Source organism: Halanaerobiales bacterium (assembly GCA_035270125.1).
In the GTDB taxonomy this organism is placed as follows: Bacteria; Bacillota; Halanaerobiia; order Halanaerobiales; family DATFIM01; genus DATFIM01.
Map to the genome: position 1 here is coordinate 1 of DATFIM010000139.1, position 47,282 is coordinate 47,282.

At 29.8% G+C, this 47,282-nt stretch carries 46 protein-coding genes, 1 other RNA gene and 1 riboswitch; of the genes, 1 reads left to right on the plus strand and 46 read right to left on the minus strand.

Annotated features, from left to right (window positions below; translation table 11 throughout):
• The 32 genes from VJ881_07210 to VJ881_07365 all read right to left on the minus strand — a co-directional run.
• Nucleotides 1-149: S26 family signal peptidase (locus VJ881_07210; protein ID HKL75838.1), on the minus strand; the 149-nt coding region annotated here is incomplete at its 3' end.
• Between the two features lie 31 nt (nt 150-180).
• Complete coding sequence (yajC, locus tag VJ881_07215) at nt 181-510, minus strand: preprotein translocase subunit YajC (protein ID HKL75839.1); 330 nt, start codon at nt 508-510, stop codon at nt 181-183.
• 132 nt (nt 511-642) lie between these two features.
• Nucleotides 643-1,758 (minus strand): tRNA guanosine(34) transglycosylase Tgt, encoded by a 1,116-nt coding sequence (gene tgt / locus VJ881_07220; GenBank protein ID HKL75840.1) that lies wholly within the window; start codon nt 1,756-1,758, stop codon nt 643-645.
• Between the two features lie 31 nt (nt 1,759-1,789).
• A complete protein-coding gene (gene queA, locus VJ881_07225; GenBank protein HKL75841.1) occupies nt 1,790-2,818 on the minus strand; it encodes a tRNA preQ1(34) S-adenosylmethionine ribosyltransferase-isomerase QueA in 1,029 nt (342 codons plus the stop codon).
• An 18-nt stretch (nt 2,819-2,836) separates the two neighbouring features.
• Nucleotides 2,837-3,862, minus strand: a complete 1,026-nt coding sequence (gene ruvB / locus VJ881_07230; protein HKL75842.1) for a Holliday junction branch migration DNA helicase RuvB — start codon at nt 3,860-3,862, stop codon at nt 2,837-2,839.
• On the minus strand, nt 3,863-4,453 hold the full coding sequence (gene ruvA, locus VJ881_07235) for a Holliday junction branch migration protein RuvA (protein HKL75843.1): 591 nt from the start codon (nt 4,451-4,453) through the stop codon (nt 3,863-3,865).
• A complete protein-coding gene (ruvC, locus tag VJ881_07240; protein HKL75844.1) occupies nt 4,450-4,947 on the minus strand; it encodes a crossover junction endodeoxyribonuclease RuvC in 498 nt (165 codons plus the stop codon). Before ruvC ends, ruvA begins: the two co-directional genes overlap by 4 nt.
• A 90-nt stretch (nt 4,948-5,037) precedes the next feature.
• Entirely contained in the window at nt 5,038-5,802 is a 765-nt protein-coding gene (locus tag VJ881_07245) for a YebC/PmpR family DNA-binding transcriptional regulator (protein HKL75845.1), read from the minus strand.
• A gap of 149 nt (nt 5,803-5,951) precedes the next feature.
• Nucleotides 5,952-6,152 carry a hypothetical protein gene (locus tag VJ881_07250; GenBank protein ID HKL75846.1) on the minus strand — a complete coding sequence of 67 codons (201 nt, stop codon included), beginning with the start codon at nt 6,150-6,152 and terminating at the stop codon, nt 5,952-5,954.
• Nucleotides 6,145-6,369 (minus strand): hypothetical protein, encoded by a 225-nt coding sequence (locus tag VJ881_07255; GenBank protein HKL75847.1) that lies wholly within the window; start codon nt 6,367-6,369, stop codon nt 6,145-6,147. Before VJ881_07255 ends, VJ881_07250 begins: the two co-directional genes overlap by 8 nt.
• Nucleotides 6,370-6,466: 97 nt before the next feature.
• An RNA gene (gene rnpB, locus VJ881_07260) (RNase P RNA component class A) lies at nt 6,467-6,799 on the minus strand.
• Between the two features lie 52 nt (nt 6,800-6,851).
• The gene (locus VJ881_07265; GenBank protein HKL75848.1) at nt 6,852-7,973 is read right to left on the minus strand and encodes a Nif3-like dinuclear metal center hexameric protein; all 1,122 of its coding nucleotides are present in this window, start codon (nt 7,971-7,973) and stop codon (nt 6,852-6,854) included.
• Between the two features lie 67 nt (nt 7,974-8,040).
• Nucleotides 8,041-9,120 (minus strand): RNA polymerase sigma factor RpoD, encoded by a 1,080-nt coding sequence (gene rpoD / locus VJ881_07270; GenBank protein ID HKL75849.1) that lies wholly within the window; start codon nt 9,118-9,120, stop codon nt 8,041-8,043.
• Entirely contained in the window at nt 9,121-10,914 is a 1,794-nt protein-coding gene (gene dnaG / locus VJ881_07275; protein HKL75850.1) for a DNA primase, read from the minus strand.
• A 76-nt stretch (nt 10,915-10,990) separates the two neighbouring features.
• Nucleotides 10,991-11,980 carry a deoxyguanosinetriphosphate triphosphohydrolase gene (locus tag VJ881_07280; protein ID HKL75851.1) on the minus strand — a complete coding sequence of 330 codons (990 nt, stop codon included), beginning with the start codon at nt 11,978-11,980 and terminating at the stop codon, nt 10,991-10,993.
• A 19-nt stretch (nt 11,981-11,999) separates the two neighbouring features.
• Nucleotides 12,000-12,806 (minus strand): pyruvate, water dikinase regulatory protein, encoded by an 807-nt coding sequence (locus VJ881_07285; protein ID HKL75852.1) that lies wholly within the window; start codon nt 12,804-12,806, stop codon nt 12,000-12,002.
• A 24-nt stretch (nt 12,807-12,830) separates the two neighbouring features.
• On the minus strand, nt 12,831-14,891 hold the full coding sequence (gene glyS / locus VJ881_07290) for a glycine--tRNA ligase subunit beta (GenBank protein ID HKL75853.1): 2,061 nt from the start codon (nt 14,889-14,891) through the stop codon (nt 12,831-12,833).
• Between the two features lie 45 nt (nt 14,892-14,936).
• Nucleotides 14,937-15,773, minus strand: coding sequence for a glycine--tRNA ligase subunit alpha (locus VJ881_07295; GenBank protein HKL75854.1), 837 nt, complete (start codon nt 15,771-15,773; stop codon nt 14,937-14,939).
• A 100-nt stretch (nt 15,774-15,873) separates the two neighbouring features.
• The gene (locus tag VJ881_07300) at nt 15,874-16,299 is read right to left on the minus strand and encodes a DUF4342 domain-containing protein (GenBank protein ID HKL75855.1); all 426 of its coding nucleotides are present in this window, start codon (nt 16,297-16,299) and stop codon (nt 15,874-15,876) included.
• A 20-nt stretch (nt 16,300-16,319) separates the two neighbouring features.
• Entirely contained in the window at nt 16,320-17,093 is a 774-nt protein-coding gene (gene recO, locus VJ881_07305; GenBank protein ID HKL75856.1) for a DNA repair protein RecO, read from the minus strand.
• Between the two features lie 3 nt (nt 17,094-17,096).
• Nucleotides 17,097-17,789: a deoxyribose-phosphate aldolase gene (deoC, locus tag VJ881_07310; protein HKL75857.1), complete on the minus strand. Its 693-nt coding sequence runs from the start codon at nt 17,787-17,789 to the stop codon at nt 17,097-17,099.
• 111 nt (nt 17,790-17,900) lie between these two features.
• Nucleotides 17,901-18,785, minus strand: coding sequence for a GTPase Era (gene era / locus VJ881_07315; protein ID HKL75858.1), 885 nt, complete (start codon nt 18,783-18,785; stop codon nt 17,901-17,903).
• Complete coding sequence (locus tag VJ881_07320) at nt 18,775-19,185, minus strand: cytidine deaminase (protein HKL75859.1); 411 nt, start codon at nt 19,183-19,185, stop codon at nt 18,775-18,777. Before VJ881_07320 ends, era begins: the two co-directional genes overlap by 11 nt.
• On the minus strand, nt 19,169-20,170 hold the full coding sequence (locus tag VJ881_07325) for a DUF3048 domain-containing protein (GenBank protein HKL75860.1): 1,002 nt from the start codon (nt 20,168-20,170) through the stop codon (nt 19,169-19,171). The genes VJ881_07320 and VJ881_07325 overlap by 17 nt, the downstream gene beginning before the upstream one ends.
• 69 nt (nt 20,171-20,239) lie before the next feature.
• Nucleotides 20,240-21,493, minus strand: a complete 1,254-nt coding sequence (locus VJ881_07330) for a hemolysin family protein (GenBank protein ID HKL75861.1) — start codon at nt 21,491-21,493, stop codon at nt 20,240-20,242.
• Between the two features lie 27 nt (nt 21,494-21,520).
• Complete coding sequence (ybeY, locus tag VJ881_07335; GenBank protein ID HKL75862.1) at nt 21,521-21,952, minus strand: rRNA maturation RNase YbeY; 432 nt, start codon at nt 21,950-21,952, stop codon at nt 21,521-21,523.
• Nucleotides 21,945-24,158 (minus strand): HDIG domain-containing protein, encoded by a 2,214-nt coding sequence (locus tag VJ881_07340; GenBank protein ID HKL75863.1) that lies wholly within the window; start codon nt 24,156-24,158, stop codon nt 21,945-21,947. The genes ybeY and VJ881_07340 overlap by 8 nt, the downstream gene beginning before the upstream one ends.
• A 5-nt stretch (nt 24,159-24,163) precedes the next feature.
• The gene (locus tag VJ881_07345; protein ID HKL75864.1) at nt 24,164-25,126 is read right to left on the minus strand and encodes a PhoH family protein; all 963 of its coding nucleotides are present in this window, start codon (nt 25,124-25,126) and stop codon (nt 24,164-24,166) included.
• A gap of 225 nt (nt 25,127-25,351) precedes the next feature.
• Nucleotides 25,352-26,002 (minus strand): 3-oxoacid CoA-transferase subunit B, encoded by a 651-nt coding sequence (locus VJ881_07350; GenBank protein HKL75865.1) that lies wholly within the window; start codon nt 26,000-26,002, stop codon nt 25,352-25,354.
• 12 nt (nt 26,003-26,014) lie between these two features.
• The gene (locus VJ881_07355; protein HKL75866.1) at nt 26,015-27,196 is read right to left on the minus strand and encodes an acetyl-CoA C-acetyltransferase; all 1,182 of its coding nucleotides are present in this window, start codon (nt 27,194-27,196) and stop codon (nt 26,015-26,017) included.
• Between the two features lie 58 nt (nt 27,197-27,254).
• Entirely contained in the window at nt 27,255-27,905 is a 651-nt protein-coding gene (gene atoD / locus VJ881_07360; protein HKL75867.1) for an acetate CoA-transferase subunit alpha, read from the minus strand.
• A 22-nt stretch (nt 27,906-27,927) separates the two neighbouring features.
• On the minus strand, nt 27,928-29,262 hold the full coding sequence (locus VJ881_07365; protein HKL75868.1) for a short-chain fatty acid transporter: 1,335 nt from the start codon (nt 29,260-29,262) through the stop codon (nt 27,928-27,930).
• 443 nt (nt 29,263-29,705) lie between these two features.
• Here VJ881_07365 and VJ881_07370 point away from each other — a divergent pair, with 443 nt between their 5' ends.
• Nucleotides 29,706-31,808, plus strand: a complete 2,103-nt coding sequence (locus tag VJ881_07370) for a sigma 54-interacting transcriptional regulator (protein HKL75869.1) — start codon at nt 29,706-29,708, stop codon at nt 31,806-31,808.
• A gap of 33 nt (nt 31,809-31,841) precedes the next feature.
• Here VJ881_07370 and VJ881_07375 read toward each other — a convergent pair whose 3' ends face one another.
• From VJ881_07375 to VJ881_07440, 14 genes are all read right to left on the minus strand, one after another.
• The gene (locus VJ881_07375) at nt 31,842-32,648 is read right to left on the minus strand and encodes an alpha/beta hydrolase (protein ID HKL75870.1); all 807 of its coding nucleotides are present in this window, start codon (nt 32,646-32,648) and stop codon (nt 31,842-31,844) included.
• Nucleotides 32,649-32,715: 67 nt separating this feature from the next.
• Complete coding sequence (gene glpX, locus VJ881_07380; protein HKL75871.1) at nt 32,716-33,705, minus strand: class II fructose-bisphosphatase; 990 nt, start codon at nt 33,703-33,705, stop codon at nt 32,716-32,718.
• Between the two features lie 34 nt (nt 33,706-33,739).
• Nucleotides 33,740-34,351, minus strand: a complete 612-nt coding sequence (locus VJ881_07385; GenBank protein ID HKL75872.1) for a helix-turn-helix transcriptional regulator — start codon at nt 34,349-34,351, stop codon at nt 33,740-33,742.
• 26 nt (nt 34,352-34,377) lie between these two features.
• Nucleotides 34,378-36,729, minus strand: a complete 2,352-nt coding sequence (gene ppsA / locus VJ881_07390) for a phosphoenolpyruvate synthase (protein ID HKL75873.1) — start codon at nt 36,727-36,729, stop codon at nt 34,378-34,380.
• 173 nt (nt 36,730-36,902) lie between these two features.
• Nucleotides 36,903-37,409, minus strand: a complete 507-nt coding sequence (locus tag VJ881_07395) for a hypothetical protein (protein HKL75874.1) — start codon at nt 37,407-37,409, stop codon at nt 36,903-36,905.
• An 11-nt stretch (nt 37,410-37,420) separates the two neighbouring features.
• On the minus strand, nt 37,421-38,440 hold the full coding sequence (gene floA / locus VJ881_07400) for a flotillin-like protein FloA (GenBank protein HKL75875.1): 1,020 nt from the start codon (nt 38,438-38,440) through the stop codon (nt 37,421-37,423).
• A 3-nt stretch (nt 38,441-38,443) separates the two neighbouring features.
• Nucleotides 38,444-39,679: an NfeD family protein gene (locus VJ881_07405; protein ID HKL75876.1), complete on the minus strand. Its 1,236-nt coding sequence runs from the start codon at nt 39,677-39,679 to the stop codon at nt 38,444-38,446.
• Between the two features lie 294 nt (nt 39,680-39,973).
• Nucleotides 39,974-41,413, minus strand: coding sequence for an aminomethyl-transferring glycine dehydrogenase subunit GcvPB (gene gcvPB, locus VJ881_07410; protein HKL75877.1), 1,440 nt, complete (start codon nt 41,411-41,413; stop codon nt 39,974-39,976).
• Nucleotides 41,394-42,752 carry an aminomethyl-transferring glycine dehydrogenase subunit GcvPA gene (gene gcvPA / locus VJ881_07415; GenBank protein HKL75878.1) on the minus strand — a complete coding sequence of 453 codons (1,359 nt, stop codon included), beginning with the start codon at nt 42,750-42,752 and terminating at the stop codon, nt 41,394-41,396. Before gcvPA ends, gcvPB begins: the two co-directional genes overlap by 20 nt.
• A 29-nt stretch (nt 42,753-42,781) precedes the next feature.
• Entirely contained in the window at nt 42,782-43,165 is a 384-nt protein-coding gene (gene gcvH, locus VJ881_07420; protein ID HKL75879.1) for a glycine cleavage system protein GcvH, read from the minus strand.
• A gap of 107 nt (nt 43,166-43,272) precedes the next feature.
• The gene (gcvT, locus tag VJ881_07425; protein ID HKL75880.1) at nt 43,273-44,355 is read right to left on the minus strand and encodes a glycine cleavage system aminomethyltransferase GcvT; all 1,083 of its coding nucleotides are present in this window, start codon (nt 44,353-44,355) and stop codon (nt 43,273-43,275) included.
• Between the two features lie 111 nt (nt 44,356-44,466).
• Nucleotides 44,467-44,557: riboswitch (glycine riboswitch) on the minus strand.
• Between the two features lie 65 nt (nt 44,558-44,622).
• The gene (locus VJ881_07430) at nt 44,623-44,967 is read right to left on the minus strand and encodes a histidine triad nucleotide-binding protein (GenBank protein ID HKL75881.1); all 345 of its coding nucleotides are present in this window, start codon (nt 44,965-44,967) and stop codon (nt 44,623-44,625) included.
• Between the two features lie 17 nt (nt 44,968-44,984).
• Nucleotides 44,985-46,301, minus strand: a complete 1,317-nt coding sequence (mtaB, locus tag VJ881_07435) for a tRNA (N(6)-L-threonylcarbamoyladenosine(37)-C(2))-methylthiotransferase MtaB (GenBank protein ID HKL75882.1) — start codon at nt 46,299-46,301, stop codon at nt 44,985-44,987.
• A gap of 3 nt (nt 46,302-46,304) precedes the next feature.
• Nucleotides 46,305-47,057, minus strand: a complete 753-nt coding sequence (locus tag VJ881_07440) for an RsmE family RNA methyltransferase (GenBank protein ID HKL75883.1) — start codon at nt 47,055-47,057, stop codon at nt 46,305-46,307.
• Nucleotides 47,058-47,282 lie beyond the last annotated feature (225 nt).

Consider the following 47,282-nt stretch of genomic DNA (forward strand, 5'->3'; position numbering starts at 1 on the left):
ACAAAAAGTCTTTCTCCATCATGTAAAGTAGGTTCCATTGAGCGACCATCTACTACAAAAGATTGAGCTACAAATGTGATTATAAAAAATGCTAAAATCGCAGCAATAACAAGTGACTGTATAAGTTCTTTAATATCTGTGCTATCCAATGTAGTTTCCTCCTACTCTAACAAAGCAAATTTATTCATCATCTTTTTCTTTTTTTTCCTCTTCTTTTTCACCTTTTATCTTTTTTTCTTCAGGTTGATTTTCCTGATCAATTCTACCAATAGAATCTCTTATTAAATCGATATCAACATTAGATGAAATTCTTAGTCTAATATTATTTTCTTTTATATTAATAATTTTTCCTCTAATTCCACCAATAGTAACTACTCTGTCTCCCACTTCTAGATTTTCTATCATCTCATCATGTTCTTTTTGTTGTTTTCTTTGAGGTCTTATTAAAAAGAACCACAATACACCAAAAATAACTACCCACATTAAAATTGTCAAAAATCCCTGTTGCATTATCAAAAATCCCCCTTTTAATATTTAATTGATCTTTTTTAATATTTAATTAATCTTTCCTTCTTTCTATTTATTCAACAATCGAACTTAATATTCCTGCCTTAATTTAGGAGAAATATTATTAATTAACTATTATTTATAATTTGAGTAAAATTCTTTTTGAAATTCATTGAAATTATTTTCCTTTATAGCAGTCTTTAATTCCTGCATTAAATTCAAGAGAAAATACAAATTATGATAAGTAGTAAGTCTCATACCCAAAATTTCTTTTCTTTTCATCAAGTGGCGTATATAACCTCTACTATAACTTTGACACACTTCACAATCACATTGTGAATCAATTGGAGAAAAATCATCTTTAAATTGAGCATTTCTAATAGTTATTTTCCCATTATGGGTAAATACCTGTCCATGTCTGGCAATTCTGGTTGGCATAACACAATCAAACATATCAATACCATATTTAACACCTTCGATTAAATCTTCTGGTGTCCCAACTCCCATTAAATAGCGAGGTTTATTTTTGGGTAGAAATGGAGTAGTATAATCCAAAATTTCATACATTTCCTTATTAGGTTCTCCGACACTTAAACCACCTAAAGCATAACCTGGAAAATCTAATTCAGTAGTAGCCTGAGCACTATATTTACGAAGCTTTTTGTGAACTCCCCCCTGAACAATCCCAAAAAGGGCCTGATCTTGGTTATTAATTTTTTCTTTTTCATTTTTACATCTTTCTGCCCAGCGAATTGTTCTTTCAACTGATTTTGCCATATCATCATATTCACTGGGATATGGAGGACATTCATCAAAAGCCATAACTATATCTGCACCTAATTTATTTTGAATTTGAATTGCTTTCTCAGGTGAAATAAAATGTTTAGAACCATCTAAGTGAGATTGAAAGTGAACACCTTCTTCTTTTATCTCACGTAAATCAGAAAGACTAAAAACTTGAAAACCACCACTATCTGTTAAAATTGGTCTATCCCAATTCATAAAGTCATGTAAGCCACCTGCCTGTTTTATCAAATCAGCTCCAGGCCTTAAATACAAATGATAGGTATTGGCTAAAATTATTTCAGAACCAATTTTTTTAAGTTCATCAGGTGTCATTGCTTTAACAGTAGCCTGAGTTCCAACAGGCATAAAAATTGGAGTTTCTATATCTCCATGTAAAGTATTAATTATCCCATGTCTTGCCCTGGTGTTTTTATCTTCATCTAATAATTCAAAACTAAAACCCATTTTCTCATCCTTTCTCAAAACTATTAAAATTTTAATATATAAACATTGCATCTCCTAAACTGAAAAATCTATATTCTTTTTTAACTGCTTTTTGATAGGCTTTCATGATATTTTCTTTTCCAGCAAAAGCACTAACTAACATTAATAGTGTTGATTTCGGTAGGTGAAAATTTGTAATTAAAGCATCAATAGCTTTAAACTCATAACCGGGATAAATAAATATATCAGTCCAGCCTTTACTGGATTTTAACTTACCATTATTTTGAGTTGCAACTGATTCAAGAGTTCTAGTTACTGTAGTCCCCACCGCAATTATTCTTCCACCATTTTTTTTGGTTTTTTTAATTTTGTCAATAACATTCTGATCTAATTCATAATATTCAGAGTGCATATCATGTTCCTCTACTTTATCAGTCCTAACAGGTCTAAAAGTTCCCAAACCTACATGTAAAGTAAGGTAACCAATACCAACACCTTTATTTTTCAAATCATTTATGAGTTCATTAGTAAAATGCAGTCCTGCAGTTGGAGCTGCTGCTGAACCTCTTTTTTTGGCATAAACAGTTTGATAACGATCTGGATTATCAAGTTTTCTATTTATATAAGGCGGAAGAGGCATTTCACCTAACTTATCAATAATCTCAGAAAAGTCTCCCTCATAAGAAAATTCCATTATTCTTCCTCCAAAATCAGTATATTCCACCGCCTCTCCGATTAATAAATCATTGCCAAAAGATACTTTTACTCCTTTTTTTACTCTCTTTCCTGGTTTAACTAAAACTTCCCATTTGCCTTCTTCTATTTCATTTAAAAGTAAAATCTCTATTTCAGTACCGGTTGGTATTTTTTCACCATAAATTCTGGCTGGTATAACTTCACTATTATTGAAGATAATCATATCATTAGGGTTAACATAATCTATAATATTTTTAAAAATTTCTTCATTTATTTTTCCAGTATTTTTATCTAAGCACATTAATTGTGATTCATCTCTATTATCTTCTGGCTTTTGCGCTATTAATTTATCCGGTAAATCATAATCAAATTCTTTTACATCCATAAAATCCCTCCATCAAACTCAATCTTTAAATAATCTTTCCTGTTCATTAGAATTAAACTCTAAATCAAGATGGTCATAGGCAGCACTGGTTGCAACTCTACCTCTTGGAGTTCTATCAATAAATCCAATTTGTAACAAATAAGGTTCATAAACATCTTCAATGGTTTCTCTTTCTTCACTTAGTGAAGCTGACATAGTTTTTAAGCCTACAGGGCCACCATCAAATTTTTTAATAATAGTTTTTAAAAGTCTATGATCAAAATTATCCAATCCCATTTCATCGATTTCTAATAAATTTAATGCTTTATCTACAACTTCAGTAGTTATTACTCCATCTGCTTTGACCTGGGCAAAATCTCTTACTCTTTTTAAAAGGCGATTACTAATTCTAGGTGTTCCGCGAGAACGCCTAGCAATTTCAACAGCTCCTTCTTCTTCAATTTCTATATCAAGTATTCTTCCAGATCTCATAATTATATTTGTTAATTCTTTTTCATTATAAAATTCCAGACGATTAATAACTCCAAATCTATCTCTTAAAGGTGAACTTAAAAGACCAGCTCTTGTAGTTGCTCCTACCAAAGTAAATGAAGCTAAATCTAATCTTACTGATCTGGCACTTGGTCCTTTACCAATCATAATATCAAGTGAATAATCTTCCATAGCAGGATATAAAACTTCTTCTACCATTTTATTTAAACGATGTATTTCATCAATAAATAAAACATCATTTTTTTGCAAATTTGTTAAAATAGAAGCCAGATCACCTGGTCTTTCAATGGCAGGACCAGAAGTTGTATGAATACTTACATTTAATTCATTTGCAATTATATTAGCTAATGTTGTTTTCCCCAATCCAGGAGGGCCATAAAGTAATACATGATCTAAGGCCTCACCTCGATCTTTTGCTGCTTTTACAAAAATATTTAATTTTTTCTTAACTTTTTTTTGACCTACATAATATTTTAATTTTTCCGGGCGGAGAGTGCTATCAAGATCTTTTTCTTTTTTTTGAGGAGTAACCACTCTTTTTTCTTCTTCCATTTATAAACTCTCCTTCCCTAAAGTGCTTAATACTTTTTTAATCTTTATCTCAAGATTTTCATTATCTTTAAAATCTACATTGGCCATAGCTTTATCAATTTCTTTTCTGGAATATCCCAGACTTAAAATTGCATCATACAATTCTTCATCTTCCTGGCTATTTTCACTTTTTTCTATATTAATATTTTTAGCCAGTTCATCAACTTTATTTTTTAATTCTAATACTAGTCTTTGGGCTGTCTTAGGTCCTATCCCTTTAACCTCTTTTAAAACAGCAATATTTTCAGTAAGAATTGCATTGATAAATCTATCATAACTTAAGTGAGAAAGTATATTTATCGCTGCTTTTGGACCTATTCTAGAAACAGATAACAAAATTTCAAATAATTGTCTTTCTTCCATAGTTTGAAATCCATATAAAGCTAATTGATCTTCTCTAACATATGTATAAATATATAAATGGGTTTCTTTACCTTCAGCAGGCAGTCTGGTTATATCTGCTACTTCAACTAAATATCCAACTCCATTTACTTCAATAATTAATTGACTTTCAAATTTTGTCTTTATTTTTCCTCGAAGACTTCCAATCAAAGTTGGTCACCCCATCTCTTTTGAGCAATAACACTGTGACCATGACAAATAGAAACTGCAAGTGCATCAGCAGCATCATCAGGTTTAGGAATTTTTTCGAGACTTAATAAGGCTTTTACCATTTGTTGAACCTGCATTTTACTTGCTCTACCATAACCTACTACAGCCTGTTTTACCTGAAGTGGAGTGTATTCACCTACCTGTAATTCAGCCTGAGCTCCAGCAAGTAAAATAACACCTCTTGCCTGACCTACTTTAATCGCTGTTTTAACATTTTTATTAAAAAATAATTCTTCCACCGCCATATGCTCTGGTGAATATTTTTCTATTAATTCATTTAATTCTATAAAAATTTTATTTAATCTATTACTATTTTTCATATCAGCAGGAGTTCTGATAGTACCATAATCTATTTTTTTAAAATTATTACCATTTTTTTCAACACAGGCATAACCTAATGTAGCTAATCCCGGATCTATACCGAGAATTATCAAAAAAATCACCTCTTTAAATACATAATTTCTTAACATAAAAATATATTAAAATAGATAAAAGACACTGAAAAATCAGTGTCTTTTCAGTGTTTAATCCTCTTGCTCAGCGATTTCTTCCATGATTTCATCAGGAATATCAAAATTTGCATATATTTCCTGTACATCATCATGATCCTCAAGTTCATCCATTAATTTTAGCATTTTTTTAGCATCTTTTTTATCAAGCTTTACATTATTATTAGGAATCATAGCAAGATCAGAAGAATTAAGGTCAAAACCTTTTTTCTCTAAGTTTTCTTTTACCTGTTCAAATTCTGTTGGATCAGCATATATTGTTACTGTATTACCTTCTACTAAAACATCCTGAGCATCAGCTTCCAATGCTTCTAACATTAATTCATCTTCAGTCAGATCAGTTGAATCAAGATCTAAAATATACTGTCCTCTACGTTCAAACATCCAGGCTACACAACCTGACTGTCCTAGATTTCCTCCTCTTTCAGATAAGATATGGCGAAGTTCTGAAGCAGTTCTATTACGGTTATCACTCATTATTTCGAGATAGAGAGCGACCCCACCTGGTCCATAACCTTCATAAACAAATTCTTCATAATTAACTCCTTCTAAATTACCAGTACCTCTTTTAATAGCCCTTTCTATATTATCGTTAGGCATATTATTATCCTGTGCTTTTTCTATTGCTCTTCTTAAATCAGGATTTTTTTCTGGATCACCGCCACCTTCTCTAGCGGCTACTGCAATTTTTTTGCTTAATTTTGAAAACAATTTTGCACGCTTTTTATCTTCTTTTTTCTTTTTATGTTTTATATTAGCCCATTTAGAATGACCAGCCATTTAGATAACCTCCTTACAATCATAATCCAATTGTTATTTTATCACATAATACAACTGTTTTCAATAAATGAGTCCATCTCTTAATTTATCTTACAGGCATATACAGCAAAAAGAGTCATGGCCAAAATTAACCATGACTCTTTCATAATTTATGCTTTTCTAAGGTCTTTAATTAAATTTTCTAATTCAAGTTTTGCTCCATTTTCCCATTTATTTAAAAATGACTTGATTTTTTCTTTTTCACTATCAGAAAAATCATATTCATCCACTTCTTCTGGTTCAATATTTTTTAACACTTTAATAGATTTTTTTATAGGATATTGTACTTTATAATAAATCTTATCAGTCATTTTTTTCACCTTCTTTTCTATTTACTAATGTCTTAAGTCTTGGTATCCCTTCCTTATTAAGAAAACGTAAATAGCCTTCAAGAGTTATTATCCTATTATCTAAAACTCTATCACTAAACTCAATATTATTTTTTTCAAATTTTGTAACTTTTGTTAATGCCCTATCAAGGGTATTAACTGCACTTAATATTTCATTAGCATTTAAATTTTTGGCCATATTAACACCTCATTTTATGTAATATTTATTACTTCTCTTTAAGCTTTATAATATTGAGACATACTTTATGTAATATTAATTTTTAAAATTAAAAAAGATTATAAGTTGGCCTATAAGCCGAGTTCTGTAATTGGTGATCATCTATCTGCAGTATCAATTTCTTGATACCTCGAGCGTTCATACCCGAAGATAGGACGGGCAGCCCTAAATCTCCCTATTTGAACTTACTCCAGGTGGGGTTTACCTAGCTATTCAGTCACCTAAACACTGGTGAGCTCTTACCTCACCTTTTCACCCTTACCAATAATGGCGGTTTGTTTCTGTGGCACTTTCCTGGGAGTCGCCTCCACTGGGAGTTACCCAGCACCATGCCCTTTGGAGCTCGGACTTTCCTCAGCTGATAAACAGCTGCGATCACCTGGCCAACTTATAATCCGACATTTTTCACCATTAGCTAGTATATCATTGAATTACTATTTTTGTCAAATATATTTCCAGGGATTGGTATTTAATTCAGATTTTATAATATTAACTTTATAATTTTTTTGAGAAACTTTTTTAGATAAATAAGAAAAAAGTAAGTTCTTAACTACTTTTTCAGTTCCATAATGACCGGCATCAATTAAATTTAATCCTAATTGTTCAGCATGTTGAGCTTCATGATATTTTACATCACCAGTAATGTAGAGATCTGCCCCATTATATTTAGCTTTAGAAATAAAATCAGCTCCACTACCACTACATAACGCTACTTTTTTTATTTCAGAATCATCATTACCATAATATCTAAGATATGGTAAGTTTAATTTTTCTTTTACTTTTTTAATATAATCAATTAAATTATAATTCCTTTTAAGTTGACCAATTCTTCCTAATGAAATATTCATATCAGAAAAGTTATTTTCAAGAGGATAAATATCATAAGCAACTTCTTCATAAGGATGTACTTTTTTTACTAAATTAATTATATTATTTAAATTTTCTTCTTTTACGATAGTTTCAAATCTAAATTCATTGACCCGGGCCATCTTCCCCTCTTTACCTAAATAAGGGTTACTATTTTTTTCGGGTTGAAATGTCCCTTCACCTTTTGTTACAAAAGAAGTTTTACTATAATTACCAATTTGACCAGCATCATTAGCAAGTACCTTATCCCTTATCTTTTCTAAACTTTTTTCAGGACCAAAAATAACTAATTTATAATAATTTTTCCTCTCTTTTAAGGAAAGTCCCTCTAAATTATTAATATCCAATAAATCTGCTAAATAATCATTCAAACCACCCTGGGCAACATCTAAATTAGTATGAGCTGAATAGAGTGTAATATCATTTTTAATAGAATCAATTATTATCCTTCCAGTTGCTGTTTGATCATGTATAGATTTTAATTCATCAAAGATAACAGGGTGATGAGAGATGATTAGATTACAATTCTTATCCTTAGCTTCATTAAGAACTTCTTTATTAATATCAAGGCTTACTAAAACGTTTTCTGTTTTTTGATTTAAACTTCCTGCCTGAATTCCAACATTATCCCAATTATAGGCATAATTTTGGGGAGCTAAATCAGTTAATAGACTAATAATCATCTGGGCATTTACCATTTAAAATCCTCCTTAATGCAAATAATAAAAATTTCTCATTGAAAAAACCTTGCTCTCTAGAACAAGGTTAATCCAAAAAATCTCTTAATTTTTTACTTCTGGTTGGATGTCTTAATTTTCGTAAAGCCTTTGCCTCAATTTGTCTTATGCGCTCTCTTGTTACATCAAATTCCTTACCTACTTCTTCTAATGTTCGAGATCTCCCATCTTCTATACCAAATCTTAATTCCAAAATTCTTTTTTCTCTATCAGTAAGTGTATCAAGTACACTATCTAATTGTTCACGAAGCAAAATAAATGTTGCTGCTGATGCAGGAGCAGGAGCGTCTTCATCTTCAATAAAATCAACAAGATGGCTATCTTCTTCTTCACCAATAGGGGTTTCGAGAGAAACTGGTTCCTGTGATATTTTTTTGATTTCTCTGACCTTTTTTGCAGTTAAACCCATTTCTTCTGCAATTTCATCATCTGTAGGTTCTCGACCTTTATCCTGTAAAAGTTGTCTGGAAACTCTAATTAGTTTATTTATTGTTTCTACCATGTGAACCGGTATCCTTATAGTTCTGGATTGATCAGCAATAGAACGGGTTATAGCCTGTCTTATCCACCAGGTAGCATAAGTACTAAACTTATAGCCCTTAGTATAATCAAATTTTTCTACAGCTTTCATCAATCCCATATTACCTTCCTGAATTAAATCTAAAAATAACATACCCCGTCCAACATATTTTTTTGCAATACTTACTACAAGCCTTAAATTAGCTTCAACTAAATGTTGTTTGGCTCTTTCATCTCCATTTTCCATTCTTTTTGCAAGCTGAACCTCTTCTTCGGCTGTTAATAAATCTACTTTTCCGATTTCTTTTAAATACATACGAACAGGATCTTCAATCCCACTACTTTTTGAAACTGTTAAGTCTAAAGTTTTATCATCTTCTTCATCATCTAATTCAGAAATATCTTCAACTATATCGATATCTAAATCATTAAAAATATCATATATTTCATCAATTTGGTCAGAATTTAACTGGGTTTTTTCGAGTTTATCCATTATTTTTTCATAAGTTAAATAACCCTGTTTTTTACCACGAATAACTAAATCATTTACTTCCTCTATATTATGAGTATCAACCCTTTTTTCAGCCATCTAGATCCCTCCTTCCCCTTTGCTTTTAAATAAATTTTGATAAGAAATTAAAATTTCATTTAAATCCATTAAAGAAATATTTTCTTTTTGTAATTTTTTGTATAAATTAAATTTATATCTATATCGATAATTTTCTTCAAATTGGTGCAAATATGCTTTAAGAATTGATTTATTTATATCACTTTTTTCTTCTACTTTTAATTTCATATATAATTTTTTAACACTATTATTTTCTAACTGCAAAAATACTTCATCAGGCGTTTTTTCAAATTTTAATGATTTTAATTTTTCCCAGATTTCCTGAGTTATATTATCAAAAAAGTAATCTTTATTTACTTTTTCTTTTATAAAATCTCTATACTCTGGATAATCAATATAGGATTTTAAAATTTTCTTTTCAATATCATTTATTCTCTGAATATTATTTTCGTTTTTATTACTTTTTTGGTAGTTATTAAATTTTCTATTTTTATTATTTTTATTAGTTCTTTTTGTCTTTTCTCGTCTTTTTTCAACTTCCTGATATAATAAATCAGTATCTAAATCTATTTTTTTTGCGATTTCTTTAGTATATACTTCTCTTTCAATAGGATCTTTAATTTGTGCTAGAACTTCTACTATTTTATGAGTAGTATTAATTCTATCATCAGCATTTCTTAAATTTTTAGAAGATATTATATTATCAACTTTAAATTCAATTAGTGAAAGAGAATCATCCTTTAAGTTTAAGAATTTTTTTTCACCTCTTAATTTGATAAAATCATCTGGATCAGTATCTTCAGGTAATTTAATAACTTTTACATTTAATCCCTCTTCTTTTAAAATTTCAAGTCCTCTAAGTGTTGCTTTAGCTCCAGCTGTATCTGAATCATATGCTATATAGACTTTAGAAACATATCTTTTTAACATTTTTGCCTGCTTTTCAGTTAAAGAAGTTCCTAATGATGCCACAGCATTTTTGATACCATTCATATGAGCTGTTAACACATCAGTATAACCTTCCATTATTATTGCATTATTGCTCTTTCTCATATATTTTTTGGCCCAATTCAAACCATAAAGATTATCACTTTTATCATAGACCATTGTATCTGGAGAATTAAGATATTTGGGTTGGTTTATACTATCGTCTATTATTCTTCCTCCAAAAGCAAGAACTTCACTTCTGCTATTAAATATAGGAAAAATAATTCTATTTCTAAACCTGTCATAAAATTTTTGTTCATTTTTTTTAACTAGCAAACCTGCTTTTACCATTTCATCTTTAGTATAGCCTTTATTTTTGAGAAACTTATAAAGAGCAGTCCATTTATCTGGAGCAAATCCAAGACTATATTTTTTTATATCATCTTCACTATAATTTCTATTTTTCAAATATGCAAGAGCTTTTTCCCCAATATCATGTTTTAATAACAGATAATTATAGAATTTGGCACTAATCATATTTATTTCAAAAATTTTATCTCTAAAATTGGCAACCTTTTTTTGATGATTACTTTGATTAGGTAATTCCATTCCGACACGTTCAGCAGTCATTTTCAGACTCTCAAAAAAAGTAATATGTTCAATTTCCATTAAAAAACTAAAGACATCGCCACCAGCACCACACCCAAAACAATGATAAAACTGATTGGCTGGGTTTACAGTAAAGGAAGGTGTTTTTTCTTGATGAAAAGGGCAGAGTCCTTTGTAATTTTTACCTGATTTTTTTAATTTTACATAATCAGATATTACATCTACAATATCTACTCTGTCTTTAACTTCTTCTTTAAATTCATTAGAAAGAGTTCCCATAATTCACCTACCTTTTATATATCTATAATTCGTCAAATAAATTTATTTTCCTGCACTTTATAACATTAAAATATTATTAATCAAACCAGGGGCTGGGAATAAATAATTCTTCCCCTTTTTCAATAGCAAATCGATCTGACATGCCCGCGATATAATCAATAATAATTTGTTCAATACCAAATTTATCTATCATAGATTTAAATTTTGCAGGAATTTCACTCTTGTTATCTTTGTAGTACTTAAATAAGATTTTCAATAGTCTTTCAGCTTTAACTTCTTCTTTTTTTGCTCCACTACCAATGTAGACATTATCAAAAAGAAATTTTCGCAATTCAGATGTTGCTTTTTTAACTTTTTTACTTCGACATATTTCTGGATTATTATAACTATTTAAAACAATATCTCTAACCATTTTATCAATCCGATCAGAATGAGTCTCTCCTAAAATTTTGATAGACTTTTTAGGTAAATCAGATTTATTAATAATTCCTGCCCTTAAAGCATCATCAATATCGTGATTAATATATGCAATTCTATCTGCGATTCTTACTATTTTTCCTTCCAGAGTAGAAGGAGATTCGTTTCCTGTATGATGTAATATCCCATCTCTTACCTCCCAGGAAAGATTTAAATCTTCCAGATAATCAACTACCCGTAAACTCTGTTTATTATGTTCAAAACCCTTATTAGAAATCTGATCTAAAATTGCTTCTCCGGCATGACCAAATGGTGTATGGCCTAAATCATGGCCTAATGAAATTGCTTCTGTTAAATCTTCATTTAATTTTAAGGAACGCGCTATAGTTCTTGCAATCTGACTTACTTCCAGAGTATGTGTTAACCTGGTTCGATAGTGATCCCCAGCAGGAGAAATAAATACCTGGGTTTTATGTTTAAGCCTTCTAAAAGCCTTGCTATGAATAATTCTATCTCTATCCTGCTGAAAAATAGGTCTAATATCACATTTTGCTTCTTCTTTTAATCTTCCTTTGCTTTCACTACTAAAGCTGGCATATTTAGAAAATATTTCTTTTTCTCTTTCTTCCAGGTCAATTCTAGAAAACATAAAATAGCCTCCTTAAAATTTAAATATAAGACATAACTTCATTGGCCGACTCTTCAATTGATTTATTAGTAACATCAATAACAGGACACCCTATTTTTTGCATTATTTTTTCTGCATGCTCTAATTCATTATTTATTCTTTTTATAGAAGCATACTGAGAATCAGGACTTAATCCTAAAGCTTTTAGTCTTTCCTGCCTAATTTCATTTAATAATAAAGGATCAATAGTTAAACCAATAATTTTATTACCTGGATTTCTATAAAGCAAAGGAGACTCTTCAACTTCTGGAACTAATGGAACATTGGCTGCTTTATATCCTCTATAAGACAAATAAATACACATAGGTGTTTTAGAAGTCCGAGATACTCCAACTAATACCACATCGGCAAGTCTAATACCCTTATCATCATTTCTATCATCATATTTTACTGTAAATTCCATAGCTTCAACTCTTTTAAAATAATTTTGATCTAATCTATGAACCAAACCTGGTTTTAGTCTAGGTTCTATATCAAGCATATCTTGAAATTTTTTCATAACTGGACCCATAATATCAATTATTGGTACATCATTTTTTTCACCTAATTCAACAAATTCTTTTCTTAATTTAGGATTAATTAAAGTAAAAACAATTAAAGATTTATCTTTTTTTGCTCTTTCTATGATATTTTTTAATTCACGAGATGTTTTAATATATGAATATCTTTCTGTCTCAATATGACCTGAATTAAATTGACTTGCTGCAGCATCCACTACATTCTGAGCAGTATCCCCTATTGAATCAGATACAACATATACTTTAGGTTTTTCTTGCAATTTTATCACCTCTATTTTAGTCTTTGATAATTATTAATCATCAAGAGCAATTTCATCAATATCTATAAACATTTCTGAAATTTTTGCTACTTTTTGTAAAAGTGCAAGTCTATTTTTTCTCAATTTTTTATTATCTACCATAACTATCACATTATCTAAAAATAAATCTACAGGTTTCTTAAATTCAACTAATCTTTTTAAAGCAGACTTGTAATCCCCAGTTTTATATTTATTTTTAATTATCTCTTTCAAATTTATATATTTATTATATAGATTTTCTTCTTCTTCAGTTTCAAATAAATTTTTATCTATATCAGGTTTCCCCTCAGCTTTATTTCCAAGGTTTTTAGCTCTTACTAAACCCCTAAATAAATCAACAAATAATTCTGGATTATCCTGGCGAACTTCCATGACAGCTTCTGCTCTGTCTTTAAGATCTACAAAATCGTCATTTTTAATGCTAATCGCTGCATTTATAACATCATATCTCAAATTCATTTCTTCTAATTCATTACGTAATCTCTGTAATAATAATTCTTTTATTTCTTTTATTAAATCATCACTATCATTATTCAATGTATCAAGACTATAATTAATTAAATTACTAATTTTTATATTTTCTCCAAGATTAATTATAATTCTTACTATTGAAGAAGCCTGTCTTCTTAAGGCAAAAGGATCCTGGGAACCGCTTGGTTTAATTCCCAAACTATAATGAGCAGTAATATTATCTAATTTATCAGCTATACTAAGTATACTTCCTATAACAGTTTCAGGTAACTTATCCCCAGCAAAACGTGGTAAATAATGTTCTCGGATACCTTCAACAACATCTTTGTTTTCTCCAGCTATATCAGCATATTCGGCACCCATTATTCCCTGCAATTTAGCAAATTCATTGACCATTTCTGTAAGTAAATCATTTTTACTTAATTCAGCAGCTCTAATAAGATTATCTGTTTTATCCTTTGCTAAATTATATTCATTGGCAATTTTTTTAGATAATTTTTCAATTCTCAATACTTTATCATACATAGTACCTAAATCTTCTTTAAAGATAACATCTTTTAAATCATCTTTTAGATTTGCAAAATCATCTTTTTGATCTTCTTCAAAAAAGAATTGTGCATCAGCTAGCCTGGCCTTTAATACCATTTCATTACCATTTATAACAGTATCTAAATGCTCTTCATTACCGTCTCTTACACCAACAAAAAGATTATCTAGTTCTCCAGATTTTTTCCTTACTGGAAAATAGCGTTGATGTTCTACCATAGATGTTATCAAAACATCTTCTGGAATTTCCAAATATTCATTAGAAAAGCTTCCACAAAATGCTGTCGGATATTCTACTAAATCCACTACTTCAGATAATAGATCATCAGTAAAAACAACTTCTCCTGAAATTTTATCCAAATCTTTAATTTGTTCTATGATAATTTTTTTTCTTTTATCTTGATCAACAATTATATAATTATCATTTAATATATCAAAATAATTTTGAGCTTTATCAATTTTACATGCATTTTCAGTTAAAAAACGATGGCCATAACTTAATCTGCCAGAAGTTACACCTGCAATTTCAAAATTTATTTCCTGGTTACCAAATAAAGCAACCAGCCATTTAATTGGTCTTATAAATTTAAAATCAACATTCCCCCAGCGCATGGACTTAGGAAAATTAATATTTTTCATTAAGCTTAAAATAATATCATTTAATATTTTTTTTGTTTTTTCCCCTTCTTCAACTTTATCAGCATAAAGATAATCATCTCTTACTACCAGGTCTTCAACTTCAACTCCCTGTCCCCGGGCAAAACCTTCACCAGCTTTAGTAGGATTACCATCATCATCAAAAGCAATTTCATAGGCAGGCCCTCTTACACTTTCTTTTTTATCATTTTGATTTTCAGACAAATCTTCAATATATAAAGTTAATCTTCGTGGAGTTGAATACACATTTAAATCTTTATATTCCAAACGATTATCAGAAAAAATATTAGCTGCTTTTTGTGAAAAATTTTGACGAATTAAATCCATATCATTAGCAGGCATCTCTTCAGTTCCAATCTCTAATAAAAAATCTTCAGCCATTTTTTTCACTCCTTTGTTAAGTATAAACTTACAATATTGTAAATTTTATTTATTCAGATAAACTTTAGCACATTCATGAGCTAATTTTCTAACTCGTTTTATATAATTAGCCCTCTCACTTACACTAACTGCTCCTCTTCCATCCAAAAGATTAAATACATGTGAACACTTAAGAGTATAATCATAAGCAGGCAATGCCAGTTCTTTATCAATTATCTTTTTAGCTTCCTTTTCAAACATATCAAATTGCTTTTGTAAAAAATCTATACTTGCAATTTCAAAATTATATTCAGATTGCTCTACTTCATTATTATAATAAATATCACCATATTTTACTCCTTCTACCCATTCAATCTCATAAACCTCATCTACTTTTTGCAAATACATAGCAAGTCTTTCAAGTCCATAAGTAATTTCTACAGTAACTGGTTTAGCTTCAAAACCACCTACCTGTTGAAAATATGTAAATTGAGTTATTTCCATACCATCCAACCAGACTTCCCAACCAAGACCCCAGGCTCCTAATGTAGGAGCTTCCCAGTTGTCTTCAACAAAACGAATATCATGTTTTTTTGAATCAATTCCTAGTGCGGAAAGACTATCCAAAAACAGCTGTTGTATATTATCAGGTGAAGGTTTCATTATTACCTGATACTGAAAATATCTCTGCATTCTATAGGGATTATCTCCATATCTACCATCCTGTGGTCTTCTACAGGGTTGAACATAAGCAGTATTCCATTCTTCAGGGCCCAGAGAACGTAAAAATGTAGAAGGGCTCATTGTTCCAGCTCCAACCTCAATATCATAAGGTTGTTCGATTACACAATTTTGTTCACCCCAAAATTTGTTTAAACGCTGTATTATTTCTTGAAAGTTCATTATATCCATCCTTTCTTTGCTAGAATATTAAAATAAAAGGAAAAACCTCATTCCAATTTTAGGAACGAGGTAAATTTATATTAATCTTAAATTAATATTTTTAATTTAAATCTTCCTCTTCTTGTTTTTCTTTTTCTTTTGTTATTTCTAATTTATATTCTTTCAACATAGCAGCCATACCACCTAAAATTCCTATATAGGGAAATAAAACCAGACCAACCACTCCTGCAGTTACAGGTATTTCAAGAATCGATTCTCCCTTATCATTCTTAACTGTAATTTTTTTTACGTTACCTTCTTTAATTATTTCTCTTAACTTGTCCATTAATTCATTTCCCATTACATTCATTTTTTCTTTTTCATATTTTTTTTCAGTATCCTGTTTTTCACCAGTTTCCATATTTTCTTCTAAATGAATTAAAGCTGCAACGACATCTCCATCACAATCCTCTAAAGCCTGATTGGCTTCATTATAACTAACATCCAATCGTTTTTTTATAATATCAATCTTTTCTAATTTTTCCATTATATCACCTCTTTTTAAATTTAACCTAAGTTTTTGATCATATGTAAAAATTTTTCTGATTTAATGTTTATATCAAGGTGATAAATAATAAATTGGTCTATTAGTTTGTTAATTATCTGAAATGCATTTTCAGATATTCTTAAATTTTTAGGTAGTGTTTTATTTTCACCAAGGAGATATCTTAAGATAACTAAAGATTCTCCAGATATATAAAAGTTATACTCTTCTTCATTTTGTAAACAATTATCACAAACAAGTCCACCATGAGATATACTAAAAGTATTAGATTTAGAAGGATTAATTTTTTTATCACATTTAACACAACTCATAAATTCCGGTTTAAAACCCAAAATTTCAAGTAATTTCCCTTTAAAAGTAATATTAATTAAATCCAATTTTTCAGTATCATTTTTATCTGTATTTCTAATATTATAAAATGTTTTTAAAATAAGTGAAAAAAACAATTCATTCGGTTTATCTTCCTGTCCAGTTTTTGTAGATATTTCTGCGACATATGAAGCATATGCCATTTTTAAAAGGTTTTCACGCAATTCAGGAAAAGAGTATATGTTTTCAATATGATTAATTTTAGCTAAAGATTTGCCCTGATATATTTTTATTTCATTATAACTAAAAGGCAAAACTAATCCAGAAATTCTACTTTTTGCTTTACGAACTCCATTGGCTACAGCCCTTACTTTTCCTTTATCTCGGGTATAAAAGGTTATTATTTTATCTGACTCACCGAGATCAAAATGTTTTAATATTATACCTTCTGTTTCAAAAGTGGCCATTATCTAATCTGTATCCACTCCCTCTCCTGTAACTATTTCAACACCTGAACTTGCACCAATTCTATTTGCACCTGCATCTAACATATCAAGAGCCTGGTCAAAGTTTTTAATTCCTCCTGAAGCTTTAACACCAATATCTCTCCCAACAGTTTTTCTCATTAAACTTACACCCTCAATAGTGGCTCCATCAGTGCCAAAACCAGTGGAGGTTTTTACAAAATCTGCACCAGCATCTTTAGCAATTTCACAGGCTTTTACAATTTCTTCATCATCAAGATAACAGGTTTCAATAATTACTTTAACTATAATATCTGAAGTAACCCCTGTCGATTTTGTTGCATCTACTACTGATTTTATATCAGATTTTACTAAATCATAAGCTTTAGATTTAAAAGCTGAAATATTCATTACCATATCAATTTCCTGAGCACCATTTTTAATAGCATTTCTTGTTTCAAATGCTTTTGTTTCAGAAGTATTGGCTCCTAAAGGAAATCCAATAACAGTAGTCACTTTAACAGATGTATCTGCAAGCATTTTTGAAGCAAGAGGTACAAATACCGGGTGAATACAAACTGAAGCAAATTCATTTTCTGCAGCCTCATTACATAATTTCTTTATATCATCCACTGTACCAGTTGCTTTTAGGAAAGTATGATCAATCATTTTTGCCATGTCACGTGGTTTAATAGCCACAACTATCACTCCTTAATTTATTTTCAAACTTAATTTTACTATAAAACGTTCATATCGTTAATATTTATATTCTGTATAATTAACAATTATCCTGCTTTAAAAGAAATTTTTTTAGTCTTTATAACCCATTTGTCTTAAAAGATTTTTATCCTCACGCCAATCTTTTTTGACTTTAACCCAGAGATCCAGATATACTTTGCTGTTTAACAATTTTTCAATAGTTTTTCTTGATTCAGAGCCTATTTTCTTTAATCTTTTGCCATTTTTCCCAATTACTATTCCTTTATGAGATTTCTTTTCTACTATTACATTTGCTCTAACAAATATCATACCATTATCTCTTTCTTTCATTTCTTCAACTAAAACTGCAGCTCCATATGGTATTTCTTCACGGGTATATTTAAATATTTGCTCTCTGATTAATTCTGAAACAATAAATTTTTCTATTTGATCGGTAAACATTTCTTCAGGATAATATTTTGGTCCTTCAGGTAGTAAAGAGAATATCTTATTAAATAGATTATCAATATTTCTTCCTGATTTTGCAGAAATAGGTATAACTTCTAAATCTGTATTTTTTTCATAATTTTTCTGTCTTTTAATTAGTAATTTATTATTTATTTTGTCAATTTTATTCATAACAACTAATACAGGAATATCTATACCAGAAATCTGGTTTAATATAAATTTATCTCCTTTACCAAAAGGAGAATTGGCATCTACCATAAATAGCACTACATCTATTCCTTTTAAACTTTGAAATGCCTGATCTAACATATACTTATCTAATTCATTTTTAGCCTTATGAACACCTGGAGTATCCATAAATATAACCTGGCCCTGATCATCAGTGTAAATAGCTTTAAGTTGATTACGGGTAGTCTGTGGTTTTTTAGATACAATAACTGTTTTTTCTCCAATCAACTCATTAACTAAAGTTGATTTTCCTACATTGGGTCTTCCAATTACTGAAACAAATCCTGATTTAAAACTCATTATCCATATCCTCCTGCTTAAAAGCTCCAGGTAATAATTCACAACTCTTTTTAATAATTTCTTTACCATTTTTATTTATCATAATTACTTCAATATCTTCACCAAATTCATTTATCACCTGTCTACATGCCCCACAGGGGCTTATTATTTTTTCATAATTTCCATACAAAAGTAAAGCTTCAAAATCCCTGTATCCTTCTGAAACCGCTTTGAAAATCGCAGTTCTTTCAGCGCAATTAGTTACACTATAAGAAGCATTTTCAATATTAACACCAGTAAAAATCTTTCCCTCTTTTGTTAATAGAGCTGCAGAGAGAGGAAAATCAGAATAAGGAACATAGGCATATTTTATTGCATTTTTTGCTTTCTTTAACATTTTATCTTTAATTTCTTTTTCCATTATTATCACCTTTTTCATATTTTATTTCACTTGAAGTTGGAACAACCTGAATCCAGGTTTTACCAGGATTGAGTTTTACTTCTTTGTTTTCATTATTATAAAAAACAGTCCATTCTCCTTCTTCTTTTTTCCATTTTCCCTCTATAAATTCTCCATCTATAAAATAATAAGCTTTTCCTGTACCATTAATTTTCATTTCTAATCTGCCCTGATCATCTTTAGACTTTGTTTCTACAAATTTAACTAATATGTTTTTTACTGTGATTTGTTCATTATTTTGATTTAAATGTGGAGTTTCAAAATCATTTAAATATCTTTTATATACATTATTCTTAATATCATATTCATAATTAACTTCATAATTACCCCAATAATCAATTTTTATTTTTTTAGCTTCAATCTTCTCAATATTAATAAAACTTAAATCCTTAAATTCAAATCTGCTTTGGTATTCCTGACCAGTTCTATTATTTAAATAATCACTAATTTTAAAATAGCCAGTAAATAAGTTGTGAGGTATTTTTTTCTCACTACCTCTCCAAAAATAATTCCCATTATATATTTGATCTATGTGTTTTATATCATTATTTTGTAAAATATTAAATCCAGCAGGGCTTGCTCCTGCATGTAATAAAATTGACTTATAAGAATTAGAAGTTTTAATCAAATAAGGTCTGGCACTTCTGATAGGACCAATTTTATTAGGAATTTCATACCAATATAATGCTAAAAAACGAGTAATTCCACCTTCAACAAGATATTCATAAACAATTGGGGCAGAATTCAATCCAGATTGTGGTCTGGCCTGTTTAGAATTTTCAATAACAGCCATTACCGCATTCTGAAAAAACTTTTCCTGGATAACTCTGCCAGAAAAAGGAGAAAAATTATATTTCTGTGCTTTAATTTTAGTTGGTGTTATTACTTGCAAAATAATAATTATTAAAATAAATAATATAAAATATTTTTTTCGTTTATATTTCATCTTAAAAATTTAAAACCTCCCTTAAACCTCAAAAATATTTACTCAAATTTTTATTATGAAATTTTAAACCTAAAAGGTTAATGGCTTTTCACTTTTTATTCTAACTTTTTCAATACGATGTTCACTAACTTCTTCAACAGTTATTATTAAATTATTTATTTCTATTTTTTCACCTTTATTAGGTAAATATCCTAAATTATGAAGGATAAATCCACTTATAGTTTCAAAATTTTCTTCTTCGTGTAAAGAATTCTCTAATTTTTCATTTACTTTATCAATATCAATTCTGGCATCTACAAGCATTTCATTTTCATTAACTTTTTCAATCATTTTTGTTTCAAGATCAAACTCATCCTGTATATCTCCAACTATTTCTTCTAATAAATCTTCAATAGTTATTAAACCAGAAGTCCCTCCATATTCATCAAGAACAATTGCCATATGCTCTCTTCTTTTTTGCATTTCTGTTAATAAAGTATTTATAGGTTTTGACTCTGGAATAAAATAAATAGGTTTAATAAATTCTTCAAGATTAATATCTTTTTCATCTTCATCTGATAATATTAATTTTAATAAATCTTTTACATATATTAATCCTATAATATCATCCACTATATTTTCATAAACTGGTATTCTAGAATGGCCATATTCAACAGCCAATTCTACAACCTCTTTTACATCAGCCTCATTATCTATACAAACCATATCTATTCTAGGAACCATTATTTCTCTTACCTGAGTATCATCAAAATCAAATACACTTTGTATCATATCTTTTTCTATTTCCTTAATAACCCCTTCTTCTTCACTGACATTAACAAATCTTCTTATTTCCTCTTCAGTAATAAATGCAGAAGAAATCAAATTTTCTTTTCCAATAACTTTTTTTATTATCCAGGAAAAGAAAAGAACAAATGGATAAAATATTTTTTCTGTCCAGTAAAGAAATGGAGCAACAATTTTAGCATATTTCAAAGAATTACTATTCCCAAGTGACTTAGGGGTAATTTCACCAAATATTAATATAAATAGAGTTACTACTCCTGTAGCAATACCTACACCTTTACTTCCAAAAAGTTCAATAGCAATTGAAGTAGCAATTGAAGAAGTAGCGATATTTACGAGATTATTTCCTATTAAAATAGTAGTTAAAAGTCTGGTTTCATCTTCCAGTAATTGATCAACAAGATTGGCTTTTTCATCTCCTTTATTACTTTTGTCTCTAATTTGAACTCTATTAACTGCCATGAAAGCTGTTTCTGAACCTGAAAAAAATGCGGAAAGAAATAGCAAAACTACTAAAAATATAAAATTAATAATCATATTTATCTTCCTGTTGTATTACAGGAATTACCTCCTCTCAAGACCTACTTCTTCCAGTATTTTTTCTTCTTTTTCTCTCATTCGTTCTTTTTCTGAAGAAGTTTTGTGGTCATAACCAAGAAGATGCAAAATTCCATGAGTATATAGGTAAGCTAATTCCCTTTGTTTGGAATGACCATATTCTTTAGCCTGTTCTATAATTTTTTCTGTTGAAATTATTATATCTCCCCAAATTTTATCATCCATAGGAAAAGATAATACATCTGTTGCTTCATCCTTATTTCTAAATCTTTTATTTAATTCTTTAATTTTTTCATTATTAACAAGAGCAAGACTAATATTACCTTCATCTTTTTTTTCATATTTAGCTGCTTTTTGGGCTATTTTTTTTAATAGATTTTCTAATTCTTTATTGATTTTAATTTTTCCCTGTTGATTATTTATTTCTAAATTAATCACTTTTTTCCCCCTCTTTAATTTCTTCCATAAGATTATCGGGATATTCAATTCTTTGATGATATATTCCAGTTAAAACTTTTACAAAATTTTCTGCAATAATATCCAGATCTTTTAAACTAAGATCACATTCATCTAACTGATTTTCTGTTAACTTTTCTCGAATAATACTTCTAACAAAACTTTCTATTCTATTATGGTTATTTTTGTTGAATTGTTTAGAACGTACAGTAGCTTCCACAATATCAGCAAGCATAATTATTGCTGCCTCTTTGGATTGTGGTTTAGGGCCATCATAACGGAAATCACTTTCTTTTATTTCATCATGTTTACTATTTTTAACTGCTTCTTGATAAAAGAAAGAAATTAGATTTGTTCCATGATGTTCTTTGATTATATCAATTATTTCATCAGGTAATTTATATTCTTTGGCCAGTTCAACTCCATCTTTAACATGAGATTTAAGAATTAAAGCACTTAAGTTAGCAGAAATTTTATCATGTGGGTTTTCACCACCAAATTGATTATCTATAAAAAAGTAAGGTCTCCTTAATTTTCCAATATCATGATAGTAGGCCGCTACTCTAGCTAAAAGAGAATCAGCACCTTTTACTTTGTCAGCTGCTGCTTCGGCCAAGTTACCAACAATGACACTGTGATGATAAGTTCCAGGAGCTTCTACTAACATTCTTTTTAATAAAGGTTGACTTGGATTAGATAATTCCAGCAATTTTACCGCTGAAGTAAAACCAAATCCATTTTCTAAATATGGTAATAATCCATTAGCCAGTATAGCCACTAATATACCATTTAATATACCCATACCTATGGCCTGGGTCATCATAATCCAATCATTTGTTAATTGTATTGAATTCATAGCAAAAATTAGTATTATTAAAACTCCACTAACATAAAACCCTGCTCTTACTAGATCACTTCTTTGACTTACTTTTGATACACTAAATACACCTATCAACCCTCCAATAAATCCTACAATGAAAACATCGAATTCTCCTCCAAATACAAGTGCTACTAACATACTTATAAATAAAGTTATGACAATCGATGCTTTAGAATCAATTAAAACAGCAATTAATATAGATGCTGCAGCCACAGGAACTAAATACATCAAATAATTTATTTGAAAAATACTTATTATTTTTGCTAATAAAACTATAAAGATTGTCAATGCCTCAATTAAAACTAATTTTTTATTATCATTCCAAATTTTAGGATTATATTGCCAGAGATAATACGCAGCAGAGATAATTAATATCAAAATAACAAAAACAATACCTATAATATTTATATAATCAACCTGAGGTTTTTGTAATCCTAAAGCCTCTAAGACTTTTATGTCTTCTTCAGTAACTACATCACCTTTTCTTATAATTACTTCTCCCTGTCTAACTGTTCTAGTAACAGGTTCAACATTTTCTCTGGCTTCTTCTTTCCTTTGTTGAGTTCCTTCTTCATTAAAGTTCATATTGGGTTGAACTGTGGTATTTAAAATATTAAGAACCATATCTTGATAATCATTACTTAAATCTAATTCTTCAACTTCTTCTTCAAAACTATTTTTAACTGTTTCAATATCATCTGGTAAAATTCTATTATTTAGATGTTTGTTCATTATTTCTCTTGTGCTTTCGCGGACTTTATTTATAGATTCTTCATTACCAGTTATTAATAAATTATATGTTTTACCAGCATAATTTTCATCAATTTCTGTTATGAGTTTCTGGATCTTTTCTTCTACAGATAGTTTATCACCATTATTAAGATTTGTTTCTTTATTACCACCATTACTTTCACTGTTTCCTTCAGTTAATTCCTGATTATCTTCTTCTGAATATACTTGACTTCTTAACTTTGCAGCAGTTATAAATAAATTATCTATTTTTTGATTAACTATTTCATTAACCTTCTTATTTTCTTCATAAACTCTAGGAGCAGATTCTGCTGCCTCTTTTTTTAACTCTTCAGTTTTTTCTTTATCAGTAAAAGTAGTCGTTTTTTCAGCTACTATATTAGTATTACTAACTTCCCCGGCATTAAGATCTAATTGGTTAGGAAAAAAATCTATGGTCAGTATAACAACCAGGATAATAAAGAAAATAATACCCCATAAAATTTTTCTGACCAGGGGATCACTAAATTTACTTTCTTTAAATATAGATTTCCACCACTTTCTAATTTTTTTAAACATCATAATTAGCTCCCATTTCCATGCCTATCATAGGCATTTATTATCTTCTTAACAAGTTTATGTCTGACTACATCTCTATCAGACAAATAAACAAATTCTATTCCTTTAATACCTGCTAAAATCTTTCTAACCTGATTTAAACCAGAATTTCTACTATTAGGTAAGTCAATCTGAGTAATGTCACCTGTAACTACTGCCTGAGAATTAAATCCAATTCTCGTTAAAAACATTTTCATTTGTTCAGGAGTAGTGTTCTGAGCTTCATCAAGTATTACAAAAGAATCATCAAGAGTTCTTCCTCTCATATAAGCAAGTGGAGCTACTTCAATTATATCTTTTTCTAAATATTCATTTACCTTTTCCGGTCCTAAAATATCATATAAAGCATCATATAAAGGTCTAAGATAAGGATCAACTTTATCCTGCATATCTCCTGGTAAAAAACCTAATTTTTCACCAGCTTCTATTGCAGGTCTTGTAAGTATAATTCTATTTACATTTTTATTCATCAAATTCTTAACAGCCATAACCATTGCTAAATATGTTTTACCAGTACCTGCTGGTCCAATTGAAAAAACAATATCAGAACTTTTAATAGCTTCAACATATAATTTTTGTCCTAAAGTTTTAACTTTTATTTTTTTTCCTTTAAAATTCATTTGTAGTACTTCACTAAAAATATCTTCTAAATTAATAGAACTATCTTTCTGTAATAATTCTATAGCATAATTAACTTCTCTTTCAGTTAATTCTTTATCCTTATTAGTAATACTTAATAATTCTTCAATAATTTCACTACTATCCTCAACTGCCTTATTATCACCAGTTATTTTAATAGTATTACCTCTTGCAATCATATTTACATTAAGCTCTTTTTCAATTACTTTTAAATTTTTATCTTTTTTTCCAAATAAATTACGTGCTATTTGATATTCTTCTATTATTATTTCTTTTTCTTTTTCAGGCATAATTTCCTCCTCAAATAATATTTTCCTCTTTATATTAAATTCAATAGTAACTCTATTATTCCTCCATTATAAAACATATATATAATAAAAATATTTTCAACCAATCAATATTATTATATCATATTTAAAGCTTCTTACAAGTCATAAAAACAAATGTTTATATCATTAAAAAAAGGCCGACTAAAAAGCCGGCCTTAATAAAAAACATATTATGTTAGGTAAATACTAAAATTTCTTCAAATCATCACTAACTATAAGTTCTGCATCTGTTTTTTCTTTTACTTCGTCCAGAGTAGTATCTTTAGCTATTTCTGTTAAAAGAAGGCCATCTTCTGTAACCTCCATCACAGCCAATTCGGTTACAATCATATCAACTTCACCAGCTGCTGTTAACGGTAGAGTACATTCGTCTAAAATTTTAGCTCCACCTTTTTTAGTAGTATGAGTAGTTGCAATTATAACTTCTCTTGCTCCAACAGTTAAATCCATTGCGCCTCCCATACCAGGTACTAATTTACCAGGAATCATCCAGTTAGCTAGATTACCCTTTTCATCTACCTGTAATGCCCCAAGTACAGTAGCATCCAGATGACCACCTCGAATTATCGCAAATGAGGTTGCACTATCAAAAAATGCAGCATCTTTATTAAATGTAACAGGTTGTCCACCAGCATTAATTACATCTTTGTCTTCTTCACCTTCTTCTGGAGTTGGTCCAAGTCCAACAAAACCATTTTCAGACTGAAGAATCATTTTTATGTCATCAGAAATATAATTAGCAACCATTGTAGGCATTCCTATACCTAGATTAACTAAATCTCCATCTTGCATTTCCTGTGCTATACGTTTTGCAATTTTTTCTCTTTTATTTGCCATATTATCACCCCTTTAACTACGTTTTACTATAGTTGCTGCTCCCTGTCCTCCACCAATACACAGGGTAGCTAATCCATATTTAGAATCACGCTTTTTCATTTCATGTAATAAAGTAACTAAAATTCTATTACCACTGCAACCAATAGGATGACCAAGAGCAATTGCTCCTCCATTTACATTAGTAATATCAAGATCGAATCCTAGTTCTTTTTTTACAGCAAGTGACTGGGCTGCAAAAGCTTCGTTTGCTTCAATTAAATCCATATCTTCTACATTCATCCCTGCTTTTTCCATAGCTTTTTTGGTAGCAGGAATTGGTCCAGTACCCATAATTTTTGGATCTACACCACCTGAAGCATAAGAAACAATGGTAGCCAATGGTTCAACTCCCAATTCTTCAGCCTTTTCTTTACTCATTAAAACAATAGCTGAAGCACCATCATTAATACCAGAAGAATTAGCAGCAGTTACTGTTCCATCTTTTTTGAAAGCCGGACTTAAATTAGAAAGCTTATCAGCAGTAGTTCCAAAACGTGGATGTTCATCCTGATCAAATACTTTTGGATCTCCTTTTCTTTGAGGAATTTCTACAGGTACTATTTCATCATCAAAACGGCCTTCTTTAATTGCTTTTTCAGCTCTTTGTTGACTTTGGGCTGCAAATTCATCCTGCTCTTCTCTGGTTAAATCCCATTTTTGAGCAATATTTTCTGCTGTTATACCCATATGATAATCATTAAATGCATCCCATAGTCCATCTTTGATCATCATATCAACTAGTTTACCATCACCCATTTTATTTCCCCAACGAGATCCTTCAGCAACATAATTGCTTTGGCTCATACTTTCCATACCGCCAGCAATAATTACATCAGCATCTCCTAATAAAATTGCCTGAGTTGCAAGATTAACTGTTTTGAGTCCAGAACCACATACTTTATTAATAGTAGTAGCAGGAACATCATAAGGAACTCCTGCATTAACTGAAGCCTGGCGAGCAGTATTTTGGCCTAAACCACCCTGAAGTACATTACCCATTAGTACTTCATCAATATCTTCGCCTTCAACACCAGCTCTCTTGATAGCTTCTTTTATAACTACTTCTCCTAATTTGACTGCTTCAACATCTTTTAGGCTTCCACCAAAACTTCCAATAGCTGTTCTTGTTGCACTAGCTATTACAACTTCTTTCATAATTTAAAAACTCCTTTCGTTTTATAATACTAGTTTACTAAAATTTTTAAACTATTAATTAAGAAAAATCTACAACATGATCAACAAAAACTCCTGGAGTCATAACTTCATTAGGTTCAATTTCTCCAGCAGGAACAATTTCTTCTGCTTCTACTATTACAAGATCAGCAGCCATTGCAATTAATGGATTGAAATTGCGTGCTGAATATCGATAAACTAAATTGCCTGATTCATCTGCTTTCCAGGCTTTAACAAAAGCTACATCAGCACCTAATGGTTTTTCCAATAGATAATCTTTACCATCAACAGTTATTTTTTCCTTATCATCTTCAACAACTGTTCCAACACCAGTAGGTGTTAAAAACCCACCTAAGCCAGCACCTTTACTTCTAATTCTCTCGGCAAGTGTTCCCTGAGGAACTAAATCAACTTCTATTTCTTCATTATTCATTTGTTTTCCAGTTTGAGGATTAGTTCCTACATGAGATGCAATAACTTTTTTCACTCTTTTTTCAACTATTAAACTTCCTAATTTCTTTTCAGGAAATCCAGTGTCATTTGCAATAAGTGTTATATCTTTAATGTCAATATCATGTAAAATGTCAATTAAGTTATCAGGTGTTCCACATTCTAAAAATCCACCAAACATAATACTTAGTCCATCTTTTAGCTCATCTCTTATTTCATCAAATTTGACTACTTTAGACATATTTTGACCTCCTTTTTATGATTTAAAAAACTATAAACCCTACAGAAGCAAGGGCTCCAACCCAAAGTAAAATCACAATACAATATCCCATTATATCTCTAGCTCCAAGACCGGCAATTCCTAAAGCAGGTAATGCCCAGAACGGTTGAATCATATTAGTCCATGCATCTCCCCAGGCCACAGCCATAGCTGTTTTAGCAGCATCAACTCCTAATTCTGTACCAGCAGGAATCATAACAGGTGCCTGAACTGACCACTGTCCTCCTCCAGAAGGAACAAAGAAGTTTACTAAACCAGCACTTAAGAAAGAGAAAAACGGAAATGTATTTGCAGTAGAAATTGAAACAAACCATTCAGAAATGATCGTTGCCAGACCAGAACTGACCATCATTCCCATAATACCAGCATACAATGGGAATTGAAGAATAATTCCACCGGCACTCTTTACAGCTTCATTAAAAGCAGTAAGGTAACGTCTTGGAGTTTTGTGAAGTATAATACCCAAAACAAGGAAAATGAAAATAACAATATTTAAGTTTAATCCGCCACCTTGAGAAAAGTAATAACCAATATAAGACAAGCCTAATATACCCAATAAAACTGAAAGAAACGGAGAATTTTCAACTTTATCAGCAAAAAACATTTCTTTATTATCTACAACTTTTCCTGATTCCTCTTTTTCATTACCATCATCTAAAATTTCTTTATCGACAACAATTCTATCTTCTTTATCTGGAAGCATAAATTTGTTAATAAAAGGTATTGATAAAATAACAACTGCACTTAAAATCAAATTAAAAGGACTAAAAATAGTCTCAGAAATTGGAATTAATCCACCAATCATTTCTTGAGAAAAATTACCTTCAGTTGCTACGGTTAGAGGAATAGACCCTGCTAAACCTGCATGCCAGACAATAAATCCAGAATATGCACTGGCAATAAGTAAAGGATAATCAATTCCATCTACCTGACGAGCCATTTCTTTAGCAAGTAAGGCTCCTATAACCAAACCAAAACCCCAATTAATCCAACAGGCTATTGCAGCAATAAAAGTTGTCATAAGAATTGCCTGTCCAGGACTACTAGGTACCTGAGCAATACTTTTTAAGATTTTCTTAAAAAGATTACTATTAGCTAAAGCATGCCCGGTAACAAGAACAAGAGACATCTGCATAGCAAATGCAAGAAGATTCCAGAATCCCTCTCCCCAATGGGCAACCATTTCAACTGGTGAATTACCAGCTATAAAGATCCCCATTACATAAACAATAAAAGTCAAAATAACAGCAAAAATAAAAGGATCCGGTAAATATTTTTGAACTAGTGAAACGAAAAAATTAGATACTTTTTTAAACATCTCATCCACTCCTTAGATTTATTTTTTATCACTTCCACTTAATATAATTATGCATTTATTATGCCAAAAATTAAGGTAAAAAATCGAACTTTTATTTCTTTATTAGACTTATTTCGACTTATTTATTACTTTTTTGTCTTTTTTTGATTCAATAATGTATCAATGATATTAGCAGTAAATATCTATTCTAAAAAATAAATAGCGTATGTTAATAACTAATAGAATAATTCAATATATATCTTATATATATTTTTATACTTACATTTTATATCTTATCATTAATATTTGTCAACTAAAAATATTTTTATTTATTCAATTGATACATTTTTGTATCAATGATTTATTTTTGTATCAATTTCTGGTTTAAAACTTGATAAAGTTAAAAATTTAACATATAATATCTTTAATCTTTTACTCTTCATACCACCTTAGGAGGATTGATTATGAAATTTAAAGAATTTATGATTGAAAATTTTCCAATTTATGATTTAAATAAATCTATAGAAGAAAATTTAAATAATAGTTTGAATTATAATTACGAATATATTCCTGTAAAAGATAATTCAAATAAATTTTTAGGATTAATTACAAAAAATGACTTGTTGAAAATTCATTTTAACTCAAAAAAGAATACTATTACTGATATTTCAAAATACATAATTAATGAAAATGCAAAAGTTGAACAAAATCAAAAAATAAAATCTCTGGATAAAATTCCAAAATATCCTTTAGTCGTTATTAATAAAAATAAATCAATAAAAGGTATTGTTCCTCCAAATAAAATAGCGAGTGCTTTTCATAAGCTAAGTCAGGAATTGAAAAATGAACTCGATATTATTTTAAAATCCAGTAGAAATGGAATTATTGTTTTAAACAAAGAAGGTAAAATAAAAATCATTAATGAAGCTGCATCCAATATTTTACAGACAAAAATTAATGAGGCTATTGGTCAGGATGCTAGAAATATTTTAGTGGATGATGGATTATTAAAAGTTTTAGAAACTGGCGAAGCACAAATTGCTAAAAAATTCAAAATAAATGACACCGATGTTATAAGCAATAGAACTCCTATGATTAATAATGGAGAAATTATTGGGGCAATAGGTATTTTCCAGGATATATCAGACCTAGAATCTATTTCTGATGAACTTGCTTACACAAAAAATTTAAATAGAGAATTAGATACTATAATTGAAGGAATTTCTGATGGTTTATACATTACTGATGGTGATGGTTACACCACTCGCATTAATAGTACTTATGAAAAAATAACCGGTATTAAAGCTGAAGAAGTAATGGGTAAGCATATGAAAGAATTAGTTGAAGAAGGATATTATTCTGAATCCGTTACTCTGCATGTACTTGAAGAAAAAAAACCGGTAACAATTAGTCATGAAATAAAAACTGGAAAAGAAGTCATGGTTACAGGGACTCCGGTTTTTAATGACAATGATGAAATAATTCGGGTTGTCACTACTGTCAGAGATATGGAAGCTCTCAGTAAAATGAAAAAAGAACTACAAAAAAGTAAAAAACTAAATACAAAATACTATAATGAAATAGAACAATTAAGATCACAACAGTTAGAACTTGATGATTTTGTGATACACAGCAAGAAAATGCAAGAAATAATTGAATCAGCTATAAGATCAGGACAATTTAACTCTACTGTACTCATCAAAGGAGAATCTGGAGTTGGAAAAGAAATTATAGCAAAAACTATTCACAAATCCAGTCAGGCAGAAGAAAAAACTGGGTCTTTAATAAAAGTAAATTGTGGAGCTATACCTGAAAATCTACTTGAATCAGAGTTGTTTGGTTATGAAAAAGGAGCTTTTACCGGTGCAAAAAAGCAGGGTAAACCTGGTATGTTTGAACTTGCCGAAAATGGAACTCTTTTCTTAGATGAAATTGGTGAACTTCCTTTAAAATTACAGGTTAAATTATTAAGAGCTTTACAGGAAAGAGAAATTATCAGAGTTGGAGGAACTGAACATATAAAGATTAATACCAGAATAATAGCTGCTACAAACCAAAATTTAGAAAACCTAATCGAAGCAGATAAATTTAGAAAAGATCTTTATTATAGATTAAATGTTATTCCAATAAACATACCACCTTTAAGAAAAAGAAAATCAGATATTGGTCCGCTCTGCCGCTTCTTTTTAAATAAATTTAATAAAAGATTTAAGACTAACAAAAAATTATCTTTAGATTTAATTGATTTACTTGAAAATTATGACTGGCCAGGTAATGTTAGACAATTAAAAAATATAATAGAACGTTTGGTAGTCATGGTAGAAGAAGATATTATATCTATTAAACATTTACCTTCTGACCTTAAAAATGACCTTAATATTGATTGTGGTCCAAATTCAATAAAAATAAATAATACTTTTGATTTAAAAACAGCAGTAAATAATCTCGAAAAAGAAATTATAAAAAATGCAATGGAAATGGCAGAAACAACACGTGAAATTTCTTCTTTAATCGGGGTCAGTCAACCAACTGTAGTTAGGAAAATAAATAAATACAATCTCAAATAATTTTTAAGGATGGGTAGAACCCATCCTTATTTATTAACTATTTACAGCAACAAACCCTAATACTGCTGTATTAAACTCATCAGTTTTTTCATAACAAGAAGCATGCCCGGCATCATTTATTATTAGCATTTTTGCATTATCTATTTCTTTTTGCATTTTTTTCATTTTTTCAACTGGTGTTAAAATATCTCTACTTCCACCAATTAACAAAGTAGGAGATTTTATTTTTGATAGTTGATCCCAAACATCAAAGTCCTTAGAACTTTTTGAAAGCCTTATTAAAGCCTCAAACCATTCCTTAGATAAAGCTTCAGATAATTGATCCTCTCTTTCATCAAGCCATTCTTTCTGATGATTATAAAAATGATCTGAATAGATAAATGGCATACTGAATTTGAAAAATTTCCTGCCATCATTTAATTTGGATGCTTCCTCCCAAACTTCACTGGCTGCTTTTAAATATTCAGGTACTTTACCAACTGTATTACTTAATATTAAGGTTTTTACCATATCAGAATATTTTAATTCAAATAAAGTTGCAACCATTGCTCCATACGAAATACCTACAATATGAGCACTTTCTATCTCTAAATATTCTAAGAGTCCTTTTAAATCTTCCACATGAATACTTACATCATAATCTTCAGGATATTTACTGGATAAACCTTGATCCCTAAAATCCACTCGTAAAAATTTATAATTATTTTTAGTATATACGGGAACAAAATCAACCCAACTGGCAGTGCTCATCATTATACCATTCAAAATTACAATAGTTTCATCACCTTTACCATCAAGTTCATAATTGATTTCTATATTATTTATATTTGCTTTAGGCATTTATATCTACCCCTGATTCTAGTTTAATAAATTTTAGTTACATAATTGTAACATTATTATAATTTTATTATTTTTTCTCTCTAAAAATATCCTTTGGAAAATAATCAGGTTTTTGAACTATTTTATGTTCTGCCTGAATATAGCGTACAGTTCCAGTTTTACTTCTCATCACTATTGACTGAGTTGCAGCTTGAGTTCCAGAATACATAACTCCTTTTAATAATTCACCATCTGTAATTCCAGTTACTGCAAACATCGTATCATTTCCACTTGCTAAATCATCGGTGAAAAGCAATCTTTCTGGATTTTCAATTCCGTATTCTTTTGCTTCTTGATAGTCTTCTTCATTACGCAATTTTAATCTTGCCTGTATTTCTCCTCCAAGACATTTTAGGGCAGCAGCTGTTAAAACACCTTCAGTTGCTCCACCAATTCCCATTAAAATATCAACACCAGTGTTATCCATACCAGTTGCTATACCACCAGCTACATCACCATCACTAATAAGTTTTATTCTTGCACCAACTTCTCTAATATCGCTAATTAACTCATCATGTCGAGGACGATCAAGTACAATAACTGTCAAATCTCTAACATCTTTATTTAAAGCATCAGCAACATTATAAAGATTATCAGCTACACTTGCATCAAGATCAATTTTTCCTTCAGCTTTTGGTCCAACTGCAATTTTTTCCATATAAGTATCTGGAGCCTGAAATAAAGTTCCTTCTTCAGCTACAGCTAATAATGCTAATGCATTAGGTAATCCCTTGGCAACAAGAGAAGTACCTTCAACTGGATCTACCGCTATATCTAATTTAGGTCCTGTTTGATTACTACCAATCTCTTCTCCAATATATAATCTTGGGGCTTCATCTTTTTTTCCTTCCCCAATAACAACTTTCCCATTAATATTGACTGTTTCAAATGTTGCTCTCATTGCATCAACCGCTGCTTTATCAGCAGATTTTTTTCTACCTTTTCCCATCCAGGGCGCTGCTGAAAGTGCAGCTGCCTCAGTAACTCTTACTATTTCTATCGCTAATTCTCTTTGCATTTTAATCCTCCCTCATTTTATTTACTTCAAAAAATTAATCCCATTCAAATTCAACAATAGTTTTTGTAATATTTGTCTTACTAATTCTACCAATAGATTTAAATTCATCATCAACTACTGGTAAAGAGTCAATTTTATTATCATTTATTTTTCTGGCTGCTTCAAAAAATGTATTATCAGATTTAATAGTAATTAATTTAGGACGTCTGGTCATAGCTAAACTAACTGGAGTATTTTTAAGGTCAGTCTGACCAATACTCATTTTTAAAAGATCTTTTCGGGATATAACTCCACTTAATTTTTTTTCATCATCAATGACAAAGATTGTACCAACATCTTCTAAAAACATTTTTACAATCGCATCATAAACACTAACCTCTTCTCCTACATTAACAGGCATAGACATAATATTTTTTATAGATAAATTGAAAAGTTTTTCAATATCTCTAACTATATGGCTTTCATCATTATAATAATATCCAACTTTTGGCTTTGCATTCAAAATTTCAACCATAGTCAAAACTGCCAAATCAGTGCGGAGGGTGGCACGACTTAAATTTAATTTATCTGCAATATCTTTACTTGAGATAGGTTCATTTTCTTTAACAATATCTATTATTTTTAGTTGTCTCTCTGATAATTCCATAAAAAGTTTTCACCTTCTTAATATTTTTACTTACGAGCATTATTTAATAAAATCTTTTTTTCAACAGAAGCAACCATTTTTCTAGTATAACTGACAGTATCTGGATTAACACTTATACTATCAATTCCTTTTTTAACAAGAAATTCTGCAAATTCTGGATATATTGAAGGTCCCTGACCACAAATTGAAACAGTAGTATCATTTTCATGAGCAACTTCAATTAAATGTTCAATAGCCTTTTTAATTGCAGGGTTCCTTTCATCAAAATAACCCATCCTACTTAATATACCAGAATCACGATCTGCCCCCATAATCAATTGCGTCAAATCATTACTTCCGATACTAAAACCATCAACTAATTTACTGAATTCCTCGGCCATAAAAATATTTGAAGGTACTTCTGCCATAAGATAAATATCAAAATCTTTAGATCGTTTTAATCCTTCAGATTCCATAATCTCCAACACCTGTTCCACATCATTTACTGTTCTCACAAAGGGTAACATAGCAGTAACATTAGTTAAATTATATTCCTGCCTTACTTTACGCATCGCCTTACATTCTAACCTGAATCCTTCTTCATATTCAGGAGAAATATATCTAGCTGCTCCTCTCCAACCAATCATTGGATTATTTTCTACAGGTTCGACTTCATCGCCACCTTCTAAACCTCTGAATTCATTTGTTCTAAAATCACTCATTCTAACTACCAATCTTTTTGGATATATTTCTTGAGCCACTTTTGTTATACCTTCAGCAAGTTTTTTAATGAAAAGGTCACCTTCACCCTTTTCTAATAAATGCATAGGATGAGTACCTATCACATTATTAAAAATAAATTCTGTTCTCATTAAACCTATACCATCAAAAGGTAAATTTTTATATCTATTAATAAATTGTGGTTCACCTAAATTCATATATATTTTTGTACCAGTAGTTGGTGCTAAATAATTAATTACTTCCTGACTTATTGCTCCAGCAGATTCTTTACTCTCTTCTGTATCATCTTCTTCCATAACTTTTCCTTCATAAACTACGCCTCTTGTAGCATCAACAGTCACCAATTTACCATCTTCTAATAATTCTGTAGCATCACCAGCACCAACTATACACGGAATACCAAGTTCACGAGAAACTATAGCTGCATGACAGGTTCTCCCACCTTCATCAGTAACAACTGCTTTTGCTTTTCTCATTGCTGGAACCATGTCTGGATTGGTCATAGCAGTTACTAAAATATTTCCTTCTTTTACTTTTGCTAATTCATCCATATCTTCAATTAAAATAATATTTCCTCTAGCAATCCCTGGTGAAGCGCTGAGTCCTCGAGCTAAAGTCTTTAATTCTTCATTTTCTTCACTTTCAGATTCATCTTCTTCAGTTTCACTTTCTTCTTTGAGAGTAGTTATCGGACGAGATTGTAATATATACAATTCTTTAGTATCAATATCAAAACTCCATTCAATATCCTGAGGACTATTGTAAAGTTCTTCAATTTTAATTGCCATTCTTACTAACTCATATATTTCATCGTCACTTAAAGATGTAGTATCTATTTTATCTTTATCTAGATAATCAACTACATTAACCATTTCTGTTCCAATTTTTTCTCCAGATTTTTTTACAATCATTTTTAATTTTCTAGCAATATTACTTTCTTTTATATCTAAATTTCTCTTATCAACTACAAATTCATCAGGAGTCACAACTCCAGATACAACTGCTTCACCCAAACCCCAGCTGGAATTAACCATTACTTCATCTCTTCGATTATTTATAGGATTAGCTGTAAATACAACACCTGATTTTTCACTATTAACCATCTTTTGAACAACTGCACTTAAAGCAACCTTAAAATGGTCAAAATCTTTTTCTTCCCGATAATAAATAGCTCTAGCAGTCCAGAGAGAAGCCCAACATTCCTTTATATAGTTTATTAATTCTTCTTCTCCAAAAATATAAAGATATGTGTCCTGTTGGCCGGCAAAAGAAGCTTCAGGTAAATCTTCAGCAGTTGCTGAACTTCTAACTGCTACTTCAGTTTTTTCTCCCACCTTTTCATTTAATGTTTTATATGCTTTTCGAATTTCTTCTTTAATTTCTTCGGGCATCTCTGAATATTTAATTAAATCTCTTATTTCACTAGCAATATTACTTAAGCGATTTGAATCATGTCTATCAACTTTTGCAATTAGTTCTTTAATCTCATTGTCTAAATCCTTTTCTTCAATAAAATATTTATACGTGTCGGCTGTAACACAAAATCCTGGAGGCACTTTTATACCTTTTTGAGTTAATTCACCTAAATTAGCTCCTTTTCCACCAGCTAAATCTACATCATTACCATCAAGTTCTTCAAACCATTTAATGTACTCCATTTAACCAATCATCTCCTTTTAAAATTTTATATCATTATTATGTAATAAATAATGTACACTATACTATATAATTAATTCAATATGTTACACTATATTCCTTCTTTTTTAATAAAAAAAGTCAAAATAAATAAAACTGGTCAAAAATGACCAGTTTTATTATTAAAAACACTTATTTAATTTTCTCTATAAGGAGATTTATATGGTCTTTTAGCTCTAGGTTTATCTAAAATTTCTTTCATAACTATACCTTTTAAAATATCTCCTTTTAAATTTTCTTTATCAAATAAACTATTTTCTCCAATTTTAATTTCATCTGGGAAATCTTTAGTTGGTTTTTTTCTTCTCTTAACTTTAGTTTTATCTTCACTTTCATAAATTGACTTATCTTTATCATCCATATAATCTGCCATTCTACCTTTTTTATTATGAAAAAATTCTTTTTCAATATTATTATTTTCTTCTGAAGTTGTAATATTTTCAACTTCATTTTCTTTATTTTTTAGACTCCAATTAGAATTAAATATTTTTTTTCTTTTTTTCTTAGTTTCTTTTTTATCCTTATCTTTTATTTCATTTTTATCTTTATCTCGACCAATTAAATTTTTTATCAGTGATTCAATTAAATTTACACCTACAATAAAAATAATTATAATAGGTATTAATGGAGAAATATTATTCATTTTATCCCCCTTTAATCTTCCTGATTATCTTTATTTTTTTTCTTTTTCTTATTGTCATCCTGAGTAGTATCTTCTTTATTTATCTTTGAAATCATATCTCTCATATCTGTATCAGCTTCTATATTTTTTAAATTCATGTAATCCATTACTCCCATATTTCCTGAACGAAGAGCTTCTGCCATAGCTTTAGGCACTTCAGATTCAGCTTCAACAACTTTAGCCTGCATTTCCTGTACTCTTGCTTTCATTTCCTGTTCTTCTGCAACAGCCATAGCTCTTCTTTCTTCAGCTTTAGCCTGAGCTATTTCTTTATCTGCTTCTGCCTGATCAGTTTGTAATTGGGCACCAATATTTTTACCAACATCAACATCTGCAATATCGATAGATAAAATTTCAAATGCAGTCCCTGAATCTAATCCTTTTTCAAGTACTGTTTTGGAAATAGAATCTGGATTTTCTAAAACTTTTTTATGAGTTTCAGAAGAACCAACAGTAGTAACAATACCTTCTCCAACACGTGCCAATACAGTATCTTCTCCTGCTCCACCGACCAATCTTTCTATATTAGCTCGAACTGTAACTCGAGCAGTTGCCATAACCTGAATACCGTCCATTGCTACTGCAGTTACAATAGGTGTTTGAATAACTTTTGGATTTACACTCATTTTTACTGCTTCTAATACATCTCTACCAGCAAGATCAATAGCTGCTGCTCTTTCAAAAGTAAGATCTATTTCTGCTCTTTGAGCAGCAATTAAAGCATCAACTACTCTATCAACATTACCTCCAGCAAGATAATGGGCTTCAAGTTTATTCGTTGTCAATTTTAGACCAGCTTTATGTGATTTAATCATCGGACTGACAATTACTGATGGTACAACTCTTCTTAATCTCATACCTATCAAATCAAAAAAGCTAATTTTTACTCCTGCAGCAATTGCAGATATCCATAATCCTAGTGGTACAAAATAAAAAAACAAAATAACTAAAAGTGCAATTAAAGCAATAATTATAATTGATGATATAGCCATTATTTATTCCTCCTCAATTTTTTTAACAATAACTCTACTACCTTTAACTCTTATAACTTTTACCATTTGATCCTTATCAATATAATCTCCTTCTGTAATTACATCTACTCTCTTCCCATTAATTTCAGCAGTCCCTGCTGGTCTTAAATGAGTAAGAGCTTTTCCAACTTCACCAATTAATTTCTTTTGATCAGAATGAGAAGTATACCCCCCTTCATTACTTTGACTTTCACCTAAAGAAATGTTTTTCCAGAGCTTACTCACCCCAAATAATTTAATCAAAATAAATAACAGAACCATTGAAATAACCAAAACTGCAGCCATCACACCTAAAGCTGTACTTGGATCAGGAAAGAAAAAATATAAACTGGCAAAAATTGCTATTAATCCTCCAATTCCTGTAATCCCAAATCCTGGTACAACAAATAACTCAAGAGCCATTAAAATTATACCGACTATAAAAAGTACTATTAAACCCCAATGAGCATAGCCATTAATCAAATAACCACTAAAAAAAGTAGCTAAACTTAAGAGACCAATAGTTCCTCCAATCCCCCAGCCAGGAATAATCGCTTCAGAAATAAGAGCTACAAACCCAATGGAAAGTAAAATAACTGAAAAAATAGGTGTTGTAACAATATCAGCAAAAATTTCTCGCATTGATCTTTCTAATTTAACTATTTCTATATCTGTAAATTCATATTTATTAATTAAGTCATTATAATCTACAACTGTTGCATTGGCTATATTATTATCCATAGCTTCTCTTGATGTCAGAGTTAATAACTTATCTTTTTCTATTAACCCCTCAATTTCAATATCCTGATCAACCATTGCTTCAGCAACTTTAGGATTTTTATTTCTTAATTCAGCAGTAGCACTAAATTCTTTTCTTAAAGCTGAAATATATTTTTCTTCTTTTGGTCTCGTCTCTGCTGCTCCAATACTACTTCCCTCTTTCATTACCAATTCATTACCTGATAAAGCTATCAAAGCACCTGCTGACCAGGCTCTTTCTGATACATAAGTCATTGTCGGAATAGTACTTTTTATAATAGCATCTTTTATCCTTATAGCACTATCTACTAAGCCACCAAAACTACTAATCTCAAATATTATTAGATCTGCATTACTTGCCTCAGCTTCTTGAATCCCATTCTCTACAAAAGAAGCCATAGCAGGATCAATATCTGCTTTAATTGGAATATGATATATTAGATTGATATTTCTATCTTTCAAAAAATTTTCTTGAGCGTTAGTGATATTTGAAAAAATTAATACAAATATTAAAATAAAAAGAGTAAATAAAAAGAAACTTAAAAAATAATTTTTGATATTTTTGCTTTTTATCTTTATTTTTGACACCTCCCTTAGCAGTTAATTATATTTTCTTAATTTATATTAACTTTTGAATATAATTAATATTTTAAATATATTTCTATATATATTATTCGTTAATTAAAGAAAAAATCCTTTTTAATAAAAAAAGACAGCCAGTTAAGGCTGTCATAAAATAATATATATTGTTTTAAATTACCATTTGAGGTCAGGATGACGAGCCGCCTGAGCTTCATCTAATTTGCGTACTACAGTATTATGTGGGGCATTTTTTACTATTTCAGGATTATTTTCTACCTCTTCTGCAATTTTACCCATTGTATTTATAAATCTATTTAAAGTATCTAAATTTTCAGTTTCAGTTGGTTCAATCATTAATGCTTCTTTAACAACAAGTGGGAAATAAATAGTAGGAGCATATTGACCATAATCTAATAATCGTTTTGCAATATTTTCAGTGCTTGCTCCTTTTTCTTTTTGTTTACTTCCAGATAATACGAATTCATGTAAACTACTTTCATCATAAGGAAGTTCAAAATCATCTCTAAGTTTAATTTTCATGTAATTTGCATTTAATACAGCATTTTCTGTAGTCTTTTTTAACCCTTCTTTTCCAAGAGATCTTATATAAGAAAATGCTCTTATCATAACACCATAATTACCATGGAAAGCATGAATTTTCCCAATTGATTTAGGCCTATCTCTATCCCAATAAAATTCTCCCTCATTTTCTTTTAATACTGGAGTAGGTAAAAATGGTTCTAAAAATTCTTTTACACCTACTGGACCGGATCCAGGTCCTCCACCACCATGGGGGGTAGAAAATGTTTTATGAAGATTAAAATGCATTACATCAAAATCCATATCTCCTGGACGAGCATAACCTAAAACAGCATTCATATTAGCTCCATCATAATAAAGCAATCCTCCGGCTTCATGAACTATGTCAGCTATTTGGGAAATATCTTTTTCAAAAATTCCCAAAGTATTTGGGTTTGTCAACATTAAAGCTGCAGTATTATCATCAACTTCTTCTTTTAAAATATTAACATCAACCATACCTTCTTCATTTGATTCAATTTCTACCACATCAAAACCAGCCATAACAGCACTGGCCGGGTTTGTACCATGAGCAGAATCAGGAACTATAACTTTCTTTCTATCTTCATTTTTATCTTCAAAATATTTTCTAATAATTAATAAACCAGTTAATTCACCATGAGCACCAGACGCAGGTTGTAATGTCACATTATCCATTCCACTTATTTCTGCCAAATAATCTTTTAAATTAAATAATATATCTAAAGACCCCTGAACATCTTGTTCAGATTGATAGGGATGGAGTTGGGTTAATTTACTTAATCTTGCAATATCTTCATTTATTTTCGGATTATATTTCATTGTACAGGATCCTAACGGATAAATACCTGAATCTACACCATAGTTCATTTCAGACAAACTAGTATAATGTCTTACTACATCAACTTCACTAACTTCTGGCAAATCCGGTGCTTCATTACGTAAATAATCATCATTTATTATGTCATCAACTTCTTTTTCCGGAATATCAAGTTCTGGAAGTGTATATCCTGTTCTTCCTTCACTATTATAATCTTTAATGAGAGGTTCTTTCATCTGTTAGCACCTCCAGTTTATTCACAAATTCATTCATTTCTTCTTTTTTTCTTTTTTCAGTAACACAAATAAGTAATCCTTCTTCTTCATCAAATCTTTCTAAATTCACTCCTGCTAAAATATCTTCTTTATATAATTCTTCTTTTATTTTAGCTATATTTAAATCTGATTTTACCCAAAATTCATGGAAAAAGTTATTTTTATTAACAACTTCAAAACCATCAATATTATCAATTTTTTCTGCAAAATAATGTGCTTTTTGAGTAGATTGATATCCAACTTCTTTGATACCTTTTTTACCCATAGTAGACATATAAATAGCAGAAACTAAAGCATTTAAAGATTCATTACTACATATATTAGAAGGTGCCTTTTCTCTACGTATGTGTTGTTCTCTGGTTTGCAATGTCAAAACAAAGCCTTTATTTCCCTCTTTATCTTCAGTAGCACCTGCCAATCTTCCTGGTAATTGTCTTAAATGTTTTCTATTATCACGGATTGCCATATATCCAAGATAAGGACCACCATAATTAATAGTATTTCCTAAGCTTTGGCCTTCGCCTACAACAATATCTACTCCAAATTCACCTGGAGCTTCAAGCATACCTAAAGTTATAGGATTAGCCGCAACTATAAATAATGCTTTTTTATCTTCTAATAATTTTCCTATTTCTTTTAAATCTTCGATAGTACCATAAAAATTAGGATATTGAATAACCACAGCTGCTGTTTCATCATCTAAATTTTCTTTTATTGTTTCTAGATCAGTTTCAGAATTATTCAATTCAACATTTTTAAGATTAACAGATTTAGGTTCTGTATATGTTTTTGTAACTTTACGATAAGAAGGATGTACTCCCTTAGAAACAAGTACTTTATTTTTACGAGTAATTCTAGCTGACATAAGAACTGCTTCAGCTAAAGCAGAACCTCCATCTAACATTGAAGCATTAGCAATGTCCATACCTGTTAATTCAGCAATCATACTCTGATACTCATAAATAGCTTCAAGAGTTCCCTGGCTTAATTCTGCCTGATAAGGTGTATAAGCAGTGTAAAACTCTGATCTTGAAACTATATGATCAACTATACTTGGTATATAATGATCATAAGCACCTGCTCCTAAAAATGATGTTTTTTCTTCCAAATTAATATTTTTATCAGCTTTTTCTTTTACTAAATCTAATAATTCTAATTCAGATATTCCGGAAGGCAAATTAAATTCTCTATTAAATCTTACTTCTTCCGGTACTGCTGAAAAGAGTTCTTCAATATTCTCTACTCCAATTTTATTTAACATTTGTTTTCTTTCTTGAGGAGTATTGGAAATATAATCCATTTATTTTCCCTCCCTGACTAATTTAATTTCTATTCATTTTCTACATAATCTTCATATTCTTCGTTATCCATTAGATCATTTAACTCTTCTTCATCATCAAATTCTATTTCTACTAACCAACCATCTCCATAAGGATCTTCATTAATTAATTCAGGATTATCTAATAAATCTTCATTTACTTCAACAATTCTTCCAGTTAAAGGCATGTATACATCGGAAACAGTCTTAACTGACTCAATCACAATAAACTGCTCATCTTTGTCAAATTCATCACCATTGTCAGGTAATTCAACAAAAACAACATCTCCTAATTCACTTTGAGCAAAATCACTAATTCCAACTACAGCAGTATCTCCGTCAACACTAACCCATTCATGATTTTCAGCATAATATAAATCTTTTGGTATTTTCATTTTTATTCCTCCCATATTTTTTAATTTTTTTACTTGTCATAATTTTAAATAAATATCATTTTTAATTTTCTTCAATTTTCATTTTTCATCATTTGAAACATTCATTGTTAAATAAAAGGTGTTTTTACTATTTTTGCTTTTACTTTTCTATTTCTAATCATAATATCAATTTCGTTACCTATCTCTGCCTCTTCAACATTTACATAACCTAATCCAATATTTTCATCTAAACTCGGAGAAAAACTTCCACTTGTAACTCGACCAATTTTTTTCTCATCTTTTGTTATATCATAACCATGACGAGGAATTCCACGTCCAACCAATTTAAATCCAATTAATTTCTTGTCAATCCCTTTGTTTTTAACTTCCAATATTTTTTCTTTACCAATAAAATCATCTTTATCCAGATCAATTGCAAATCCTAGACCAGCTTCAAGAGGATTGGTATTTTCATCAATATCATTTCCATAAAGACATAATTTTTTTTCAAGGCGGAGAGTATTACGAGCTCCTAAGCCAGCTGGTTTTAATTTAAAATCATCACCAACATCCATAATTGCATTCCAGAGGTCTTCAACATCTTCAGAATCACAATATAATTCATAACCTTTTTCACCAGTATAACCTGTTCTCGAAATTAAAGTTTTTATTCCGCCAACTTTATCATCAGCAAATCTAAAATACTTAATATTAGATAAATCTATATCTGTGATTTTCTCTAAAATTTCTTCAGATTTAGGACCCTGCAAAGCTAATAATCCGTAATCTTCAGACAAGTTTTCTGCAGAAACTTCTCCCTTTAAATTTTCTTTAATCCAATTATAATCTTTTTCAATATTCGAAGCATTTACTATTAATAAGTATTCTTTTTCAGCAATTCTATAAACTAAAAAATCATCTTTTATACCACCATCTGAATTACACATTACGGTGTAAGTAGCCTGTCCAATATTTAATTTTTCAATATTATTTGATAATATTTTTTGAAGATTGGCGAGAGCATCTTTTCCACTAACCTTTACCTCACCCATATGTGATACATCAAATAATCCAGCTGATTGACGAACTGCTTTATGCTCTTTAATTATACTACTATAATGGACCGGCATTTCCCATCCACCAAAATCAATCATTTTAGCTCCTAAATTTTTATGTTTATTATTTAATGGAGTTTTCTTAATATTAGCCACCTCCTAATTTGAATTTAAGAAATATTTTAACCTAAAATACTTAATAAAATAACAAAAAGGAAGCAAAAGTATTAACTTTTTGCTTCCTCTGTCCTCTCTAGTTCAGAGTCACGTCCACCCAGATTGCGTCTGCCTGAGAGTTTCAGCAATTTATGCCTTGCTCCTTCGGCGGCCATTTATTGGCCTCTCACCTGAGCTTCACCCGTCACTATGTTATTTTATATTTACATTATACAATATAAATATAATTTTGTAAAGAAATAAATATTAACCAGGAGGCCATTGTAATTGTCTACCACCTAATAAATGAAAATGAACATGAAAAACGGTTTGTCCACCATCTTCATTACAATTACTTACAATCCTATATCCATCCTGGGCAATACCATTTTTTTCAGCAAGAGCAGCAGCGACCTGATAAATATGTCCAATTAATTCCTTATCTGTCATTTTTAAATTATTTAGAGTTGAAATATGCTTTTTAGGAACTATTAACATATGAACAGGAGCTTTGGGATTTATATCTTCAAAAGCAACAACTTTTTCATCTTCATAAATCAATTCTGTGTCAGTTTTACCAGAAGAGATTTTACAAAAAAGACAATCACTCATTTTATCCCCCCTTTCAACTATATAATTTTTGCTACCACTTTATTATAATTATAGCTTTCTAATAATTTTACTTCTTTTAAACTATTTTTCAATTTATCTTTATCATCAATTAAAACATGTAAATAATTATCTGTGACTCCAGTTAGCATATCTGTTTTTGTATCTCTTTTTTCTTCAATGACAACATTTCTTTTCTTATTTAAAAATTTATTTTGATATTTTTTCATTAATGTTTTATTTAATTTTATTAATTTATTGCTTCTTCTTTTTTTAATTTGGTCTGGAATCTTAGGTTCCATTTCTGCTGCAGGAGTACCTCGGCGAGGTGAAAATGGGAAAATATGAAGTCTGCTAAAATTCATATCTTTAATAAACTTATATGTTCTTTCAAAATCTTTATCAGATTCACCAGGAAATCCAACAATAACATCAGTGGAAATAGCAATTTCTGGTATTTCTTTTCTTATATCATTAATAACATTAGCAAATTCATCTATTTTATATGGTCTGTTCATAGCTCTTAAAATCGCATTACTACCATTTTGTAGAGGAATATGCAAATGACTACAAAGTTTATCATTCTCTTTTATTAGCTGTATTAATTTTTTATCAATTTCTGTCACTTCTAAAGAACTCAATCTTATTCTAAAATTTCCATCAATATCTATAATTTTTTCTACTAATTCACTTAATTTATTGTTTTTATTATTATCCAAACCATATTTTCCTAAATGAGTTCCAGTTAAAACTATTTCTTTAACTCCATTTTTTACTAACTCTTTAATTTCCTGTAAAATTGAACCTAATTCTCTGCTTTTAATTGGTCCTCTGGCATAGGGAATTATACAATAACTACAAAATTGATCACAACCATCTTCTATTTTTACATTGGCTCTTGTCATCTCATTTACTTCATTTAAATGCATATCTTCAAAATTTCTAATATATTTAAAATCCTTTATATTGTTTAAATATAGTTCATTATCATTTTTTTCGCCTTTTTCTTCCAGTAACTCAACAATATTTTTTTTACCTTCACTACCAATTATATAATCAACTTCTTCTATTTCCTCTACTTCTTCAGTAAAAGCCTGAGGATAACATCCTACCATTACAACTTTGGAAGCAGGGTTTCTTCTTTTAGCTCTTCTAACTCTTTTTCGAGATTTACTTGCAGCCTGATTGGTAACTGTACAACTATTTATTATATAGTAATCAGCTTTTTCTTGAAAATTAACAATTTTATAACCTGCATTTTTAAATAAATCTATCATACCCTCAGTTTCATATTGGTTCACCTTACATCCCAAAGTATAAAAAGCTACTTTTTTCACTATCTATCCTCCTAAATCTCCCAATTCATATAATATTATTGATAATCCTACAATCGGAGCAGTTTCAGTTCTTAAAATCCTAGAACCTAAAGTTACAGACTGAGCCCTTAATTCATTTTCCATAATTTCAATCTCTTTTTTAGAGAATCCGCCTTCCGGGCCTATTATTAAAAGAATATTTTTATCTTTTCTACTATTAATATCTGATAATATCTCAGAAAGTATTTTTCGTTTTTCTGAAGCCCAGAGAACAATAACCAGATCATAATTATTTTTTAGGTTTTTTAATTCTTTTATTGAAAAAATCTTTTCAATTTTTGGAATAATACCACGTTGTGACTGTTTTGCTGCTTCTTCTGCTATTCTTTGCCAGCGGCCAATTCGCTTTTTTTCTTTTTTTCCTTTTAATTTTACAACTGTTCTTTTTGTTTTTAAAGGAATGATTTTTTTTACACCAATTTCAGTAGTTTTTTGTACTACCAGTTCCATATTTCTTTTTTTAGGAATAGCCTGGGCAACAGTAATAGTATGATCAGGTTCACCTTTGCTTTTTTCTTGGTTTATAATATTCCCTATCACTTTCTCAGATGTAAATTCATCAAGTTCAACAATTAAATCATAACCATCACCTGTACATGCAACAATTTTATCACCAGATTCAAGTCTTAAGGCTTTTGAAATATGTTTATAATCTTTACCAGTAATTGAAACTTTATTATTTTTAACATCACTTTGATTTATAAAAAATCTATGCAAAAACATCATCCTTTCTTAATCATACTCTACCAATTTAATCTTTATTATATTTTATAATTAATAGTAAAACTTTGTCAATCAATAAAAAGAATTATTTATAAAAAAATATACCCCACCGAAGTGGGGATTTAAATTAATTATTAGTTTTTAACCAAATGCATCTCTTACTTTTCTAAAAAAACCTTTTTTTTCCGGGTTTATTTCATCACCACTTAATTCAGCAAA

Excerpts from the sequence above, each read along its gene's own strand:
- yajC (HKL75839.1), bottom strand. The coding sequence starts at position 510 with ATGCAACAGGGATTTTTGACAATTTTAATGTGGGTAGTTATTTTTGGT.
- tgt (HKL75840.1), bottom strand. The coding sequence starts at position 1,758 with ATGGGTTTTAGTTTTGAATTATTAGATGAAGATAAAAACACCAGGGCA.
- queA (HKL75841.1), bottom strand. The coding sequence starts at position 2,818 with ATGGATGTAAAAGAATTTGATTATGATTTACCGGATAAATTAATAGCG.
- ruvB (HKL75842.1), bottom strand. The coding sequence starts at position 3,862 with ATGGAAGAAGAAAAAAGAGTGGTTACTCCTCAAAAAAAAGAAAAAGAT.
- VJ881_07245 (HKL75845.1), bottom strand. The coding sequence starts at position 5,802 with ATGGCTGGTCATTCTAAATGGGCTAATATAAAACATAAAAAGAAAAAA.
- VJ881_07250 (HKL75846.1), bottom strand. The coding sequence starts at position 6,152 with ATGACTGATAAGATTTATTATAAAGTACAATATCCTATAAAAAAATCT.
- VJ881_07255 (HKL75847.1), bottom strand. The coding sequence starts at position 6,369 with ATGGCCAAAAATTTAAATGCTAATGAAATATTAAGTGCAGTTAATACC.
- VJ881_07265 (HKL75848.1), bottom strand. The coding sequence starts at position 7,973 with ATGGTAAATGCCCAGATGATTATTAGTCTATTAACTGATTTAGCTCCC.
- rpoD (HKL75849.1), bottom strand. The coding sequence starts at position 9,120 with ATGGCTGAAAAAAGGGTTGATACTCATAATATAGAGGAAGTAAATGAT.
- dnaG (HKL75850.1), bottom strand. The coding sequence starts at position 10,914 with ATGGGAACTCTTTCTAATGAATTTAAAGAAGAAGTTAAAGACAGAGTA.
- VJ881_07280 (HKL75851.1), bottom strand. The coding sequence starts at position 11,980 with ATGTTTTCTAGAATTGACCTGGAAGAAAGAGAAAAAGAAATATTTTCT.
- glyS (HKL75853.1), bottom strand. The coding sequence starts at position 14,891 with ATGGCTGAAGATTTTTTATTAGAGATTGGAACTGAAGAGATGCCTGCT.
- VJ881_07295 (HKL75854.1), bottom strand. The coding sequence starts at position 15,773 with ATGAACTTTCAAGAAATAATACAGCGTTTAAACAAATTTTGGGGTGAA.
- VJ881_07300 (HKL75855.1), bottom strand. The coding sequence starts at position 16,299 with ATGGAAAAATTAGAAAAGATTGATATTATAAAAAAACGATTGGATGTT.
- recO (HKL75856.1), bottom strand. The coding sequence starts at position 17,093 with ATGGCCACTTTTGAAACAGAAGGTATAATATTAAAACATTTTGATCTC.
- era (HKL75858.1), bottom strand. The coding sequence starts at position 18,785 with ATGAGTTTTAAATCAGGATTTGTTTCAGTAATTGGAAGACCCAATGTA.
- VJ881_07320 (HKL75859.1), bottom strand. The coding sequence starts at position 19,185 with ATGGAAAAAGAAATTAAAGATAAAATGTTAAAGAAAGCAAAAAATGCA.
- VJ881_07325 (HKL75860.1), bottom strand. The coding sequence starts at position 20,170 with ATGAAATATAAACGAAAAAAATATTTTATATTATTTATTTTAATAATT.
- VJ881_07330 (HKL75861.1), bottom strand. The coding sequence starts at position 21,493 with ATGATTATTAATTTTATATTTTTAGTAGTTTTGCTATTTCTTTCCGCA.
- VJ881_07340 (HKL75863.1), bottom strand. The coding sequence starts at position 24,158 with ATGTTTAAAAAAATTAGAAAGTGGTGGAAATCTATATTTAAAGAAAGT.
- VJ881_07345 (HKL75864.1), bottom strand. The coding sequence starts at position 25,126 with ATGCCTGAAAAAGAAAAAGAAATAATAATAGAAGAATATCAAATAGCA.
- VJ881_07350 (HKL75865.1), bottom strand. The coding sequence starts at position 26,002 with ATGGCAAATAAAAGAGAAAAAATTGCAAAACGTATAGCACAGGAAATG.
- VJ881_07355 (HKL75866.1), bottom strand. The coding sequence starts at position 27,196 with ATGAAAGAAGTTGTAATAGCTAGTGCAACAAGAACAGCTATTGGAAGT.
- atoD (HKL75867.1), bottom strand. The coding sequence starts at position 27,905 with ATGTCTAAAGTAGTCAAATTTGATGAAATAAGAGATGAGCTAAAAGAT.
- VJ881_07365 (HKL75868.1), bottom strand. The coding sequence starts at position 29,262 with ATGTTTAAAAAAGTATCTAATTTTTTCGTTTCACTAGTTCAAAAATAT.
- VJ881_07370 (HKL75869.1), top strand. The coding sequence starts at position 29,706 with ATGAAATTTAAAGAATTTATGATTGAAAATTTTCCAATTTATGATTTA.
- VJ881_07375 (HKL75870.1), bottom strand. The coding sequence starts at position 32,648 with ATGCCTAAAGCAAATATAAATAATATAGAAATCAATTATGAACTTGAT.
- glpX (HKL75871.1), bottom strand. The coding sequence starts at position 33,705 with ATGCAAAGAGAATTAGCGATAGAAATAGTAAGAGTTACTGAGGCAGCT.
- VJ881_07385 (HKL75872.1), bottom strand. The coding sequence starts at position 34,351 with ATGGAATTATCAGAGAGACAACTAAAAATAATAGATATTGTTAAAGAA.
- ppsA (HKL75873.1), bottom strand. The coding sequence starts at position 36,729 with ATGGAGTACATTAAATGGTTTGAAGAACTTGATGGTAATGATGTAGAT.
- VJ881_07395 (HKL75874.1), bottom strand. The coding sequence starts at position 37,409 with ATGAATAATATTTCTCCATTAATACCTATTATAATTATTTTTATTGTA.
- floA (HKL75875.1), bottom strand. The coding sequence starts at position 38,440 with ATGGCTATATCATCAATTATAATTATTGCTTTAATTGCACTTTTAGTT.
- gcvPB (HKL75877.1), bottom strand. The coding sequence starts at position 41,413 with ATGAAAGAACCTCTCATTAAAGATTATAATAGTGAAGGAAGAACAGGA.
- gcvPA (HKL75878.1), bottom strand. The coding sequence starts at position 42,752 with ATGGATTATATTTCCAATACTCCTCAAGAAAGAAAACAAATGTTAAAT.
- gcvH (HKL75879.1), bottom strand. The coding sequence starts at position 43,165 with ATGAAAATACCAAAAGATTTATATTATGCTGAAAATCATGAATGGGTT.
- VJ881_07430 (HKL75881.1), bottom strand. The coding sequence starts at position 44,967 with ATGAGTGATTGTCTTTTTTGTAAAATCTCTTCTGGTAAAACTGACACA.